The organism is Geodermatophilus sp. SYSU D00691, assembly GCF_054050275.1.
The window spans coordinates 1-55,618 of record NZ_JBJGYZ010000034.1; the positions used below are offsets into that span (position 1 = coordinate 1).

The 55,618-nt window shown below is 75.3% G+C and carries 55 protein-coding genes and 1 tRNA gene (1 of these 56 cut by a window edge); 14 read left to right on the top strand and 42 right to left on the bottom strand.

The window, feature by feature from the left end; all coding sequences use genetic code 11:
- A partial coding sequence (locus ACI797_RS21415; protein ID WP_456861171.1) for a hypothetical protein occupies positions 1 to 1,090 on the bottom strand: 1,090 nt, incomplete at its 3' end.
- Positions 1,087 to 1,371 carry a hypothetical protein gene (locus ACI797_RS21420; protein WP_456861173.1) on the bottom strand — a complete coding sequence of 95 codons (285 nt, stop codon included), beginning with the start codon at positions 1,369 to 1,371 and terminating at the stop codon, positions 1,087 to 1,089. The genes ACI797_RS21420 and ACI797_RS21415, both read right to left, overlap by 4 nt.
- A gap of 154 nt (positions 1,372 to 1,525) precedes the next feature.
- Here ACI797_RS21420 and ACI797_RS21425 point away from each other — a divergent pair, with 154 nt between their 5' ends.
- A complete protein-coding gene (locus tag ACI797_RS21425) occupies positions 1,526 to 1,969 on the top strand; it encodes a pilus assembly protein TadG-related protein (RefSeq protein ID WP_456861175.1) in 444 nt (147 codons plus the stop codon).
- Positions 1,970 to 2,032: 63 nt separating this feature from the next.
- Here the strand turns inward: ACI797_RS21425 and ACI797_RS21430 are convergent.
- Positions 2,033 to 2,114: transfer RNA gene (locus tag ACI797_RS21430), tRNA-Tyr, on the bottom strand.
- An 89-nt stretch (positions 2,115 to 2,203) separates the two neighbouring features.
- Between ACI797_RS21430 and ACI797_RS21435 the strand changes: the two genes are divergently transcribed.
- Positions 2,204 to 2,695, top strand: coding sequence for a YajQ family cyclic di-GMP-binding protein (locus ACI797_RS21435; protein WP_456542625.1), 492 nt, complete (start codon positions 2,204 to 2,206; stop codon positions 2,693 to 2,695).
- A 156-nt stretch (positions 2,696 to 2,851) separates the two neighbouring features.
- On the opposite strand, the gene ACI797_RS21440 is transcribed toward ACI797_RS21435, so the two are convergent.
- The 4 genes from ACI797_RS21440 to htpX form a co-directional block, all read right to left on the bottom strand.
- Positions 2,852 to 3,910 (bottom strand): hypothetical protein, encoded by a 1,059-nt coding sequence (locus ACI797_RS21440; protein ID WP_456861177.1) that lies wholly within the window; start codon positions 3,908 to 3,910, stop codon positions 2,852 to 2,854.
- Between the two features lie 118 nt (positions 3,911 to 4,028).
- A complete protein-coding gene (locus tag ACI797_RS21445; RefSeq protein ID WP_456861179.1) occupies positions 4,029 to 4,265 on the bottom strand; it encodes a hypothetical protein in 237 nt (78 codons plus the stop codon).
- Between the two features lie 13 nt (positions 4,266 to 4,278).
- The gene (locus ACI797_RS21450; protein WP_456861181.1) at positions 4,279 to 4,596 is read right to left on the bottom strand and encodes a hypothetical protein; all 318 of its coding nucleotides are present in this window, start codon (positions 4,594 to 4,596) and stop codon (positions 4,279 to 4,281) included.
- Between the two features lie 93 nt (positions 4,597 to 4,689).
- On the bottom strand, positions 4,690 to 5,565 hold the full coding sequence (htpX, locus tag ACI797_RS21455) for a zinc metalloprotease HtpX (protein ID WP_456861183.1): 876 nt from the start codon (positions 5,563 to 5,565) through the stop codon (positions 4,690 to 4,692).
- A 186-nt stretch (positions 5,566 to 5,751) separates the two neighbouring features.
- Between htpX and ACI797_RS21460 the strand changes: the two genes are divergently transcribed.
- Positions 5,752 to 7,740, top strand: coding sequence for a 2-oxoacid:acceptor oxidoreductase subunit alpha (locus tag ACI797_RS21460; protein ID WP_456861185.1), 1,989 nt, complete (start codon positions 5,752 to 5,754; stop codon positions 7,738 to 7,740).
- The gene (locus ACI797_RS21465; RefSeq protein WP_456861186.1) at positions 7,737 to 8,804 is read left to right on the top strand and encodes a 2-oxoacid:ferredoxin oxidoreductase subunit beta; all 1,068 of its coding nucleotides are present in this window, start codon (positions 7,737 to 7,739) and stop codon (positions 8,802 to 8,804) included. The genes ACI797_RS21460 and ACI797_RS21465 overlap by 4 nt, the downstream gene beginning before the upstream one ends.
- A gap of 63 nt (positions 8,805 to 8,867) precedes the next feature.
- Here ACI797_RS21465 and ACI797_RS21470 read toward each other — a convergent pair whose 3' ends face one another.
- Positions 8,868 to 10,244: an aminotransferase-like domain-containing protein gene (locus tag ACI797_RS21470; RefSeq protein WP_456861188.1), complete on the bottom strand. Its 1,377-nt coding sequence runs from the start codon at positions 10,242 to 10,244 to the stop codon at positions 8,868 to 8,870.
- Positions 10,245 to 10,324: 80 nt separating this feature from the next.
- Here ACI797_RS21470 and ACI797_RS21475 point away from each other — a divergent pair, with 80 nt between their 5' ends.
- Genes ACI797_RS21475 through ACI797_RS21485 form a run of 3 tightly spaced genes read left to right on the top strand, consistent with a single transcriptional unit; the run spans position 10,325 to position 13,114 of the window.
- Entirely contained in the window at positions 10,325 to 11,002 is a 678-nt protein-coding gene (locus ACI797_RS21475) for a pyridoxamine 5'-phosphate oxidase family protein (RefSeq protein ID WP_456861190.1), read from the top strand.
- Between the two features lie 52 nt (positions 11,003 to 11,054).
- Positions 11,055 to 11,732 carry a TetR/AcrR family transcriptional regulator gene (locus ACI797_RS21480; protein WP_456861192.1) on the top strand — a complete coding sequence of 226 codons (678 nt, stop codon included), beginning with the start codon at positions 11,055 to 11,057 and terminating at the stop codon, positions 11,730 to 11,732.
- The gene (locus ACI797_RS21485) at positions 11,729 to 13,114 is read left to right on the top strand and encodes a hypothetical protein (RefSeq protein ID WP_456861194.1); all 1,386 of its coding nucleotides are present in this window, start codon (positions 11,729 to 11,731) and stop codon (positions 13,112 to 13,114) included. Before ACI797_RS21480 ends, ACI797_RS21485 begins: the two co-directional genes overlap by 4 nt.
- Before the next feature lie 6 nt (positions 13,115 to 13,120).
- Here the strand turns inward: ACI797_RS21485 and ACI797_RS21490 are convergent, their stop codons facing one another.
- The 19 genes from ACI797_RS21490 to ACI797_RS21580 all read right to left on the bottom strand — a co-directional run bounded on the left by ACI797_RS21490 (position 13,121) and on the right by ACI797_RS21580 (position 35,174).
- A complete protein-coding gene (locus tag ACI797_RS21490; protein ID WP_456861196.1) occupies positions 13,121 to 14,026 on the bottom strand; it encodes a hypothetical protein in 906 nt (301 codons plus the stop codon).
- 62 nt (positions 14,027 to 14,088) lie between these two features.
- Complete coding sequence (locus ACI797_RS21495; RefSeq protein WP_456861198.1) at positions 14,089 to 15,276, bottom strand: PQQ-dependent sugar dehydrogenase; 1,188 nt, start codon at positions 15,274 to 15,276, stop codon at positions 14,089 to 14,091.
- A gap of 20 nt (positions 15,277 to 15,296) precedes the next feature.
- A complete protein-coding gene (locus ACI797_RS21500) occupies positions 15,297 to 16,352 on the bottom strand; it encodes a polyprenyl synthetase family protein (protein WP_456861200.1) in 1,056 nt (351 codons plus the stop codon).
- The gene (gene nuoN, locus ACI797_RS21505) at positions 16,352 to 17,896 is read right to left on the bottom strand and encodes an NADH-quinone oxidoreductase subunit NuoN (RefSeq protein WP_456861202.1); all 1,545 of its coding nucleotides are present in this window, start codon (positions 17,894 to 17,896) and stop codon (positions 16,352 to 16,354) included. Before nuoN ends, ACI797_RS21500 begins: the two co-directional genes overlap by 1 nt.
- Positions 17,896 to 19,545, bottom strand: a complete 1,650-nt coding sequence (locus ACI797_RS21510) for an NADH-quinone oxidoreductase subunit M (protein ID WP_456861204.1) — start codon at positions 19,543 to 19,545, stop codon at positions 17,896 to 17,898. The genes nuoN and ACI797_RS21510 overlap by 1 nt, the downstream gene beginning before the upstream one ends.
- A gap of 111 nt (positions 19,546 to 19,656) precedes the next feature.
- Complete coding sequence (gene nuoL, locus ACI797_RS21515) at positions 19,657 to 21,561, bottom strand: NADH-quinone oxidoreductase subunit L (protein WP_456861207.1); 1,905 nt, start codon at positions 21,559 to 21,561, stop codon at positions 19,657 to 19,659.
- An 18-nt stretch (positions 21,562 to 21,579) separates the two neighbouring features.
- The gene (nuoK, locus tag ACI797_RS21520) at positions 21,580 to 21,879 is read right to left on the bottom strand and encodes an NADH-quinone oxidoreductase subunit NuoK (protein WP_456861209.1); all 300 of its coding nucleotides are present in this window, start codon (positions 21,877 to 21,879) and stop codon (positions 21,580 to 21,582) included.
- Positions 21,876 to 22,745: an NADH-quinone oxidoreductase subunit J gene (locus ACI797_RS21525; protein ID WP_456861211.1), complete on the bottom strand. Its 870-nt coding sequence runs from the start codon at positions 22,743 to 22,745 to the stop codon at positions 21,876 to 21,878. Before ACI797_RS21525 ends, nuoK begins: the two co-directional genes overlap by 4 nt.
- Positions 22,742 to 23,362, bottom strand: a complete 621-nt coding sequence (gene nuoI / locus ACI797_RS21530; RefSeq protein ID WP_456861213.1) for an NADH-quinone oxidoreductase subunit NuoI — start codon at positions 23,360 to 23,362, stop codon at positions 22,742 to 22,744. The genes ACI797_RS21525 and nuoI overlap by 4 nt, the downstream gene beginning before the upstream one ends.
- A 42-nt stretch (positions 23,363 to 23,404) precedes the next feature.
- On the bottom strand, positions 23,405 to 25,003 hold the full coding sequence (gene nuoH, locus ACI797_RS21535) for an NADH-quinone oxidoreductase subunit NuoH (protein WP_456861215.1): 1,599 nt from the start codon (positions 25,001 to 25,003) through the stop codon (positions 23,405 to 23,407).
- Positions 25,000 to 27,474 carry an NADH-quinone oxidoreductase subunit G gene (locus ACI797_RS21540; protein WP_456861217.1) on the bottom strand — a complete coding sequence of 825 codons (2,475 nt, stop codon included), beginning with the start codon at positions 27,472 to 27,474 and terminating at the stop codon, positions 25,000 to 25,002. Before ACI797_RS21540 ends, nuoH begins: the two co-directional genes overlap by 4 nt.
- A complete protein-coding gene (gene nuoF / locus ACI797_RS21545; protein WP_456538645.1) occupies positions 27,471 to 28,802 on the bottom strand; it encodes an NADH-quinone oxidoreductase subunit NuoF in 1,332 nt (443 codons plus the stop codon). Before nuoF ends, ACI797_RS21540 begins: the two co-directional genes overlap by 4 nt.
- A 4-nt stretch (positions 28,803 to 28,806) precedes the next feature.
- Positions 28,807 to 29,838 carry an NADH-quinone oxidoreductase subunit NuoE gene (gene nuoE, locus ACI797_RS21550; RefSeq protein ID WP_456538644.1) on the bottom strand — a complete coding sequence of 344 codons (1,032 nt, stop codon included), beginning with the start codon at positions 29,836 to 29,838 and terminating at the stop codon, positions 28,807 to 28,809.
- Positions 29,835 to 31,157, bottom strand: a complete 1,323-nt coding sequence (locus ACI797_RS21555) for an NADH-quinone oxidoreductase subunit D (RefSeq protein ID WP_456861220.1) — start codon at positions 31,155 to 31,157, stop codon at positions 29,835 to 29,837. The genes nuoE and ACI797_RS21555 overlap by 4 nt, the downstream gene beginning before the upstream one ends.
- On the bottom strand, positions 31,154 to 31,894 hold the full coding sequence (locus ACI797_RS21560) for an NADH-quinone oxidoreductase subunit C (protein WP_456861222.1): 741 nt from the start codon (positions 31,892 to 31,894) through the stop codon (positions 31,154 to 31,156). Before ACI797_RS21560 ends, ACI797_RS21555 begins: the two co-directional genes overlap by 4 nt.
- Positions 31,891 to 32,583, bottom strand: coding sequence for a NuoB/complex I 20 kDa subunit family protein (locus ACI797_RS21565; protein WP_456861224.1), 693 nt, complete (start codon positions 32,581 to 32,583; stop codon positions 31,891 to 31,893). Before ACI797_RS21565 ends, ACI797_RS21560 begins: the two co-directional genes overlap by 4 nt.
- A gap of 22 nt (positions 32,584 to 32,605) precedes the next feature.
- Positions 32,606 to 32,968 (bottom strand): NADH-quinone oxidoreductase subunit A, encoded by a 363-nt coding sequence (locus ACI797_RS21570; RefSeq protein WP_456538640.1) that lies wholly within the window; start codon positions 32,966 to 32,968, stop codon positions 32,606 to 32,608.
- Between the two features lie 96 nt (positions 32,969 to 33,064).
- Positions 33,065 to 34,342, bottom strand: a complete 1,278-nt coding sequence (locus ACI797_RS21575; RefSeq protein WP_456861228.1) for a geranylgeranyl reductase family protein — start codon at positions 34,340 to 34,342, stop codon at positions 33,065 to 33,067.
- Positions 34,343 to 34,520: 178 nt separating this feature from the next.
- The gene (locus tag ACI797_RS21580; RefSeq protein WP_456861230.1) at positions 34,521 to 35,174 is read right to left on the bottom strand and encodes a phosphoribosyltransferase; all 654 of its coding nucleotides are present in this window, start codon (positions 35,172 to 35,174) and stop codon (positions 34,521 to 34,523) included.
- On the opposite strand from ACI797_RS21580, the gene ACI797_RS21585 reads away from it, so the two are divergent.
- Complete coding sequence (locus ACI797_RS21585) at positions 35,173 to 35,346, top strand: hypothetical protein (RefSeq protein WP_456861232.1); 174 nt, start codon at positions 35,173 to 35,175, stop codon at positions 35,344 to 35,346. The two genes, ACI797_RS21580 and ACI797_RS21585, sit on opposite strands and share 2 nt — an antisense overlap.
- Here the strand turns inward: ACI797_RS21585 and ACI797_RS21590 are convergent.
- Complete coding sequence (locus tag ACI797_RS21590; RefSeq protein ID WP_456861234.1) at positions 35,343 to 36,065, bottom strand: demethylmenaquinone methyltransferase; 723 nt, start codon at positions 36,063 to 36,065, stop codon at positions 35,343 to 35,345. The genes ACI797_RS21585 and ACI797_RS21590 overlap by 4 nt on opposite strands.
- Positions 36,066 to 36,100: 35 nt before the next feature.
- On the opposite strand from ACI797_RS21590, the gene ACI797_RS21595 reads away from it, so the two are divergent.
- Positions 36,101 to 37,372 carry an isochorismate synthase gene (locus ACI797_RS21595; RefSeq protein ID WP_456861236.1) on the top strand — a complete coding sequence of 424 codons (1,272 nt, stop codon included), beginning with the start codon at positions 36,101 to 36,103 and terminating at the stop codon, positions 37,370 to 37,372.
- A 59-nt stretch (positions 37,373 to 37,431) separates the two neighbouring features.
- Positions 37,432 to 38,325: a DNA polymerase beta superfamily protein gene (locus ACI797_RS21600; protein ID WP_456861238.1), complete on the top strand. Its 894-nt coding sequence runs from the start codon at positions 37,432 to 37,434 to the stop codon at positions 38,323 to 38,325.
- A 57-nt stretch (positions 38,326 to 38,382) separates the two neighbouring features.
- Here ACI797_RS21600 and menD read toward each other — a convergent pair whose 3' ends face one another.
- Together menD and ACI797_RS21610 are read right to left on the bottom strand one after the other, a co-directional pair.
- The gene (gene menD / locus ACI797_RS21605) at positions 38,383 to 40,080 is read right to left on the bottom strand and encodes a 2-succinyl-5-enolpyruvyl-6-hydroxy-3-cyclohexene-1-carboxylic-acid synthase (RefSeq protein ID WP_456861240.1); all 1,698 of its coding nucleotides are present in this window, start codon (positions 40,078 to 40,080) and stop codon (positions 38,383 to 38,385) included.
- Positions 40,077 to 41,006 carry an o-succinylbenzoate synthase gene (locus ACI797_RS21610; protein WP_456861301.1) on the bottom strand — a complete coding sequence of 310 codons (930 nt, stop codon included), beginning with the start codon at positions 41,004 to 41,006 and terminating at the stop codon, positions 40,077 to 40,079. Before ACI797_RS21610 ends, menD begins: the two co-directional genes overlap by 4 nt.
- 44 nt (positions 41,007 to 41,050) lie before the next feature.
- On the opposite strand from ACI797_RS21610, the gene menE reads away from it, so the two are divergent.
- From menE to ACI797_RS21625, 3 genes are all read left to right on the top strand, one after another.
- Positions 41,051 to 42,184, top strand: a complete 1,134-nt coding sequence (gene menE, locus ACI797_RS21615; protein ID WP_456861242.1) for an o-succinylbenzoate--CoA ligase — start codon at positions 41,051 to 41,053, stop codon at positions 42,182 to 42,184.
- Complete coding sequence (locus tag ACI797_RS21620; RefSeq protein WP_456861245.1) at positions 42,184 to 43,056, top strand: 1,4-dihydroxy-2-naphthoate polyprenyltransferase; 873 nt, start codon at positions 42,184 to 42,186, stop codon at positions 43,054 to 43,056. Before menE ends, ACI797_RS21620 begins: the two co-directional genes overlap by 1 nt.
- Positions 43,057 to 43,139: 83 nt before the next feature.
- Entirely contained in the window at positions 43,140 to 45,611 is a 2,472-nt protein-coding gene (locus ACI797_RS21625) for an aminotransferase class I/II-fold pyridoxal phosphate-dependent enzyme (protein ID WP_456861247.1), read from the top strand.
- Positions 45,612 to 45,633: 22 nt separating this feature from the next.
- Here ACI797_RS21625 and ACI797_RS21630 read toward each other — a convergent pair whose 3' ends face one another.
- Both ACI797_RS21630 and ACI797_RS21635 read right to left on the bottom strand, forming a co-directional pair.
- Positions 45,634 to 45,966, bottom strand: coding sequence for a DUF4229 domain-containing protein (locus ACI797_RS21630; protein ID WP_456861249.1), 333 nt, complete (start codon positions 45,964 to 45,966; stop codon positions 45,634 to 45,636).
- A complete protein-coding gene (locus ACI797_RS21635; protein WP_456861251.1) occupies positions 45,947 to 46,387 on the bottom strand; it encodes an Lrp/AsnC family transcriptional regulator in 441 nt (146 codons plus the stop codon). Before ACI797_RS21635 ends, ACI797_RS21630 begins: the two co-directional genes overlap by 20 nt.
- 110 nt (positions 46,388 to 46,497) lie before the next feature.
- Between ACI797_RS21635 and ACI797_RS21640 the strand changes: the two genes are divergently transcribed.
- Positions 46,498 to 46,725 (top strand): hypothetical protein, encoded by a 228-nt coding sequence (locus tag ACI797_RS21640; RefSeq protein WP_456538627.1) that lies wholly within the window; start codon positions 46,498 to 46,500, stop codon positions 46,723 to 46,725.
- Positions 46,726 to 46,733: 8 nt separating this feature from the next.
- Here the strand turns inward: ACI797_RS21640 and ACI797_RS21645 are convergent, their stop codons facing one another.
- The 10 genes from ACI797_RS21645 to ACI797_RS21690 all read right to left on the bottom strand — a co-directional run.
- On the bottom strand, positions 46,734 to 46,910 hold the full coding sequence (locus ACI797_RS21645; protein WP_456861253.1) for a hypothetical protein: 177 nt from the start codon (positions 46,908 to 46,910) through the stop codon (positions 46,734 to 46,736).
- Positions 46,911 to 46,969: 59 nt separating this feature from the next.
- Entirely contained in the window at positions 46,970 to 47,953 is a 984-nt protein-coding gene (ccsB, locus tag ACI797_RS21650) for a c-type cytochrome biogenesis protein CcsB (RefSeq protein ID WP_456861255.1), read from the bottom strand.
- Complete coding sequence (resB, locus tag ACI797_RS21655) at positions 47,943 to 49,574, bottom strand: cytochrome c biogenesis protein ResB (RefSeq protein WP_456861257.1); 1,632 nt, start codon at positions 49,572 to 49,574, stop codon at positions 47,943 to 47,945. The genes ccsB and resB overlap by 11 nt, the downstream gene beginning before the upstream one ends.
- Positions 49,575 to 49,647: 73 nt before the next feature.
- A complete protein-coding gene (locus tag ACI797_RS21660; RefSeq protein ID WP_456861259.1) occupies positions 49,648 to 50,469 on the bottom strand; it encodes a cytochrome c biogenesis CcdA family protein in 822 nt (273 codons plus the stop codon).
- Positions 50,470 to 51,042 carry a redoxin domain-containing protein gene (locus ACI797_RS21665; protein ID WP_456861261.1) on the bottom strand — a complete coding sequence of 191 codons (573 nt, stop codon included), beginning with the start codon at positions 51,040 to 51,042 and terminating at the stop codon, positions 50,470 to 50,472. It abuts the gene before it with no gap.
- The gene (locus ACI797_RS21670) at positions 51,039 to 51,677 is read right to left on the bottom strand and encodes a histidine phosphatase family protein (RefSeq protein ID WP_456861263.1); all 639 of its coding nucleotides are present in this window, start codon (positions 51,675 to 51,677) and stop codon (positions 51,039 to 51,041) included. The genes ACI797_RS21665 and ACI797_RS21670 overlap by 4 nt, the downstream gene beginning before the upstream one ends.
- Positions 51,674 to 53,056 (bottom strand): glutamate-1-semialdehyde 2,1-aminomutase, encoded by a 1,383-nt coding sequence (gene hemL, locus ACI797_RS21675; RefSeq protein ID WP_456861265.1) that lies wholly within the window; start codon positions 53,054 to 53,056, stop codon positions 51,674 to 51,676. Before hemL ends, ACI797_RS21670 begins: the two co-directional genes overlap by 4 nt.
- Positions 53,053 to 53,556: a hypothetical protein gene (locus ACI797_RS21680; protein ID WP_456861267.1), complete on the bottom strand. Its 504-nt coding sequence runs from the start codon at positions 53,554 to 53,556 to the stop codon at positions 53,053 to 53,055. Before ACI797_RS21680 ends, hemL begins: the two co-directional genes overlap by 4 nt.
- 1 nt (position 53,557) lies before the next feature.
- Positions 53,558 to 54,550 (bottom strand): porphobilinogen synthase, encoded by a 993-nt coding sequence (gene hemB, locus ACI797_RS21685; protein WP_456861269.1) that lies wholly within the window; start codon positions 54,548 to 54,550, stop codon positions 53,558 to 53,560.
- Positions 54,547 to 55,618: the 3' portion of a uroporphyrinogen-III synthase gene (locus ACI797_RS21690; protein ID WP_456861271.1), read on the bottom strand. The gene runs 473 nt beyond the window's last position; only the last 1,072 of its 1,545 coding nucleotides appear in the window; its start codon lies beyond the right edge, outside the window — the gene reads right to left on this strand; it ends in the stop codon at positions 54,547 to 54,549. Before ACI797_RS21690 ends, hemB begins: the two co-directional genes overlap by 4 nt.

Below are 55,618 nucleotides of genomic sequence, written 5' to 3' on the forward strand. Positions count from 1 at the left end.
GCCGGGGGGCGCGGCGGCGGGCCCGCGCGCGGCCCGCCCCGCCCCCCCCCCCCCCCCCCCCCCCCCCCCCCCCCCCCCCCCCCCCCCCCCCCCCCGCACCCGTCCAGGCCGCCACCGTCGCCGGCCGCACACCTCCGGCGGCGACGGGGACGGCACCGACGAGCAGCGCCAGCCCGGCGGCCACCCGGTCGGGCACGGCATCGGGGTCGCCGGGATCGACGTAGCGGGCGTCGAGCACTTCTTCGAGCGCACCCGGCACCGCGTCGCCCCGTGCCGCCCCGAACGCCAGCGCGAGCCACCGGGCCAGCGGCGGCGCCGGGTCCCCGGGCTGCAGGCCGAGGGTGAGCAGCAGGTGGCGCACGCCGTCGACGCCGAGGCCGGCCAGCAGGGCGCCGGCGTAGGCGGGGTTCGACGCGTACGGCAGCCCCTCGCGCGCGGCGGCGTCGAGGTCCTCGGCGGTGACCGGCCCGTCGAGCGCCCGGACGGCCGACCAGGCGAGCGCGACCATCTCGCCGTCGCCCCAGCCGGGCAGCAGCCCCGCCAGGTGCGCGCGGATCGCCGACTCGTGACCGGGCGCACCGGTGCCCCCCAGCCACGGGACCGTGCCGGCGAGGACGGCGGCCGTGGCGGCGGCGTCCGCCTCGACCTCGGCGAGCAGCGCCCCGTGCTCGTGCCGCCGCGCTGCCTCCGCGACCGCCAACTCCTCCCCGGCCGGGCCGAGCGCGTCGGGGTCGGCGAGAGCCGGACGCCGCGCGGCGAGGGCGGTGAAGTCCTCCTCCTGCTGCCGGCGGAGCACCTCGACCCGGCGGCGCGCGTCGCCCAGCACCACCGCGTGCGCCCGCAGCCGGTCGACGCCTGCGGTCAGCGTGCCGTGCAGCCCGCGGACCAGGTCGGTCACCCGACCCACCTGGTCGGCGGCCGCGGCGGCGTCGGCGCCGAGCCAGCCGGGCGCCGCGGCGGCCGGGCCGGCGAGGTGCGCGGCCAGGACCCCGGTGCGGAAGGCGGCGCCGGTCACCGCGGCGACCAGGTCGTCGAGCACGGCGGGATCGCCGCGCGGGAGGTCGAGGGGCGTGGGGACCGGCCCGGTCACCGGGCGACCGCCCGGCCGAGCGGGGGCAGCAGCGATCCGTCCAGGCCGAGCCACGAGTCGGCGACCGCGGCCACGGTGCCGGCCAGCCAGCGCAGCTCCCCCGCCACGGCCGAGCCCGCCGTGCGGTGCGCCTCCAGGAAGGGCTCGACGGCACCGGCCAGCGGGCCGCTCGCGGCCGGGGCGGCGGTGAGCCGCGCGGCCACGTCGTCGGCCTCGTCGCCCTGGGCGCGCAGCGCGTCGACGAGCGCGTGGAGCTGCTCGGGCGGCACCTCGATCGTCATGCGCCGGAGTCTGACCACGCCCCGGCACGTCCCGCCGGCGTCGTCCACAGGCCGGCGCGCGGCCGACCGGGGGCGGTACGGCCGCGTCCACTTCCGTCCACAGTCGTCGTCCACAACCTGTGGACGACGACGGAGATCATCTACGCTGCCCCGCGTGCTGGCGGACGAAGCGGTACCGGAACGGCGGGGCGAGCGCGGCTCCAGCCTGCCGTTCGTGCTCGTCTGCTGGACGGTCGCCGCCCTCATGGCCTTCGGCGCCGTGGCCGCTTCGCACGCCTTCCTGGAGCAGCAGGAGGTGCAGGCCGTGTGCGACGGCGCCGCGCTGGCCGCCGCCGACCAGGCCGACGAGGCCGCGGTCTACACCTCCGGGGTCGGCACCCAGCTGCCGCTGAGCCGGGCCACCGCGCAGGCGGCGGTCGCCGACCAGCTGGCCGACGGCGGGGTGCAGCTCGACGCGTGGTCGGCCGAGACCGACGGCGTGGAGGTCACCGTCCGCTGCACCCGGTACGCCGACATCGCGTTCGGCTGGCTGTTCCTCGGCGGGGAGCCGCTGGAGCGGACCGCCGTCGCCAGCGCCCGCGCACCCACCGTGCCCTGACGACGGCGACGACACGGCGACGGCCCCCGACCGGGACAGGTCGGGGGCCGTCGTACCGAGGCGTGGCGGGTGAAGGATTCGAACCTTCGTAGGCTGAGCCGACGGATTTACAGTCCGCTCCCTTTGGCCACTCGGGCAACCCGCCGTGCGGTGGTACCGGAGCAGCGTACAAGAACGGCGGTCGCTCACCTCGGGGGTGTCCCGGGGCGCGCGCCGCCAGAGCGGAGGAAAGCCATGGCCGACTCGTCCTTCGACGTCGTCAGCAAGGTCGACCGCCAGGAGGTCGACAACGCGCTCAACCAGGCCGCGAAGGAGCTGACCCAGCGCTTCGACTTCCGCGGCACCAACGCCAGCATCGCCTGGTCCGGCGAGGAGGCCGTCGTCCTGCAGGCCGACACCGAGGAGCGGGTCACCGCCGCGCTCGACGTGTTCAAGGACAAGCTGGTCAAGCGCAAGATCTCGCTGAAGTCCCTCGACGCCGGCGACCCGCAGTCCTCCGGCAAGTCGTACAAGATCAGCGCCCGCATCAAGCAGGGCATCGAGTCCGAGGTCGCCAAGAAGATCGCGAAGATCATCCGCGACGAGGGCCCGAAGGGCGTCCAGGCGCAGATCCAGGGCGACCAGCTGCGGGTCAGCGGCAAGAAGCGCGACGACCTGCAGGCGGTCCAGCAGCTGCTGCGCGGCAAGGACCTCGACGTCGCGCTGCAGTTCGACAACTACCGCTGAACCGCCTCGTGCCGCAGGTCGGGACCACCCCGCTCGGGTCCGCCGGGAGGCCGCGCGACGCCCGGCGCAGCGGCCACCAGGCCGTTCGCTGCGGCGCACGTGCGGCCCTCGGCCGTTGGCACGAGACGGGAACCGCGTCGACGCGCGTGATGCGGGCTAGAGCGGGCGCATGCGTGGGTGCGGGCGGTTGTGCGGACCGATCTCGTCGGCGGAGACGAGGACCGTCACCCCCGTTCCGTCCGCGTTGAGCACCGCGATCTCGCGCACCTCGTCGTCATCCCCGGTGACGTAGGTGAAGAGGATCCGGCCGTCGGAGGTCCAGGTCGGCTGGCTGGCGCGGGCCTCGCCCGCACCGAAGGACGTGAGCGCCGCCCGTCCGCTCCCGTCGGATCTCACCGTGTACAGGTTCGTCGGATCGTCGGTCGACTCGATCCCGCCGATGTCGTGGTCGCCGAAGACGATCAGGTCGTCGGTCGGATGCCAGTCGACCCGGCCGAACTGACCGACCTCGGTGATCTCCTCGGGCGCTGACCAGCCGTCCCCGTCGCGGCGGATGACGGCCACGGTGGAGCCTTCGTAGGCATCGCCGGTGAAGTGGTCGACGTTGAGCACCATGGCCTGGCTGTCGCCGGACCAGCGAGGAAAGCTGTGGAGCCGGCCCTCAGCGCGCAAGAGCTTCCCGGCCACGGTGACCTCGCCCGCGGCGACGTCGACGATGGCGAGCACCGAGCTCGCCGGTGCGCTCTGGTTGGGGTCCCCCTCGTAGCCGACCATGGCGATCTCGGAGCCGTCCCGTGACCACGCGGGGTTCTCCCAGAAGAGGCCCTCCAGCGCGGGATCGAGCGATCCGGTCACAGGCCGGGGGTCGTCGCCTCCCACGTCGGTGATCATCACCGCTGACGAGGACCCGTCGTGCTGGACGTAGGCGATCTCGGAGCCGTCGGGCGACCAGTCGGGGTGGTTCTGATCCCCCGGCGGCCCGAGGATCGCGTGGCCGCCGGTGCCGTCCGAGCGGATGAGGCTGATGCCCCGCGGGACGCCCTGGTAGGCGATCCACTCCTCGCCGTCGGCCACGACGGGCGCTGCCTCGGTCGTCGCCGCCGTCTGCTCGGCGGTCGTGTCGGACCGGCTGCCGCTCGCCGACGAGCAGGCCCCCGACGACAGCGCGACGACGGCGACGGCGGCGACCGATGGCCCCACCAAGCGGTGCCTCATGCCCTGCCTCCATCCGAGCTGGGTGGTCGCTGGACGGTGCCGGAACGATGCTGCAGGGGAGGCCCCCCTTCAAGGGCCTTTGGGCAGCAGACGCGGGCGTGCCGCGAAGGCCGGTGGATCAGGCGGCCGTCAGGGTGCAGCGGGTCCCGGAACTGCCCGGCACGAACGCGTCGGGCAGCGCAGCGGCCATGGCGCCCTGCGCCCGCCAGCCCGTGCAGTGCCCGGGCGCGACGAGATCCGGTGCGAGCCCCGTCAGCGCCGCCACGGTGGGCGCGATGACCGGCTCGAACGCCGGGCCCGAGAGGTGCAGCCCGCCGAGGAGCGCGTGCAGCCGGGTCACGCCGGTCAGCCGCATCGCATCGCGGTGTTCACCGCCCCGGCGTGGCCGAAGTGCCCGTGGCTGAGCACGACGCCCTGCACCCCGTCAGATCGATCCCCAGCCGGTCGGCGTCGGCCGTCGTCCCGTCGGGCGGGATCCCGGTGGCGAACAGCGGCGTGGTCGTGGTCGCTGCCCGGCGGACCGTCACCGGCGCCGAGACGCCGTGCTCGGCGCGCAGCCCCGCAGCGGTCAGCCCGTCCTCGACCTGGGGCGCGGCCGCCCGGCCGCTCGTCAACGGGGCTCGGGCCACCCGCTCCGAGCCGGGGAGCAGGGCGTCGAAGACGTCGTCGACGAGCGTGGTGACCACATCCACTGCGGGACCCGGCGCCGGCCACGGGGCCGTCGCGGCGACCGCGGCACCGCCGTCGCACACGAACGCGGAGTCGGCCCTCGGGCGCGCTCAGGCCTGACCGAGCTCGCGCGCCATCCCCTCGAGCCGGGCGATGCGCTGCTCCATCGGCGGGTGCGTGGAGAACAGCGACGCCAGGCCCTGCCCGCGGAACGGGTTGGCGATCATCAGGTGGCTCTGGGTCACCAGCCGGTCGTCCTGCGGCAGCGGCCGGGCCGCGGCGCCGCGCTCGATCGCGCGCAGCGCCGAGGCGAGGGCCAGCGGGTCCGCGCTCAGCCGGGCGCCGGAGGCGTCGGCCTGGTACTCGCGGCTGCGGCTGACCGCCATCTGCACCACGCCGGCGGCGATCGGGCCGAGGACGACGAGCAGCAGGCTGCCCAGGGCGCCGCCGCCCTCGCGCTCCTCGGAGCGGCCGCCGAACAGCGAGGCGAACATCGCCATGTGCGCCAGATAGGTGATGACGGTCGCCATCGCCCCGGCCACCGAGCTGATCAGGATGTCGCGGTTGTAGACGTGCGACAGCTCGTGGGCGAGGACGGCGCGCAGCTGGCGGCGGTCGAGCAGCTCGAGGATCCCCTGGGTGCAGCAGACCGCGGCGTTGCGCGGGTTGCGGCCGGTGGCGAAGGCGTTGGGCTGCGCGGCGGGGCTGACGTAGAGGCGTGGCATCGGCTGGCGGGCCTCGGTGGCCAGCTCGCGGACGATCGCGTAGAGCTGCGGGGCCTGGGTCTCGGTCACCGGGAAGGCGCGCATGGCGCGCAGCGCGAGCGTGTCGGACTTGAAGTACGCGAAGCCGTTGACCGCCAGCGCGATCACGAGTGCGATGAACAGGCCACCGCGTCCACCGATCAGGGCTCCGGCGGCGAGGATGAGGGCACCCATGAGCCCCAGGAGCAGGGCGGTCTTGAGTCCGTTGTTCCAGCGCTGCACGACGGGATCAACGCCACCGCCGGAACCGCCGTTCCCGGCGGGAATGGCGCCGTCCCCCGCACGGGTTGGGCCCGGTAGGACGTGCGCCCGGCTCCTCGACCGGGTGCTCGCGGTCGCGGCGTGTCCGGTTGCACACCCGCCCCCCGACACACACACGTAACCTCGGCCGGTGGAGGTGGACCAGAGATGACTGGCAGCAACGCGCCCGACGCTCCGGCAGCGGGGACGGCGGACGGCTCGGCCCCCGGCGGTCTGGTGAAGAGCGTCGTCAGCCTCGACCGGGTGGTCATCCGGCTGGCCGGCGACTCCGGTGACGGCATGCAGCTGACCGGCAACCGGTTCACCAGCGAGACGGCGTCCTTCGGCAACGACCTGTCGACGCTGCCCAACTTCCCCGCCGAGATCCGCGCCCCGACGGGGACCCTGCCCGGCGTCAGCTCCTTCCAGCTGCACTTCGCCGACCACGACATCATGACGCCGGGCGACGCCCCCGACGTCCTCGTCGCGATGAACCCCGCGGCGCTCAAGGCGAACCTCTCCGACCTCCCGGGCGGCGGGCTGCTCATCGTCGACTCCGACGAGTTCACCCCGCGCAACCTGGCCAAGGTCGGCTACGCCACCAACCCGCTCGAGGACGGCTCGCTGGAGGGCTGGCAGCTGTTCACGGTGCCGCTGACCAGCCTCACCCTCGACGCGCTCGCCGACTCCGGCCTCGGCAAGAAGGAGGCCGAGCGGAGCAAGAACATGTTCACGCTCGGCCTGCTGTCGTGGATGTACCACCGGCCGACCGAGGGGACGGTCCGCTTCCTCGAGCGGCAGTTCCGCCGCAAGCCCGAGATCGCCGCGGCCAACATCGCCGCGTTCCGCGCCGGCTACAACTACGGCGAGACCACCGAGGCCTTCGCCGTCTCCTACGAGGTCAAGCCGGCGCCGATGCGGCCCGGCACCTACCGCAACATCTCGGGCAACCAGGCGCTGGCCTACGGCATCGTCGCCGCCGGGCAGCGGTCGGGCCTGCCGGTGTTCCTGGGCGCCTACCCGATCACCCCGGCCTCCGACATCCTCCACGAGCTGTCCAAGCACAAGGCCTTCGGCGTGCGCACCTTCCAGGCCGAGGACGAGATCGCCGGCGTCTCCGCCGCGATCGGCGCCTCGTTCGGCGGCGCGCTCGGCGTCACGACGACGTCCGGCCCGGGCATCTCGCTGAAGTCGGAGGCGATCGGCCTGGCCGTCATGCTCGAGCTGCCGCTGGTCGTCGTGGACGTCCAGCGCGGCGGGCCGTCGACCGGCCTGCCGACCAAGACCGAGCAGTCGGACCTGCTGCAGGCGATGTTCGGCCGCAACGGCGAGGCGCCGCTGCCGGTGATCGCCCCGCGCTCGCCCGGCGATTGCTTCGACGCCGCGCTCGAGGCCGCGCGGATCGCGCTGGCCTACCGCACCCCGGTCATGCTGCTCTCCGACGGGTACCTGGCCAACGGCGCCGAGCCGTGGGCGGTCCCGGATGTCGAGTCGCTGCCCGACCTGTCCGCCGCGGTCGGCTTCGCCACCGAGCCCAACGGCGACGACGGCGCGTTCCTCCCCTACCTGCGCGACCCCGAGACGCTGGCCCGCGCGTGGGCCATCCCGGGCACCGCCGGGCTGCAGCACCGCGTGGGCGGCCTGGAGAAGGCCGACCGCACCGGCAACATCTCCTACGACCCCGACAACCACGACTTCATGACGCGGACCCGGCAGGCCAAGGTCGACGGCATCGCCGCGAGCCTCCCGCCGACCGACGTCGACGACCCCGACGGCGACGCGAAGGTCGCCGTCATCGGCTGGGGCTCCACCTACGGGCCGATCGGCGCGGCGTGCCGGCAGGTCCGCGGCTCCGGCCGGTCGATCGCGCAGATCCACCTGCGCCACGTCAACCCGATGCCCGCCGACCTCGGCGAGGTGCTCGCCCGCTACGAGCGGGTCATCTGCCCCGAGATGAACCTCGGGCAGCTGGCCACGCTGCTGCGGGCGCGCTACCTGGTCGACGTCGAGAGCCACACCCAGGTGCGCGGCCTGCCCTTCCGCGCGGCCGAGCTCGCCGCCGTCCTGCAGGGCGCGATCGACTCGACCACCTCACGACCCAGCACCGCACCGGCGCCGACCCCCGCGGCGGCCGCCCTCAACGGAGGCACCCAGTGAGCATCGACCTCGGCATGCCCGGCAGCGACCCGATCACGGCCGCGACGAGCGTCGGCGAGAAGCAGACCGACCTCAAGGCCAAGGACCTCAAGACCGACCAGGAGGTCCGCTGGTGCCCCGGGTGCGGTGACTACGTCATCCTCAACGCCGTCCAGAGCTTCCTGCCCAGCCTGGGCATCGCCCGCGAGGACATGGTCATCGTCTCGGGCATCGGGTGCTCCTCGCGCTTCCCGTACTACATGAACACCTACGGGATGCACTCGATCCACGGCCGGGCGCCGGCGATCGCCACCGGCCTGGCCGCGTCGCGGCCCGACCTGTCGGTCTGGGTCGTCACCGGGGACGGCGACGCGCTGTCCATCGGCGGCAACCACCTGATCCACACCCTGCGCCGCAACGTGAACCTGAAGATCCTGCTGTTCAACAACCGGATCTACGGGCTGACGAAGGGCCAGTACTCCCCCACCTCCGAGGTGGGCAAGGTGACCAAGTCGACGCCGATGGGCTCGATCGACGCGCCCTTCAACCCGGTGTCGCTGGCCCTCGGCGCCGACGCCACGTTCGTCGGCCGGGCCATGGACTCCGACCGCAAGGGCCTCACCGAGGTGCTGCGGCAGGCCGCCGAGCACCAGGGCACCGCGCTGGTCGAGATCTACCAGAACTGCAACATCTTCAACGACGGCGCCTTCGAGCTGCTCAAGGACCCGACGACCGGTCCGCAGTGGACGATCCCGCTGGTGCACGGCCAGCCGCTGGTGTTCGGCCCCGAGGGCGCCGCCTGCGTCGTCCGCGACGACTTCGGCGGCCTGCGGATCGCCGAGACCAACCAGGTGGACCCGGCCGAGATCGTCGTCCACGACGCGACCCGGCAGGACCCGTCCTACGCGTTCGCGCTGTCCCGGCTCTCCAGCCAGGACCTGCGCTACACGCCGATGGGCGTCTTCCGCTCCGTCATCCGGCCGACCTACGACCGGATGATGGCCGACCAGCTCGAGGACGCCCGCTCCGGCGGGCCCGCCGACCTCGGCGCGCTGCTGGCCGGCAGCGACACCTGGACGGTGTGAGGGTCCCCTGCCCTCCCACCGCTCGCGGGCTCGCGGCGGGCCCCTGCAGGGGGCCCTCGGCGCTCACCTTGCCTGCAGCACCTGCGTGAGCATCGGCAGCGCGGCGTCGTAGGCGGCGCGCTCCGGGGCGGCGAAGCCGACCACGAGACCCGCGGCCGGGCCGTGCGCGGCGCCCGCGGTCCGGTGGCGCGCCAGGCCGTCGAGCGACAGGCCGCGGTCGTGGCCCGCGGCGACGACGGCGGCCTCGGTCGCCGCGTCCGGCAGCGGCACGAACACGTGCGCCCCGGCCGGGTCGCCCTCGGCGGTGCGGCCGGCGGCGGTCACCGCGTCGAGCAGCGCGGCGCGCCGCCCGGCGAGCTCCCGGCGGACCCGGCGCAGGTGCCGGGCCAGGTCGCCGGAGGCGGCGAGCGCGGCGAACACCCGCTGACCGGCGCGCGCCGGCCGGGTGCCCGTGGCCGAGCGCCGGGCGACCAGCTCCCCGCGAAGCCGGGCCGGCGCGACCAGCCAGCCGGTCCCGAGCGTCGGGCTGACGATCTTGCTGCTGGTGCCCAGGTGGACGACGACGTCGGGCCCGAGGGCCGCCAGCAGCGGCAGCGGCGCCACGTCGAAGCGCAGCTCGCCGTCGTAGTCGTCCTCCAGCACCCACCAGCCCTCCGCGCGGGCCCGCTCGACCAGGGCGAGCCGGCGGGCCGCCGACATCCGCCGGCCGAGCGGGAACTGGTGCGCGGGCGTGCAGTACACGGCGGCCAGCCCCGGCGGGACGGCGTCGACGACCAGCCCGTCGCCGTCCACGGGGACCGGGACGACGGTGACGCCCGCGTCGGTCAGCGCCGCGGCGACCCGCTGGTAGCCGGGGCTCTCCACGCCCACGCGGCTGCCCGGGGGCAGCACCCGGGCGACCTCGGCGACGGCGGCGGAGGTCCCGCCGGTGGCCAGCAGGTCGTCCGGCGCCGCGGGCAGCCCCCGGTGCCGGAGGAGGTGCTCGGTGACGGCGGCGCGGAACGCCGGGTCGCCCGCGGGCTCCGGCCCGCCGTCGGGAGGTGCGTCCCCGGCCGCCCGCCAGGCCCGGCGCCAGGCCGCCCGGTCGAGCACCTCGAGGCAGGGCGAGCCGGCCCGCAGGTCGACCAGCCGCGGCGCGGGCCGGGCGGGGTGCCGGCCGCGCTCGGCGGACGGGTGCGGCGCGGAGGGCGGACCGCCCACCACGAAGGTGCCCACCCCGCGCCGGCCGCCGGCCCACCCCTCGGCCAGCAGCTGGTCGTAGGCGGCCGCGGTGACGGTGCGGCTCACCCGCAGCGCACCGGCGAGCTCGCGGGTCGACGGGAGCCGGTCACCGGGGCGCAGCGTGCCGGCGGCCGCGGCGGCCCGCAGCGCGTCGGCCAGCTGGACCGACAGCGGCGTCGCGGCGGCGCGGTCGAGGACGACCGGTGGGACCTCGACCACGGCGCCTCCCCTCGGTGGACTGGTGGAATCGCGCGGAAGTGGCCGTTGGAGGATGCCACGCCTCCGGTCAGGCTGGCCGCATGGACTCTCCCGCCCCGCTCTCCCCCACGCCCCGCAGCACCGTCCGGCGGGGCGCCCGGCGGGCCCGAACCGACCGGGCCGACCTCTACGCCGTCCTCGACGCCGGCCTGGTGGGGCACCTGGGGGTCGTGCTGGGCGGGGCGCCGGTGGTGCTCCCCACCGGCTACGGCCGCGACCGGGACACGCTGTACCTGCACGGCTCGACCGGCGCGAGCACGCTGCGGGCCGCGGCCGCCGGCGCCTCGGTCTGCTTCACCGTCACCCACCTCGACGGCGTCGTCTACGCCCGGTCGGCGTTCCACCACTCGGTCAACTACCGGTGCGCCGTCGTCCACGGCACCGCGCGCCCGGTGACCGCCCCGGCGGAGAAGCTGCGCGCGCTCGAGGCCCTCACCGAGCAGTTGGCTCCCGGGTCGTGGACGGCGACCCGGCAGCCCGACCGCAAGGAGCTCGCCGCCACCGCGGTCCTGGCGCTCGACCTGGCGGAGGCCAGCGTCAAGGTGCGCACCGGCCCACCCGTCGACGACGACCGCGACCTCCCGGCGCCCGGCGAGCCCGACCCCGTGTGGGCCGGCGTGCTGCCCCTGCGGACCGTCGTCGGCGAGCCCGAGCCGTGCGTGCTGCTGCCGCAGGGCACCCCGGTGCCGGCGCGGGTGCGCGAGCGCCTGCTCGCCTGACCCGGGCCCTTCGCCCCTGTTGCGATAGCGTCGCTATCCGGATAGTGGCGCTATGGCAGTGCGGGTCTCCCGGGTGGAGCAGGCGGCGGCCAACCACGCGGCCGTCCTCGCCGCGGCGCGCCGCGTCTTCCTCCGCGCCGGCTACCACGGCGCGACCGTCGACGCCGTCGCCGCCGAGGCCGGCTTCACCATCGGCGCCGTCTACTCGCGCTTCCGGGGCAAGGCCGAGCTGTTCCTCGCCCTGCTGGAGGAGCGGGTGACCGAGCGGATCGAGCAGCTGCGCGCCCTGCGCCCCGAGACGCCGCCGCCGCGCGACCGGGCCGAGGCTGCCCGGCTGCTCGAGGAGGACGTGCTGGCCGTCGCCCGCCAGTGGGCCGGGATCCTCCGCACCGACCTCGACTGGACGCTGCTCGTCGTCGAGTTCCGCGTGCACGCCGCCCGCGACCCCCACCTGGCCGCCCGCTTCGCCGAGCAGCACGCCCGGCTGCTCACCGCCACCGCCGACGTGGTCGGCGACCTGCTCGGCGGCCCCGCCGTCGTCGACCGCCGGGTTGCCGAGGACATCGCCCGGGCCGGACTGGCGCTCGGTCCCGGCATCGCGCTGGCCCGCGCCGCGGAGGGGGAGGCCTTCCGCGACGAGCTGGTGGAGGAGCTCCACGTCGCCCTCGCCACCCGGCTCTCCGGAGCGCCCGGCCCGGACGCTCCGCCGTCCCCCCGGAGGTCCCGATGACCGTCCCCACCACCACGGCTCCGCCGTCGGACCCGGTGCGCGCCCGGCGGCTGGCGCGGCTGCGCGCCGCGCTCCCCGGCCACGTCGCGCGGCTCGGGTGGGACGCCGAGACCCTGCGCGCCCACCAGGAGCAGGCGCTGCGGGCGCTGCTCCGGGCCGCGCGGGCCGGCTCCCCCTTCCACGCCGAGCGGCTGCGCGGGGTCGACCCCGACCGGTTCGGGCTGGCCGACCTGGCGTCCCTGCCCCCGATGACCAAGACCGAGATGATGGCCGACCTCGACCGCGTGGTCACCGACCGCCGGGTGTCGCGCGCGCTGCTGGAGGACCACCTCGCGGCCACCGAGGGGGAGGCGCGGGAGCTGCTCGACGGCTGCGTGGTCATGAGCTCCGGCGGCAGCTCCGGCGAGCGGGGCGTGTTCGTCTACGGCCCCGACGCGGTCGTCGACTACACCCTGGGCCTCGTCCGGCCCGGCATGGCGCGGCTGCTGGCAGCCGGCCCCGTCCCCTTCGGCGGCGTCCCGATGGCCATCGTGGCCGCCGCCTCCGCCGTCCACGCCAGCCGCGCGCTGTCGTCGCTGTTCAGCGGCGACCTGCTGGACGTCACGTGCGTGCCGGTGACGCTGCCGCTGCCCGAGATCGTCGCGCGGCTGGAGCGGGCGCGGCCCTTCCTGCTGCAGGGCTACCCGTCCGCGCTGGACCTCCTCGCCCGCGAGCAGCAGGCAGGACGGCTGACGATCAGCCCGAGGTCGGTGACCGCCAGCAGCGAGCAGCTCACCCCCGACGTCCGCGCCCGCGTGACGGCGGCCTTCGGCGTCCCCGTCGTGAACCAGTTCGGGTCCACCGAGGGCGTCGTCGGTGTCTCGGCGCCCGGAGACGACGTGATCGTGCTGGCCTCCGACCTGGCCGTCGTCGAGCTCGTGGACGACGACCTGCGCCCGGTCCCGCCCGGGGAGCCGGCGGCCACGGCGCTGGTGACCAACCTGGCGAACCCGCTGCAGCCGCTCATCCGCTACGTCCTGCCCGACCGGTTCGTGGCGCAGCCGGCGGTCCCCGGCTCCGGGCACCTGCGGGTGACGGTGGAGGGCCGGCAGGACGAGCTCTTCCGCTACGGCGGCACCGTCGTCCACTCGCAGGTGCTCGGCAGCGTGCTGGTGCGCACGGCGGAGGTCGTGCAGTACCAGGTGCACCAGACCCCCGGCGGGGTGGACGTCGACGTGGTCGTCGCCGGCCCGCTGGACGCCGACGGGCTCACTGCCCGCCTGGCCGCGGCGCTGCGGGACGCCGGGCTGCCGGAGCCGGCGGTCCGGGTGCGCACCGTCGAGGGCATCGCCCGCGACCCGCGGACCGGCAAGGTCGCCCGCTTCGTCCGGCTCCCCGGCTGAGCCCGCTCAGGCCGTCCGCGGCCGGACGCCGCCGAGCAGCACCCCGGCCGCGGCGGTGATCAGCGCGGCGATCGGCGGCTCCTGCGGGTCCGACCGCACGGCACCGCGCACACCGGCGGCGACCTGGGCGGGCAGCGCGGCCAGGTAGGCCAGCTGCACCGGCGCGCTCGCGGTCAGCACCACGGTCGCGAGCGGTGCGCCCCACGCGGAGCCCCGCCACAGCAGCACGGCCGCGGCCGCGTACGCGGGCACCAGCGCCACCAGGTCCAGCACGTAGCCCAGGCGGAGCACCGCCGGCGGCTGGACGAGCAGCGTGGCCGGCAGCGGCGCGCCGGTCACCGCCGACCGGACGGCGTTGCCGGTCCACATGCCGCCGAGCCCGGCGGCCAGGAAGGCGAGGACGGCGGCGACGGGGCGCCGCGGTGTCCGCGGGTGGAGGGCGATCCCGGGGAGGTCGGCGGCACGCACGAGCGCGGCGAGGGCGAGGACGGCGAGCAGGAAGACCCCCACGTGGGCCAGGAGCAGCGGGCCGAGCGCCGCGCCGAAGACGTAGTAGGCGTACTGGTAGACGGCGTAGGCGAGCATCCCCGCCCACAGCAGGTGGGCGCGGGGTGAGCCGCCGCGGGCCCGGAGCAGCGCTCCCACGAGGACGGGGGTGACCACCCCGAGCGTGACCAGGTCCCAGGCCCGGAACATCGCGGCGACGGCCAGCGGATCGCGGTAGACGGCGGGGGCGGCGAGGCCGGCCGCGGACGCGGCGGCCATGAGCCCGGTCGCCGCCGCGGAGAGCCGCCGGGCCGTGTGCAGCGGCGGCGCCGGCGCGGCAGGTGGTCGCAACCACCGCACGACGGTGCCGACGGCGCGGCGCACCGCCCGGCCGGTGGCCCGCAGTGCCGCGGCGATCCTGCCCATGCGGCCAGGGTGGTGCAGCGCTGCGGGGCCGCCCAGGTCCGCTGGTGCCGCGCCCGCGGGACCTAGGACCCCGGTGTCACGCGGAGCAGCACGTCGGCGTCGTCGCCGTTGTCGGTGGTGACGTAGAGCGCGCCGTCGGTGCCCTGCTGGACGGCGCGGATCCGGCCGTGGGTGCCGTCGAGCTCCGGCAGGCGGAACTGCTCGACCAGCCGGCCGTCGTCGTCCAACCGCAGGGCCAGCACCCCCTGGTCCTTGAGGACGGCGACGAGGAGCAGGCCGTCGTAGGCGCCCCACTCCTCCCCGGAGAGGAAGGTGCCGCCGCAGGTGGCGATGGTCGGGTCGCCGGAGGACCACACCGCCGGCACCGCGCCGGGGATCTCCGGGTCGGTCATCGGCACGCTCTCGTCGTAGCCGTCCGGGCCGGGGTCCCAGCCGTAGTTCGACCCGGCGACGAGCAGGTTCACCTCGTCGTCCCGGCCGGTGCCCTGCTCGACCGCGTAGACCTCGCCGCTGCGCGGGCGGACGGCCAGGCCCTGCACGTTGCGGTGCCCGTAGGTCCACACGTAGGGCTCGGCGCCGCTGCCGGTGAACGGGTTGCCGGCGGCGGGCCCGCCGGTGGCCGGGTCGACGCGCAGCACCTTGCCGGCGAGGCTGGTGCGGTCCTGGGGGTTGCTGCCCACGGCGTTGTCGCCGGTGCTCACCAGCAGCGCGCCGGTGGGGTCGAACCGCAGCCGGCAGCCGCCGTGCCGGCCCGAGGAGCTGTTGACCGGGATGCCGCCCAGCAGCGGGTCGGCCACGCGGGTCGCCGACGTCCAGTCCTCGTCGACGGTCCACGCGAGGACGGCGATGTCGGGCACCTCGCCGCCCTGGCGGCCCTGGCAGCTGTAGAAGCGCCGGTTGTCCGCGAAGCCGGGGTCGAGCACCAGGCCCATCTGGCCGGTCTCGCCGCGCGCGAACAGGTCGTCGAGGTCGGCGGCGACCTCCTGCGCGGTGCCGTCGGGCAGGACGGCGGTGAAGCCACCGCCGCGCTCGCCCACGAGCAGGGTCCCGTCGGGGGCCTGGGCGACGTCCCAGGGGTGGTCCAGGCCGTCGGCGACGACGGCCACGTCGAGCGGGGGCGCGGTGGGCGGCGGCTCGCTGACCGGCGGCTGCGGGCTGGTCGTCCCCGCGGCGCTCGCGCCCCCGTCGCCGCCCCCACCGGTGCAGGCGGTGAGCAGCAGCAGCGCCGCGAGCAGCCCGGCCGACCTCATGGGACCAGGATGCGCGAGCGTCAGCTGGTGCGGGTGACGACGTAGTCGCAGAGCGCCGAGAGGGCGTCGCGGACGTCGCCCTCGGGCACCGCGGCCAGCCGCTCGCGGGCGCGGTCGGCGTACTCGCGGAGCACGGCCGTGGCGCGGGTGAGCGCGGTCGAGGCGCGCAGCAGGTCCAGCGCCTCGGGCAGGTCGGCGCCGCCGACGGGCCCGCCCACCAGCTCGCGCAGCCGCGCGTCGGCGGGGTCGTCGCCGGCCAGCGCGATGAGCACCGGCAGCGTGGCCACGCCCTCCCGCAGGTCGGTGCCGGGCGCCTTGCCGGACGCGCCGTCGGCGCTGACGATGTCGAGCAGGTCGTCGCTGAGCTGGAACGCGACGCCGACCTCCTCGCCGAAGGCGGTCAGCGCGGCGACGAGCTGCTCGTCCACCCCGGCGAACGAGGCGCCGAAGCGGGCGGAGGTGGCGACCAGCGAGCCGGTCTTGTCGGCGAGCACCTCGAGGTAGTGCGCGATGGGGTCCTCGCCCGGCTGCGGCCCGACGGTCTCCCGGAGCTGGCCGGTGACCAGCCGCTCGTAGGTGCGGGCCTGGATGCGCACCGCGTCCGGGCCGAGGTCGGCCAGCAGGTCGGAGGCGCGGGCGAAGAGCAGGTCGCCGGTGAGGATCGCGATGCTGTTGCCCCAGCGGCTGTTCGCGCTGGGCGCCCCGCGGCGGACGGCGGCCTCGTCCATGACGTCGTCGTGGTACAACGTCGCCAGGTGGGTCAGCTCGCAGACGACGGCGGCGCGCTCGACCTCCGGCGCGCGCGGGTCGCCGAGCTGCGCGGCCAGCAGGGCCAGCATGGGGCGGAACCGCTTGCCCCCGGCGGCCATGAGGTGGCCGGCCGCCTCCCGGATGACGGGGTGGTCGTCGCCGACAGCGGTGGCGAGGGCGTCCTCGACCCCGGCGAGACCCTCGGCGAGGGACTCGCCCAGGGCGCCCTCGGGCAGCCAGGGGCCGATGGTCGACGCCGGCGTCGAGATCCGGTGCCGCCCCTCGGGGGGGACGCCGCGGTCGACGGCGGTGCGGGCTCCGGTCATCAACCGACGAAGATAGCCGCCCGATCCGCCAGGTCGAGGACCGACCCCGGCACGATCCCCAGGACGAGGGTGGCCGTGGCGGTGATCGCGAGGACGATCGTGGTCGGCAGACCGGGCACGCCGACGGTGGGCCCGTCGGCGGCCGGGGGCGAGAAGTACATGAGCACGATGACCCGCAGGTAGAAGAACGCCGCCACCGCGCTGGCCAGCAGCGCGACCACGGCCAGCGGCCAGGCGCCGGCCTCGATGGCCGCCCGGAACACCGCGAACTTGCCGGTGAAGCCGCTGGTGAGCGGGATGCCGGCGAGCGCCAGCAGGAACAGGCTCATCACCGCGGCGGTCAGCGGCGAGCGCTGCGCCAGGCCGGCCCACTGCGACAGGTGCCCGGCCTCGCCGTCGCCGTCGCGGACGAGGGTGAGCACGGCGAAGGCGCCGAGCGTGGTCACGCCGTAGGTGAGCAGGTAGAAGATCGTCGCCTCGAGGCCGGAGCCCTCGCTGCCCGCGCCCAGGCCGATGACGCCGGTGAGGATGAACCCGGCGTGCGCGATCGAGGAGTAGGCGAGCATGCGCTTGAGGTCGGTCTGGGTGAGCCCCAGGACGGCGCCGACGACCATCGACACGATGGCGACGCCGTAGACGATCGGGCGCCAGGTCCACTCCGCGGTGCCGAAGCCGACGTAGAGCAGCCGCAGGATCGCGCCGAACGCCGCGACCTTCGTGCAGGCGGCCATGAACGCGGTGACCGGCGTGGGGGCGCCCTGGTAGACGTCCGGCGTCCAGGTGTGGAACGGCGCGACGCTGGCCTTGAACAGCAGCCCGACGACGAGCAGGGCCAGGCCGAGGGACAGCAGGATGCCCGTGTCGGCGGTGGTCGCCTCGCGGATCTCCGAGAGCCGCACGCTGCCGGTGGCGCCGTAGACCAGTGCGAGGCCGTAGAGGAAGAACCCGGAGGCGAAGGCGCCCAGGAGGAAGTACTTGACCGACGCCTCCTGCGACAGCAGCCGCCGGCGGCGGGCCAGGCCGCACATCAGGTACAACGGCAGGCTGAGCACCTCGAGCGCCACGAACATGACCAGGAGGTCGTTCGAGGTGACGAACAGCATCATGCCGCCGAGGGCGAAGCTGGCCAGGGGGTAGACCTCGGTCTGCACCCGCTGGGAGGTCAGCAGCTCGCGGTCCCGAGGGCTGCCCGCCGGCACCGCCGCGACCGCGACGAACGAGGAGCGCGCCGGGTCCAGCGAGCGCTCGGCGAACAGCAGCACCGACAGCGCCCCGAACGCGGTGAGCACCGCCTGCAGGAACAGCCCGGCGCCGTCGACGGCCAGCGCCGCGCCCGCGGTGACCTCCGCCTCCGAGCCCGCCAGCAGCAGCGTCGCGACCAGGCCGCCGACGCTGCCGACGAGGGCGACGCCCACCTGGACGGCGTGCCGGCGCTCGCGGGGCGCGAAGGCCTCGACGAGCACGCCGACGCACGCGGCACCGAAGACGAACAGCAGCGGTGCGAGCGCCGCCAGGGAGATCGACGGCGCGGAGATCTCGGGCATCAGTCCCCCAGCTCGGAGGTCGCGTCGGTGGTGGAGGGCGTGATGCCGTCGGGGACGCCGACGTCCTCCATGGTGGCGCTCACCGCCGGGCGGATCAGGTCGATCAGCGGCTGCGGGTACACGCCGAGGGCGATGATCAGCGCGATCAGGGGGGTGACGACGGCGATCTCCCGCCGGCCGAGGTCGGCGATCCGCAGCCGGGCGCCGGCCGGGGCGGGCGTGGTGAGCGTCGCGGTCGCCGTCGCCCCGCCGCCGTGCGCCGGCTCGGCCGGCCCGCCGCCGGCGGGGGCCGCGTCCGAGGTGAGCAGGACGCCCCTGGGCGGACCGTGCATCGTGCGCTGGTACACCAGCAGCACGTAGAGCGCGGCCAGGATGATGCCGGTGGTCGCGATGATGGTGAACACCGGGCGGGTCGGGAACGCGCCGATCAGCGTGAGGAACTCGCTGACGAAGCTGTTGGTGCCGGGCAGCGCCAGCGAGGCGAGACCGGCGATGAGGAAGCTGCCGGCCAGCAGCGGGGCGAAGCGGGCGACGCCGCCGTAGTCGCCGATCTGCCGCGAGCCGCCGCGGGCGATGAGCATCCCGACGACGAGGAACAGCAGCCCGGTCGAGATGCCGTGGTTGACCATGTACAGCACCGCGCCGGTGCCGGCCTCGGTGGTGAAGGCGAAGATGCCCAGCGCGATGAAGCCGAAGTGCGAGATCGACGTGTACGAGACCAGCCGCTTCATGTCGCTCTGCCCCATGGCCAGCAGCGCGGCGTAGAGGATGCCGGCGACGGCGAGCGCCAGGATCCACGGCGCGAAGTCGCGGGAGGCGTCGGGGAACAGCGGCAGGCAGTAGCGCAGGAACCCGAACGTGCCGACCTTGTCGAGGACGCCGACCAGCAGCACCGCGCTGCCGATCGGGGCCTCGGCACCGGAGTCGGGCAGCCAGGTGTGGAACGGCACCAGCGGCGCCTTGATCGCGAAGGCGATGAAGAAGCCGAGGAACAGCAGCTTCTGCAGCCCCGGGTCGATGGAGATCTGCCGCAGCACGTCGAAGGCGAACGTGCCCTCGCCGAGCTCGTTGAGGCCGGCGACGTAGAGCCCGATCACCGCGGCGAGCATGACCAGGCCGCCGACCAGGCTGTACAGGAAGAACTTGACCGCCGCGTACTGCCGGCGGGGCCCGCCGAAGCTCCCGATCATGAAGTACATCGGGACGAGCATCGCCTCGAAGAAGACGTAGAAGAGGAAGACGTCGGTGGCGGCGAAGACGCCGACCATCATCGCCTCGAGCAGCAGCAGCCAGGCGAAGAAGGTGCGCATCGAGCGCGTGCCCGGCGCGGTGTCCCGCCACGAGGCGACGACGACCAGCGGCACCAGCACCCCGATGAGCAGCAGCATCACCAGCGCGATGCCGTCGACCCCGAGGGCGAAGTCGACGCCGAAGGCCGGGATCCACGCCACCGTCGTCGTCAGCTGGAACCGGTCGCCGTCGGCGTCGAACGCGACGGTCGCGAGCACGGCGAGCAGCAGGACGACGAGGCTGGTGCCCAGCGTGACCTGCTTGGCCGTCTCCTCGCGGTCCTTGGGCAGCGCCGCGACGACGGCGGCGGCCACCGCCGGCACCGCGATCATGAGCACGAGCCAGGGGAAGTCAGCCACGGTGCGTGCCCTTTCCGAAGACGTTGCTCGCGTTCAGTGCCGTTGATTCGCTTCCGCGGGACGCTCCGCTCCTCGCTCGTCCCTCGCTGCGATGCTCACGTCCCTGTCCGCTCATCCGGCCGCCACCGCCAGCAGCGCGCCGGCGACGACCACGGCGCCGCCGAGCATCCCGAGCGCGTAGGTGCGGACGAAGCCGGTCTGCGCCCGGCCCAGCCGGGACGAGGAGCCGCCGAGGGTGGCGGCCAGGCCGTTGACCGCGCCGTCGACGCCGCGGTTGTCGAAGAAGACCAGCGCCCGGGTCAGCCACTGACCGGGCCGCATGAACAGCGACTCGTTGACCGTGTCGGCGTAGAGGGCGTTGCGCGCGGCGCGGGTGACCGGCGAGACGCGCACCGGGGCGGTGACCGGCACCTCGCGGCGCCCGACGAACAGCCAGGCCAGCAGGACGCCCAGCAGCGACACCGCAGTGACGATGATCCCGATGGTCAGCGGCGCGATGACGTGCTCGGCCTCCTCCTGCTCGAACACCGGCGCCATCCAGTCCGCCAGCGGGAAGGCGGTGACGAGCAGGAAGCCGGCGGCCACCGAGCCGACCGCGAGCACGACCATGGGCACCGTCATCACCGCCGGCGACTCGTGCGGGTGCACGCCCTCCTCCCACCGCGGCCGGCCGAAGAAGGTCATCAGCATCAGCCGGGTCATGTAGAAGGCGGTCAGCCCGGCGCCGACGATCGCGATCGCGCCCAGGACGTAGCCGAAGGTGTCGCCGCGGTCGAAGGTCGCCTCGATGATGGCGTCCTTGGTGAAGTAGCCGGAGAACGGGATGATCCCGATCAGGGCGAGGTAGCCCAGACCGAAGGTGCCGAAGGTGATCGGCAGCTTCTTCCACAGCCCGCCGAAGCGGCGCATGTCCACCGAGTCGTTCATCGCGTGCATGACCGAGCCGGCGCCGAGGAACAGGCCGGCCTTGAAGAAGCCGTGCGCGTACAGGTGGGCCAGGGCCGCGACGTAGCCGGCCGGGCCGAGGCCGACGGCCAGGAACATGTAGCCGATCTGGCTGACCGTGGAGTAGGCCAGCACCTTCTTGATGTCGTCGAAGGCGCAGCCGGCGATCGCGCCGATCAGCAGGGTCAGCGCCCCGACGCACAGGACGACGGTGCGCGCCGTCGGCGTCTCGTCGTAGATGGGCGCCGAGCGGGCGATGAGGTAGACGCCCGCGGTGACCATGGTCGCGGCGTGGATGAGCGCCGAGACCGGCGTCGGGCCCTCCATGGCGTCGGGCAGCCACGCCTGCAGCGGGAACTGGCCGGACTTGCCGCAGGCGCCGAGCAGGAGCAGCAGGCCGAGCGCGGTGGCGGTGCCGCCGGCGAGCAGCCCCGCGTTGCCCAGCACGCCCTCGAAGGACGTCGTCCCCAGCTGGGCGAACATGATGAAGATCGCCAGCGCCAGCCCGACGTCGCCGACGCGGTTCATGATGAACGCCTTCTTCGCCGCCGTGGCCGCGGTCGGGCGGGTGTACCAGAAGGCGATGAGCAGGTAGGACGCGAGACCGACGCCCTCCCAGCCGACGTAGAGCGCCAGGTAGCTGTTGCCGAGGACGAGCAGCAGCATCGCCGCGACGAACAGGTTCAGGTAGGCGAAGAAGCGCCGCCGGCCCTCGTCGTGGGCCATGTAGCCGATCGAGTAGACGTGGATCAGCGAGCCCACGCCGGTGATCAGCAGCACGAACGCCATCGACAGCGGGTCGAGCAGCAGCCCCAGCTGGATGTCCAGCGACCCGGCGGAGATGAAGGTGTACAGGTCCAGGCTTGCGGAGCGCTCCTCGAGACCGGCCACCTGGAACGTGCACAGCAGGCCGAGGACGAAGGCGGCGGCCACCGTGGCGGTGCCCACCAGGTGACCCCAGCGGTCGGTGCGCCGGCCACCGAGCAGCAGCACCGCGGCGCCGGCGAGCGGCAGCGCGATCAGCAGCCAGGAGGCGGCGAGCAGCCCGGTGGCGGGCAGCGCTTCAGGCACGGCGCATCTCCATCACGCTCAGTACTTCAGGAGGTTGGCGTCGTCGACCGAGGCGGAGCGCCGCGTCCGGTAGATCGACATGATGATCGCGAGGCCGACCACGACCTCGCAGGCGGCGACCACCATCACGAAGAAGGCGATGATCTGGCCGTCGACGGTCCCGGTGGCGCGGGCGAAGGTGACCAGCGTCAGGTTGACCGAGTTGAGCATCAGCTCGACGCACATGAAGACGACGATCGCGTTGCGCCGCACCAGGACGCCGACGGCGCCGATGGTGAACAGGATCGCGGCGAGCACCAGGTAGTGCGAGACGGTCATCGGTCCTCTCCCGGGTTGCCGGGGCCGGTGCCGCCGGGGACCGCGCTGGGCGAGCCCTCGAGGGTGCCCAGGGCGTCGTCGGGGCTGCCGAGCTGCCGCCGGCCGGTGGGCCGGGGCAGCTGCTCGATGTCCTCCGGCTCGACGCCGGTGGCGAAGCTGTCCTCGGCGTAGCGGCCGTCGGGCAGCAGCCCCGGGACGGCGACCGAGTTGCCCCGGGCCATGACGCCGGGTCCGGGCAGGGTCTGCGGCCGCGGGTTGTCGAGGAAGCGGGCCTTCGACAGCTCCTTCTGGCTGCGCCGGCTGCCGGGCTCGCGCTCGACGTGGGCGAGCACCATCGCGCCGACGGCGGCGGTGATCAGCAGGGCGCTGGTCACCTCGAAGGCGAGCAGGTAGTCGGTGAACAGCACCGCGGCGATCGCCTCGATGTTGCTCACGTCGGCGCCCTGGACGGCGTCGAGGCCGGTGGCGGTGGTGTCGCGGGTCGCCTCGGCGATGCCCGCCCCGACCAGCCCGGCGAAGCCGATGCCCAGCAGGGTGGCCGCCACCCGCTGCCCGCGCAGCGTCTCGACCACCGAGTCGGAGGAGTCGCGGCCGACCAGCATGAGCACGAACAGGAAGAGGATCATGATCGCGCCGGTGTAGACGATGATCTGCACCGCGCCGAGGAACGGCGCCTCCTGGACGACGTAGAAGACGCCCAGGCAGAGCATCGTCACGACCAGGAACAGCGCCGAGTGGACGGCGTTGCGGGCGAACACCATGCCCAGCGCCCCGAGCAGCGCGAGCGGCCCGAGGATCCAGAACACGACGGCCTCGCCGTCGCCGAGCTGGACGGAGGTGTCGGCCGCGGCGGCGAGGACGCTCACACCGTCTCCCCGACCACGGGCTCCGCGGCCGACCCGGCCTCGGGCGCCCGCAGGTAGTAGTCCTTCTCGTCGTCGCCCAGCCGCATGGGGTGCGGCGGCTGCTCCATGCCGGGCAGCAGCGGCGCCATGAGCTGGTCCTTGGTGTAGATCAGGTCCTGGCGGTTGTCGTCGGCCAGCTCGAAGTCGTTGCTCATCGTCAGCGACCGGGTCGGGCAGGCCTCGATGCACAGCCCGCAGAAGATGCAGCGCAGGTAGTTGATCTGGTAGACGCGCCCGTACCGCTCACCCGGCGAGTAGCGCTCGTCCTCGGTGTTGTCGCCGCCCTCGACGTAGATGGCGTCGGCCGGGCAGGCCCAGGCGCACAGCTCGCAGCCGACGCACTTCTCCAGCCCGTCGGGGTGCCGGTTGAGCACGTGCCGGCCGTGGTAGCGCGGCTTGGTCACCTTGGGCTCGAACGGGTACTCCTCCGTCGTCACCTTCTTGAAGATCTGCGCGAAGGTCAGCCCGAAGCCCTGCCCGGCGGGCGGCAGCACGCTGCCGCGCACCGCCGGCTTGGCGCCCTTGTCCTGACGGGCGACCTCGCCGCCGCTGCGGCGTGCGGGGGTGTTCTCACTCATCGTCGCCCTCCTCGGCGGCGGGGGTGCCGCGCCGGCCGGTGCTCACGACGGCACCGTCGGCGCGGGCGGCCGCCCCGACCGGCTCGGGGGGGGGGGGGGGGGGGGGGGGGGGGGGGGGGGGGGGGGGGGGGGGGGGGGGGGGGGGGGGGGGGGGGGGGGGGGGGGGGGGGCGGGGTGGGGGGCGGCGGGCCCCCCCCGCCCCGCCCCCCCCCCCGCCCCCCCCCCCCGCCCCCCCCCCCCCCCCCCCCCCCCCCCCCCCCCCCCCCGCGACGGCGGGACGACGAGGTCCATGGGCGGGATCGGGAAGCCGCCCTCGGAGCGGCTGGGGCCGCTGGAGCGCCGGCGCGGCCCGGTCGGGGGCAGCACCTGCGGCTCGGGTTCCGGCTCGGTGGCGTGCACCGAGCCGGCGGCTGCGGCGGCGGCCATCGTGCGGGCGCCGGCGTTGCTGACCCGGCCGGCGACCAGGAGGCCCAGCAGGACGAGGATCGCGATGGGGACGCCGACGTAGAGCGCCACCTCGCCGGTCTCCAGGTCGGCCTCGCGGGAGATGGTGCGGATCGCCGCGACCGCGAGGATCCACACCAGCGCGACCGGGACGAGCACCTTCCAGCCGAAGCGCATGAACTGGTCGTAGCGCAGCCGGGGCAGGGTGCCGCGCAGCCAGATGAAGACGAACAGCGCGGCGGCGACCTTGAGGAAGAACCACAGCATCGGCCACCAGCCGGTGTTGGCGCCGTCCCAGATCGAGATCGGCCACGGCGCACGCCAGCCGCCGAGGAACAGCGTGGCGGCCAGCGCCGAGACGGTGACCATGTTGATGTACTCGGCGAGGAAGAACAGCGCGAACTTCAGCGACGAGTACTCGGTGTGGAAGCCGCCGACCAGCTCGCTCTCGGCCTCGGGGAGGTCGAACGGCGCGCGGTTGGTCTCGCCGACCACGGCGATGCAGTAGATGACGAACGAGACCGGCAGCAGGACGGCGAACCAGCTCGGGCCGGTGAACGAGGCGCCGAAGAAGTTCAGCTCGTTGCCGTCGGCCTGCGCCGCGACGATCTCCGACGTCGACATCGTGCCGGCGTAGAGGAACACCGCGACGATCGACAGGCCCATCGCGATCTCGTAGCTGACCATCTGCGCCGCGCTGCGCAGGCCGCCGAGCAGCGGGTAGGTCGAGCCGGAGGCCCAGCCGGCCAGCACGATGCCGTACACGCCCATGGCCGAGCAGGCGAGGACGACGAGCACGCCGATGGGGGCGTCGGTGAGCTGCAGCGGGGTGCGCTCGCCGAAGATGCTCACCGTCGGGCCGAGCGGGATCACCGAGAAGGCGAGGAACGCCGGGACGGCGGCGATCACCGGGGCCAGGAAGTAGACCGGCTTGTCGGCCAGCGCCGGCATGATGTCTTCCTTGAACGCCAGCTTCAGGCCGTCGGCCAGGCTCTGCAGGTAGCCGCGGGGGCCGACCCGGTTGGGGCCGACCCGCTGCTGCATGCGGGCGACGACCTTGCGCTCGAAGACGATGGCGAACAGCGTCATCACGACCAGGACCACGAAGATCCCGACGATCTTGACGAGCACGATCCACCAGACGTCGTGCCCGAAGTCCTCCAGCGTCGGCTGGTTCTCCGCCGCGAGCAGGTTCACGCCGCACCCCCTGCGACCGAGAGCTTCACGACGCCGCCGGGCGCGGTGCCCAGCTGCGTGCGGACCTCGCTGCCCGGTGACCGCATCGGCAGCCAGACGACCTGGTCGGGCATGTCGGTGATCCGCACCGGCAGGCTGACCGAGCCGGCCGCGCCGGTCACGGTGACCCGGTCGCCGTCGGCCACGCCGAGCCGGCGGGCGGCGTCCTTGCCGAGCCGCGCCACCGGCGGGCGGGCGGTGCCGGCCAGGTTCGGCTCGTCGCGCTGCAGCGTGCCGACGTCGAGCAGCTGCCGCCAGGAGGCCAGCAGCGCCTCGTCCTCGGCGAGCTCCACGCCGGCCGGCGGGGTCGGGGCGGGCAGGTGGGCCTCGCCGCTGCGCGCGGCACCCAGCGCGGCGAGCTCGGCGCGGGCCACCTCGACGTCGGGCAGGCCGAGGAAGACGCCGAGCTCGTCCGCCAGGCCGTGCAGCACCCGGCCGTCGGTCAGCTGGCCGGTGCCGTGCAGGGTGGCGTCGAAGGGGCGGGCACGGCCCTCCCAGTCGAGGTACGTGCCGGCCTTCTCCGGGGCCGTGGCCACCGGCAGGACGACGTCGGCGACCTCGGTGACCGCGCTGGGGAACACCTCCAGGCTCACCACGAAGCCCGCGGCCGCCAGCGCCTCGGCGGCCAGTGCCGGGTCGGGCAGGTCGGCGGGGTCGACGCCGCCGACCAGCAGGCCGGCCAGCTCCCCGTCGCGGACGGCGGTGAGGATCCCGGTCAGGTCGCGGCCGGGGGTGGCCGGCATCTCGGCCGGGTCGACGCCCCACCGGGCGGCGACGTCGGCGCGGGCGACCGGGTCGGCGACGCTGCGGCCGCCGGGCAGCAGGCCCGGCAGCGCGCCGGCCTCGACCGCGCCGCGCTCGCCGGCCCGCCGCGGCACCCAGCCGACGCGGGCGCCGGTGGCGCGGGCCAGCTCGGCGACGGCGGCGAACCCGCCGGGCACCTCGGCCAGCCGCTCACCGGCCAGCACGACCGCGCCGGGCTGCCGGAGCGCCTCGACCGCCGCGCCACCCCACGAGCCGTCGGCCAGGGCGGCCAGCGAGCGGGCCTCCTGCCCGGGCAGCGTGGTGAGCACGGTCGCCTGCAGCTTCTCCGCCGCCCGGGTGGCGAACGGCGCCAGGTCGAAGACCGGCAGGCGGCGGGTGCGCACCGCCTTGCGCAGCCGCAGGAAGACGATCGGCGACTCCTCCTCGGGCTCGAAGGCCACGAGCAGGACGGCGGGCGCGGCGGCCAGGTCGTCGTAGGTGACCCCGCCGGTCCACGGGCCGGTGCCGGCGATCTCGGCCTCGAGGAAGGCCAGCTCCTCGCGCGAGTGCGCGCGGGCGCGGGCGTCGACGTCGTTGGTGTGCAGCGCGAGGCGGGCGAACTTCGCGTAGGCGTAGGCGTCCTCGAGGGTCAGCCGGCCGCCGGGGAGGACGCCGACGCCGCCCTCGGCCCGCGCCTGGGCCAGGCCCTCGGCGGCCGCGGCCCACGCCTCGGGCCACGAGGCGGGCTGGAGCACGCCGTCCCGCCGGACCAGCGGGGTGGTGAGCCGGTCGTTGGACGTGGCGTAGCGGAACGCGTAGCGCCCCTTGTCGCAGTTCCACTCCTCGTTGACCGCGGGGTCCTCACCGGCCAGCCGGCGCTGCACCTTGCCGCGCCGGTAGTCGGTGCGCTGGGCGCAGCCCGAGGCGCAGTGCTCGCAGACGCTGTCCTCGCTGCGCAGGTCGAACGGGCGGGCGCGGAAGCGGTAGGCGGCGCTGGTGAGCGCGCCGACCGGGCAGATCTGCGTGGTGTTGCCGGAGAAGTAGGACTCGAACGGCTCGTCCTCGTAGATCGCGACCTGCTGCAGCGCGCCCCGCTCGAACAGCTCGATGAACGGGTCGCCGGCCACCTGGTCGGAGAAGCGGGTGCAGCGGGCGCAGAGCACGCAGCGCTCGCGGTCGAGCAGCACCTGCGAGGAGATCGGCAGCGGCTTGGGGTAGGTCCGCTTGACGTCGACGAACCGGCTCTCGGCGCGGCCGTTGCTCATCGCCTGGTTCTGCAGCGGGCACTCGCCGCCCTTGTCGCAGACCGGGCAGTCCAGCGGGTGGTTGATGAGCAGCAGCTCCATCGTGCCCTGCTGCGCCTTGTCGGCGACGTCGCTGGAGAGCTGCGTCTTCACGACCATGCCCTCGGTCACCGGCATGGTGCAGGAGGCCACCGGCTTGCGCTGGCCCTCCACCTCGACCAGGCACTGCCGGCAGGCGCCGACCGGCTCGAGCAGCGGGTGGTCGCAGAACCGCGGGATCTGCACACCGATCATCTCGGCGGCCCGGATGATCAGCGTCCCCTTGGGGACGGCGACGTCGAAGCCGTCGATGGTGCAGTGCACGGCGTCCGGCGGGGTGTGCGGGCCCGGCGCGCCGGGCGGCACGGCGGGCGCCGGCTGCGGGCTGGCGGGTGTGACGGTCATGCGGCACCGACCTTCACGGGCTCGATCGGGAGCGAGCGGCCCAGGCGGGCCTGCTCCTCCGGGGGCAGCAGGGCGACGTACTCGTCGCGGAAGTACTTCAGCGAGCTGGCGATGCAGCTGGTCGCGCCGTCGCCCAGGGCGCAGAAGGAGCGGCCGAGGATGTTGTCGCAGGTGTCGGTCAGCAGGTCGAGGTCGGCCGCCGTCCCCCTGCCGTGCACCAGCCGCTCGAGGATCTGGACGAGCCAGTAGGTCCCCTCGCGGCACGGGGTGCACTTGCCGCAGCTCTCGTGCGCGTAGAACTCGGTGAACCGCAGCGTCGCCTCGACGATCGAGTCGGTCTCGTCGAAGACCATCAGCGCGGTGGTGCCGAGCATCGAGCCCGCGGCGGCGACGGAGTCGAAGTCGAGCGGGACGTCGAGGTGCTCGGCGGTGAAGTACGGCGTCGAGGACCCGCCCGGCGTCCAGAACTTCAGCTCGTGCCCGGGGCGGATGCCGCCGGCCATCTCGAGCAGCTCGCGCATCGTCGTCCCCATGGGGGCCTCGTACTGGCCGGGGCGGACGACGCGGCCGGACAGCGAGTAGATCTTCGGGCCGGGCGACTTCTCCGGGCCGAACTCCTTGAACCAGTCGGCGCCGCCCCGGACGATGAACGGCACGCTGGCCAGCGTCTCCACGTTGTTGATCACCGTGGGCGCGCCGTAGAGACCGGCTACCGCGGGGAACGGCGGCTTGAGCCGGGGCTGGCCGCGGTAGCCCTCCAGCGAGTCGAGCAGCGCCGTCTCCTCGCCGCAGATGTACGCGCCGGCGCCGGCGTGCACGACCAGCTCGAGGTCGTAGCCCGACCCCAGGACGTCGCGCCCCAGGTAGCCGGCCGCGTAGGCCTCCTCGACCGCGCTGACCAGCCGGCGGTGGGCGTGCACGGCCTCGCCGCGCACGTAGATGGCGGCGAAGTGCGAGCGGATGGCGTACGACGCGATGATCACGCCCTCGATGAGGGAGTGCGGGTCGGCCATCATCAGCGGCAGGTCCTTGCAGGTGCCCGGCTCGCCCTCGTCGGCGTTGACCACGAGGTACTTGGGCATCGCCGCCGGGCCGGTCGGGGTCTCCCCCGGCTTGGGCTGCGGGATGAAGCTCCACTTCATGCCGGTCGGGAAGCCGGCGCCGCCGCGGCCGCGCAGGCCGGAGTCCTTGACCATCGTCACGAGCTCGTCGGGCGTCATCGTCAGCGCCTTGCGCAGGCCGACGTAGCCGTCGAGGGACTCGTAGGTCGACAGCCGCCAGGACCTGTCGGCGTCCCAGCGGGCGGTGAGGACGGGGGCGAGGGGCATCTCGTCAGGCCTCCTTCTGCGGGCCCTGGCCGGAGGTGCCGGGCTCGGTGCCGGCGGGCGTGTCGGTGCCGCGGCGGGCGCGCCGGTTCGAGGTGCGGCGGCGGCCGTACTCGGCGCCCTGGTCGGGGTGCGCCTGCGCGGCGCCGGCGCGCTCGGCCGGGTTGTCGGCCGCGGCGACGCGGGCGTCGGCGGCCTCCTTCTCGGGCGTCTCCCCGGTCTGGCCGGTGGGCCGGGTGGCCGACCGGGGCTCCCCGACCAGCCGCTCCCTGCTGTCCTCCGGCTTCTCCGCGCCGGGCAGGAACGGTGCCGCCTCGCCGCGCTGGGCGGCCAGCCGGACGCCGATCAGCGTCGGCCCGTACTCGCCGGGGGCGTCGACCGCCGCGTCGCGCGCGGCGTCGTCGTACTGCGAGAAGCCGGCGAGCTGCCGGGAGATGCCGCGGAAGTCGGTCAGCGGGGCGCCGCGGGTGGGGTGCGGCTTGTCCCCGCGCCGCAGCGCCGCCACCAGCTCGCGGGCGCTCTCGACGTCCTGCTGGTCGTAGAACTCGTAGTCGACCGTGACGACGGGGGCGTAGTCGCAGGCGGCGAGGCACTCGGCGTGCTCGAGGGTGATCGAGCCGTCGGCGGCGGTCTCGTCGTGGTGGACGCCGAGGTCCTGGCACAGCGCGTCGAAGATGCGCTGGCCGCCGAGGACGGCGCACAGCGTGTTGGTGCACACGCTGACCAGGTGCCGGCCGGTCGGGCGGCGCTTGTACATCGTGTAGAAGGTCGCGACCGCGCCGACCTCGGCCATCGTCAGGTGGAGCTGCTCGGCGCAGAACGCGACGCCCTCGGGCGAGACGTAGCCCTGGTAGCTCTGCACCAGGTGCAGCATCGGCAGCAGCGCCGACCGCGGCACCGGGTAGCGGGCGATGATCTCGGCGGCCTCGGCCACCGCGCGCTCGGGGATCGGCGGGAGGTCGGCGGGCGCCGGCTCCACCGGGCTGGAGTCCAGCCCGGTGACCGCCGTCCCCTCGGCGGAACCGGGAAGGGCGCTCATCGGTCCACTCCCCCCATCACGGGGTCGATCGAGGCGATGGCCGCGATGACGTCGGCGATCATGCCGCCCTCGCTCATCGCCGCCGTCGCCTGCAGGTTGACGAAGCTGGGTTCGCGCACGTGCACGCGCCACGGGCGGGTGCTGCCGTCGCTGACCACGTGGTAGCCGAGCTCCCCGCGGGGCGACTCGATCGGCACGTAGACCTGCCCGGCCGGCACCCGGAAGCCCTCGGTGACCAGCTTGAAGTGGTGGATCAGGGCCTCCATGGACTGCCCCATGATGTGCCGGACGTGGTCGAGGGAGTTGCCCATGCCGTCGGCGCCGAGCGAGAGCTGGGCGGGCCAGGCGATCTTGCGGTCCTCGACCATGACGGGGCCGGGCTCGAGCCGGTCCAGGGCCTGCTCGATCAACTTGAGCGACTCGCCGATCTCGGCGACGCGCACCAGGTAGCGGCCCCAGGCGTCGGAGGTGTCGGCGGTCGGGACCTCGAAGTCGTAGGTCTCGTAGCCCAGGTAGGGCTCGACCTTGCGCAGGTCCCAGGGCAGGCCGGCGGCGCGCAGGATCGGGCCGGTGACGCCCAGCGCGACGCAGCCGGTGACGTCGAGGTAGCCGACGTCCTTGAGCCGGCGCTGCCAGATCGGCTGGCCGGTGAGCAGCTTGTGCAGGCCGGCCACCCGAGCGGGGAAGATCCGCAGGAACTCCCGGATCGACGCCTCGGCGCTCTCGGGCAGGTCCTGGGCCAGGCCACCGGGGCGGATGTAGGCGTGGTTCATCCGCAGCCCGGTGATCTCCTCGAGCAGGTCGAGGACGATCTCCCGCTCGCGGAAGCCGTTGGTCATGCCGGTGAGCGCGCCGAGCTCCATGCCGCCGGTGGCGAGCGCGACCAGGTGCGAGGCGATCCGGTTGAGCTCCATGACCAGCACGCGGATCGTCCGGGCCCGCGGCGGCGCCTCGATCCCGAGCAGCTTCTCGACGGCCAGGCAGTAGGCGGCCTCGTTGAACAGCGGGGCCAGGTAGTCCATCCGGGTCACGAAGGTCGTGCCCTGGGTCCAGGTGCGGTACTCGGTGTTCTTCTCGATCCCGGTGTGCAGGTAGCCGATCACCACCCGCGCCTTGGTGACCGTCTCCCCCTCGAGGTCGAGCACCAGCCGCAGCACCCCGTGCGTCGACGGGTGCTGCGGGCCGAGGTTGACCACGAGCCGCTCGTCCTCGTGCGGGTCGGCGCCGAGGGTGGCGTCCCAGTCCCCGCCGGTGACGGTGTAGACGCGGCCCTCGGTGGTCTCGCGGGAGCCGGCGTACGGGTCGGACGTGGTGGTCATCGGTAGCTCCTCCGCGTGTCCGGCGGCGGGATGACGGCGCCGTGGTACTCCACGGGGACGCCGCCGAGCGGGTAGTCCTTGCGCTGGGGGTGGCCGTCCCAGTCGTCGGGCATGAGGATCCGGGTCAGCGACGGGTGGCCGTCGAAGACGATCCCGAACATGTCGAAGGTCTCCCGCTCGTGCCAGTCCGCCGTCGGGTAGATGCCGGTGACCGAGGGGATGTGCGGGTCCTCGGCGGTCACCGCGACCTCCAGCCGGATCCGGCGGCGGTAGGTCATCGAGGTCAGGTGGTAGACGGCGTGCAGCCGCGGGCGGTCGGGCGTGGCCACCGGGCCGCCGCTGTCGAGGTAGTCGACGCCGGAGACGCTGGAGAGCAGCTCGAAGCGCAGCGCCTCGTCGTCGCGGAGCGCGGCGACGAGGGTGAGCAGGTGCTCCCGGTGCACGAAGTAGGTGATCTCGCCGCGGTCGACGAGCACCCGCTGCACCGCGGCGTCGTAGGTGGCCCGGCCGACGGCCTCGATCAGCGCGTCGGTGACCTCGTCGAAGTAGCCGCCGTAGGGCCGGTCGGTGGAGTGCAGCGCGACGGCGCCCCCCGGCTCCACGCGCACCAGGCCGCCGAAGCCGGAGGTGTCACCGCTGCCGCTGACGCCGAAGGCGCCCTTGCGGAAGCCGCCGCTCGGGGCGCTCGCGCCCTGCGACGCCTCCTCGCGCCCGCTGCGGTCGCCGGGACCCGTCATCGCCAGGCCTTCCCCATGCCGGTCGGTCGCTCCTCCGGCAGCAGCACGGCGTTGCCGTTGCGCTGGTCGAGCATGAACTGGCCGGTGCGGCCCTCGGCCGCGGCCTCCTCGTACGCGCGGCGCAGCTCCTTGTTCGCGCGCACGGTGGAGGGCATCTCGACGTGCAGCTCCTTGGCGGTGCCCTCCTCCTGCTCGCGGGCCAGCTGGCGGGCGCGCTTGGGGCCGAGCGGCTCGTTCATGATCTTGTGGTGCAGCTTGAGGATGGCGTCGGTGAGCATCTCCGGCCGCGGCGGGCAGCCCGGCAGGTACATGTCCACCGGGACGATGTGGTCGACGCCCTGCACGACCGCGTAGTTGTTGAACATGCCGCCGGAGCTGGCGCACACGCCCATGGCCAGCACCCAGCGCGGCTCGGGCATCTGGTCGTAGATCTGGCGCAGGACCGGCGCCATCTTCTGGCTCACCCGGCCGGCCACGATCATCAGGTCGGCCTGCCGCGGCGAGGCGCGGAAGACCTCCATGCCGAACCGGGCCAGGTCGTAGCGGCCGGCCCCGGTGGCCATCATCTCGATCGCGCAGCAGGCCAGGCCGAAGGTCGCCGGCCACAGCGAGGACTTGCGCGTCCAGTTCACGAGCTTCTCGACGGTCGTCAGCAGGACGCCGCCGGGGAGCTTCTCCTCGAGACCCATGTCAGATGCCTTTCCCGGTGTCTCAGTCCCAGTCCAGCCCGCCGCGACGCCAGACGTAGGCGTAGGCGAGGAAGACGGTGGCGATGAAGACGACCATCTCGACCAGCCCGAACAGCCCGAGGGCGTCGTTGGCGACCGCCCAGGGGTAGAGGAAGACGATCTCGATGTCGAAGACGATGAAGAGCATCGCCGTCAGGTAGTAGCGGACGGGGAACCGGCCCCCGTTGAGCGGCTGGTCGACCGGCTCGATGCCGCACTCGTAGGCCTCGAGCTTCGCCCGGTTGAACCGCCGGGGCCCCACGAACGGGGCGACGGTCACCGAGAACAGCGCGAACGCCGCGGCCAGCGCGAAGAGCCCGACGATCGGGACGTAGGTCGAGAGCATCAGCGGCACCCTACGGTGAGGTCGATCACGTTCCGGTAAACGGCCAGGTCTTCACGCAGCGTGTCGACATGTGTTCGTGCTGTGAGATGAGACACGTCAGACCGCCGGGGCCAGCCGGTGCAGGACGGCGAGCGCGCGGTCGACGCCGTCGCCGTGCCGCCCGTCGCTCAGGTTGCCCATCAGCCGCAGCGCGCCGCGGACCAGCGCCGGCCGCTTGAGGCCGTGCGCGGCGGCGAAGCGGACCAGGTCGGGGCGGGCCAGCAGGGCCAGGAAACCCATGCCCAGCCGGTGGTGGGCGCCGTACTCGGCGCGCAGCCGCTCGGGGTAGCGGCGCAGCACCGCCTCGCGCGCCGGGCCGGCCGGGCGGGCGAGCGCCGCCGCGGCGGTCTCGGCCGCCAGCAGGCCGGTCTCCATCGCGTAGCTGATGCCCTCGCCGTTGAACGGGTTGACCGTGCCGGCGGCGTCGCCGGCCAGCAGCAGCCCGCGGGTGTACGCCGGGCCGCGGTTGAGCGCCATCGGCAGCCCGGCGCCGCGCACCGGGGTGACGGCGTGCTCCTCTCCCAGCTGCCACTCCGGCGGGAGCGTCTCGACCCAGCGGCGGAAGACCGCCCGGTGGTCGGTCTCCCCCGACCGGCGGGTGTCGAGCAGGCCGAAGCCGACGTTCGCCGTCCCGTCGCCCATGCCGAACGACCAGCCGTAGCCGGGCATCGAGTCGGCGTCCGGGCCGTCGGCGGTCAGGTCGAAGGAGATGTCGAGGTAGTCGTCGTGGGTCCGCGGCGTCGCGACGTACCGGCGGACGGCGACGCCGAGCGGCCGGTCCTCGCGGCGGACCAGCCCCAGCGACTTGGCCAGCCGGCCGGAGAGCCCCTCGGCGGAGATCACCAGCGGGGCGCGCCACTCGGCGGGCTCCTTGCCCGCGCCGACCTGCGCGCGCACCCCGGCCACCCGGCCGGCGTCGTCGAGCAGCGGCTCGGTGACGGTGACCTCGTGGTGCACCCGGGCGCCGGCCGCGGCGGCGTGCGCGGCCAGCACCGCGTCGAGGTCGCGGCGCGAGCGGATGAGGCCGTAGCCCGGCCAGCGGTCGAGCTGCGGCCAGTCGACCTCGACCACCTCGCCGCCGCCGAAGACGCGCAAGCCCCTGTGCCGGACCCAGCCGGCCGCCGGCGAGGTGTCGATGCCCATGTCGTCGAGGGCCTTGACCCCGCGCGGGGTGAGCCCGTCGCCGCAGACCTTCTCGCGCGGGAACAGCGACTTCTCCAGGACGACGACGTCGAGGCCGGCGGTGGCCAGCGCCCACGCCGCCGCGGAGCCGGCCGGGCCCGCGCCCACGACGACCACGTCGGCGCGCAGCGGCGCGCGTCCGTCCGTCGGCACGGCAACCCCTTCTCCCGGCTCCGAGGGTCTCCCCGGACTTTGTGAAAAGCTTCACAAAGTCTGCTGTCCCGAGTCTAGGCCGACATGTGTCGAAGATGACAGCGGGCCCCGGGAACCGTTACCGCTTGGTGCCGCGCCGGACACCCGCCCGTTCCCGGCCCGGCCGCATCGGACCTGGTCAGCGGCGGGAGAGGGCCGCCACCACCTCGGCGTCGGTGGTCGCGCCGAAGTCCCCGTAGCCCTGGCCGACCGCCGAGAAGCCCTCGGGCGCCCAGAGGCAGACCACGTCGTCGACGAGCGCCGCCAGGTCGGCGCAGGTGTGCGGGGAACCGACGGGGACGGCGACCACGACCCGGGCGGGCGCCGAGCGGCGGACCGCGGCGACGGCGGCCCGCATGGTGGCCCCGGTGGCCAGGCCGTCGTCCACCACGACGACGGTGCGGCCGGTGAGCGGGAGGGGGTCGCGGCCGGCGCGGTAGGCCTGCTCCCGGCGGCGCAGCTCGGCCAGCTCGCGCTCGCGGACGGCGGCGAAGTCGGCCGGGTCGACGTCCACCCGGGCGAGGACGGCCTCGGTGCGGACCGCCTCGACGGCGTCCCCCGCGGCGGCGATCGCCCCCATGGCCAGCTCGGGCTGCCACGGCAGGCCCAGCTTGCGGACCGCGACCACGTCCAGCGGCGCGCCCAGCGCGGCCGCCACCTCGGCGGCGACGACCACGCCCCCGCGCGGCAGACCGAGGACGACGGCGTCCGCCGGCTCGCCCAGCCGCGCGGCGAGGGCGGCGCCGAGCGCGCGGCCGGCGTCGCGCCGGTCGGCGAACGGCCTGCGCGCCATGACGCCGGGTCAGACCGGCTGCGGTCCCGACGGCGGCGGGGCGATCGGGTCGGTCGGGCTCGGCACGGGCGCGGGCGGCGCGGGCGCGGGCGGCGGCAGCGGGTCGATCGGCGTCGGCGGCTGCGGCGTGGGCGACGGCTCCGGCGGCGGCATCGTCATGCCGGAACGCTAGTCCCGGCGTCGGCCCCGGTGCAGCGCGACGATGCCGCCGGTGAGGTCGCGCCAGGCGACGTCGGACCAGCCGGCCCCCTGCAGCCGGGCGGCCAGCGCGCGCTGGTCGGGCCAGGCGCGGATCGACTCCGCCAGGTAGACGTAGGCGTCGGGGTTGCTGCTCACCGTGCGCGCGATGCGCGGCAGCGCCCGCATCAGGTACTCGGTGTACACGGTGCGGAACGGCGCCCAGGTGGGGCTGGAGAACTCGCAGACGACCAGCGTGCCGCCCGGGCGGGTGACCCGGTGGAACTCGCGCAGCGCGGCGTCGGGGTCGGCGACGTTCCGCAGCCCGAAGGAGATGACGACGCCGTCGACGCTGTGGTCGGCCAGCGGCAGCGCCATCGCGTCGCCGGCCACCTTGGGCACCGGCCGGCCGGCACCGGCGTGCAGCATCCCCTGGGAGAAGTCGAGCGCGATCGCCGTCGCCCCGCCGGCGGCCAGCTCCACCGTGGAGACCGCCGTCCCCGCCGCGACGTCGAGGACGACCTGGCCCGGACGCGGGTCGAGCGCCTCGCGGGTGGCCCGCCGCCAGGCGGCGTCGCGGCCGCCGGAGAGCACCGTGTTGGTGAGGTCGTAGCGGCGCGCGACCCGGTCGAACATGGCGGCGACCTCGGCCGGCTGCTTGTCCAGCCCGGCCCGCACACCGGCGGTGTGCGCCGTCTCTCCCCGGTCTCCCACGGCGGCGACGCTACCCGTGCTCATACGCTTGCCCCGTGACAGCGGCCGCCGTGACCTCGCCGGAGGCCGCGCGCGCGTTCGCGTCCGTCCGGCTGGAGGGTGCGCCGGCGCTGCTCGACGCGCTGCCGTCCGAGGGCGCGCTGTCCTGGGTGCGCCACGGCGAGGGGCTGGTCGGCTGGGGCGAGGCGGCCCGGCTCGAGGTGACCGGACCCGGCGCGCTGGCCGAGGCGGCCCGGTGGTGGGCCGGCTACACCGCCGGCGCGGTGGTCGACGACCGCCTCGCCGTCCCCGGCTCGGGCCCGGTGCTGTTCGCCTCCGTCGCGTTCGACCCGGTGGCCGGGACGTCGGTGTTCGTCGTCCCCGAGGTCGTCGTCGGCCGGCGGGACGGCGTCGCCTGGGTGACGACGGCGCAGGGGGCCGACCCGCGGCGGGCGCTGGCCGCCGCGGCCACCCGGTCGGCCGCCGACGACGGCGACCCGGGCCGCCTGCGCTACGCCGACGGCGCGCTGGACCCGGTGCGGTGGAGCGCCGCCGTCGCCACCGCCGTCGAGCGGATCACCGCCGGCGACCTGGCCAAGGTGGTGCTCGCCCGCGACCTGCTGGTCACCTCCGACGTCCCGCTCGACCCCCGCCGGCTGCTGCGCCGGCTCGCCGCCCGCTTCCCCGGCTGCTGGACCTTCGCCGTCGACGGGCTGCTCGGCGCGACGCCCGAGCTGCTGCTGCGCCGCACTGGCCGCGCGCTGTCGGCCCGGGTGCTGGCCGGCACCGCCCCGCGCGGCGCGGGCGCCGAGGACGAGCGGCTGGCCGCGGAGCTGCTGGCGTCGGGCAAGGACCGCGCCGAGCACGCGTTCGCGGTGGACTCCCTGGTCCGCGCGCTGCAGCCGTACTGCACCGACCTGTCGGCGCCCGCGGAGCCGGAGCTGCTGACGCTGGCCAACGTCCGGCACCTGGCCACCGACGTCCACGGGGTGCAGCGGCGCAGCAGCCGCGCCGGGCTGCTCGAGCTGATCGGTGCCGTGCACCCCACCGCCGCCGTCGGCGGGGCGCCCACCGCCGAGGCGGTCGCCCTGATCGGCGAGCTGGAGGGCATGGACCGCGGCCGCTACGCCGGCCCCGTCGGCTGGCTCGACGCCCGCGGCGACGGCGAGTTCGGCCTGGCCCTGCGGTGCGCGGAGATCACCGCCGACGAGCCGTGCAGCGCCCGCCTGTTCGCCGGCTGCGGCATCGTCGCCGGCTCCGACCCGGCGGCCGAGCTGGCCGAGACCCAGGCGAAGTTCGCCGCCTTCCGCGCCGCCCTGGAGGGCTGAGGACGCCGATCGCGGCAAACGGCGCGACGTCGGCGGGGTCGCCGGGGCACAGTGCGCGGGTGACCGCCCGACCCGCCGTGATCCGCGGCGACCGCTCGCTGCCCCCCGGCTTCGCCCATCCGCACGCCTCCGAGGAGGCGCGGCGGATCGCCGAGGCCGGCACCGTGCTGCGCGCGCAGGTCGGGTCGGGCGTGCACGGGACGTCGGTCCACGGTCAGGACGACCGCGACGAGATGGGTCTGTGCCTCGAGCCGGCGGTGTTCGTCACCGGCCTGGCCCGCGTGCCCGCCGGCGTCGGCGCGACGGCCACCGTGCCGTTCGAGCAGTACCACCGGCACACCGCGTGGGACCGCCCGGGCGGGCTGGCCAACCGGTCGGGCGCCGGCGACCTCGACGTCGTCGTCTACTCGGCGCGCAAGTGGGCGCGGCTGGCCTGCGAGGGCAACCCGTCGATCCTGCTGCTGCTCTTCGTGCCCGACGAGGAGGTCGTGCACCGCGACGAGCACGGCGCCGAGCTGGTGGCGCACGCCGACCGGTTCGTCTCGCGCCGGGCGGGCGCGCGGTTCCTCGGCTACCTGCAGGCGCAGCGGGCGGCCATGACCGGCGGCGTGGGCGCCCACACCAACCGGCCCGAGCTGGTGGCGGCGCACGGGTACGACTCGAAGTTCGCGATGCACGCGCTGCGCCTGGGCGTGCAGGGCGTGGAGCTGCTGAGCACCGGCCGGATCACCCTGCCCGTGCCCGAGCCCGACCGCGCCCGGCTGCGGGCGGTGCGCCGCGGCGAGGTGGCGCTGGCCGACGTCCTGGAGCAGATCGCCGACGTCGAGGCCCGGCTCACCGAGCTGCAGCACGGCTCCGCCGTCCCGCCCGAGCCCGACCGGGCGTGGGTGGACGGCTGGCTGCACCGCTCCCACGTCTCGTTCTGGGAGGCTCCCCCCGCCGAGATCGCGTGATCTCGGCACGTCAGCGGCGCTGCGGCGCCGAGATCGCGTGATCTCGGCAGGGGTGGGCTACTGACCGAGGGCCGCGGCGGCGGCCGCGCGCAGGTCACGGGCCAGCGTCGCCTCGGCGCGCTGGTCGGTGCGGACGACGACCACCCGCGGACCGCCCTCCGCCAGCGCCGGCGCCAGCTGCTCCGGCGTCGTCACCGCGGTCGCCGGCCAGCCCAGCGCGCGGGCCACGTCGACGAGGTCGCGGCCGTGCGGGGTGCCGAACACCCGGCGGTAGTCGGCCGCGTACCGGTCCTCCCCCGGCTCCAGCTGGGCGAAGATGCCGCCGCCGTCGTTGTCGGGGACGACGAGGACGAGGTCGGGCAGCCGCTCGCCCTCGCCGCCGAGCAGGCCGGTCAGGTCGTGCAGCAGCGTGAGGTCGCCGAGCAGGGCGAACGCCGGGCCGTCGTGGGCCAGCGCGGCGCCCAGCGCGGTGGAGACGGTGCCGTCGATGCCGGCCACCCCGCGGTTGGCCAGCACGGTCAGGTCGCCACGGGGGACGGCGAGGCGGTCGACGTCGCGCACCGGCGTCGACGAGCCGAGCACCAGCAGGGCCCCGGGCGGCAGCGCGGCCAGCACGTCGCGGGCCAGCCGGGCGCCGGTCAGGCCGGGGGCGGCGTCGAGGACGGCGTCGACCGCCGCCCCGACCCGTGCGGCGGCGTCGGCCCACGCCGTCCGCCACCCCTCGGCCATCGCCTCGGCCGGCGGGTCGACCGCCGTGCCGACGGAGACCAGCTCGCTGCTGCGCGGGGCGTCGGCCCAACGGGGGCTGGCGGCCACCGTCTCGACGCGCACCGACGGATCGGCCAGCAGCGCCGAGACCGGGCGGGAGAGCGTCGGCCGGCCGACGACCAGGACCCGCTCGGCGCGGTGCTCGGCCAGCCAGCCCGGCACCCCGAGCACGAGCGGTCCGCAGCGCACGGCGCCGCCCGCGCCGCAGGCGCCGCTGCTCGGCTCGGCCACGACCGGCCACCCGCGCTCGTCGGCGAGCACCGCGGCGGCCCGGCCGAGCGCGTCGGGAGCGTCCCCCGCGATGAGCAGCGTGCGCGGCACCCCCGACGGCGCCGACCGCACGGCGACCGGCGCCAGGGCGGCCTCGGTCCAGGGCCGCCCGTCGGGGCGCCCCGCCCACGGCCCCGCCGGCTCGGCGGGCGGCTCCTCGTCGGGCAGCAGCGGCTCGCGGAAGGGCAGGTTGAGGTGCACCGGCCCGGGCTCGGCCGACAGCGCGCCGGTGGCGACGAGCAGCGCCTTGGCCACCAGCGAGCGCCAGTACCGGTTCTGCGCGTGCTCCCGCCCCGCCTCGGGCACGCCGACGTCGGCGGCCCAGCGCACCGCGCCGCCGTACAGCCCGACCTGGTCGACGGTCTGGTTGGCGCCGGTCGAGCGCAGCTCCGGCGGCCGGTCGGCGGTCAGCGCCAGGAGCGGCACCCCGCTGGCGTCGGCCTCGAGCACGGCGGCGTGCAGGTGGGCGGTCGCCGTCCCCGACGTGGTCAGCACCGGCACCGGGCGGCCCGACGCCTTGGCCAGGCCGAGGGCCAGGAACGCCGCCGTCCGCTCGTCGATGCGCACGTGCAGCCGCACGCGGCCGGCCCGCTCGGCCGCGGCGAGGGCGAGCGCCACCGGCGCCGACCGCGAGCCGGGGGCGAGCACGGCGTCGGTGACGCCGCCGCGCACCAGCTCGTCGACGAGGACCCGGGCGAACGCGGTGGACGGGTTCACGCGGCCCGCACCGCGTCGAGGCGGGCCCGCCAGCGGGCGTCGGTCGCCGGGTCGGCGGCCACGGCGGGCAGCCGGTCGGGCTCCGGGCGGGCGACCGGCAGCGTGCCGTCGACCGGCAGCAGCGGCGCGCTGGTGACGTCGTCGGTGAACAGCGCGACGGTGGCCAGGCCGCAGGCGAACGGCAGCTCGGGCAGCGCCGCGGCCAGCGCGACACCGGCGGCGATCCCCACCGACGACTCCAGGGCGCTGGAGACCACGCACGGCAGGCCGTGCGCCTCGGCGACCCGCAGCGCCGCGCGCACCCCGCCGAGCGGCTGCACCTTGAGGACGACGACGTCGCAGGCCTCGCGCAGGTCGACGGCGAGCGGGTCGGCCGACCGGCGCACCACCTCGTCGGCGGCCACCCGCACGTCGGTCCGCCGGCGCAGCGCGGCCAGCTCGTCGAGGGCGGCGCAGGGCTGCTCGACGTACTCCAGGCCCACCGCCCGGTCGAGCTCGGTGATGCGCGCGACCGCGGTGTCGACGTCCCACGCGGCGTTGGCGTCGACGCGGACGGCGCCGGCCGGGCCGAGCGCGTCGCGCACCGCCTCGACCCGCGCGAGGTCGTCGGCGGCCGTCTGCCCCGGCTCGGCCACCTTGACCTTGGCGGTGCGGCAGCCGGAGGCGGCCACGATCGCGTGCGCCCGCTCGGCGTCGACGGCGGGCACGGTGACGTTGACCGGGACGGCGTCGCGGACCGGCTCCGGCCAGCCGTGCACCGCGGCCTCCTCGGCGGCGGCCCACCAGCGGCGGCTCTCGGCGACGTCGTAGTCCCAGAACGGGGAGAACTCGCCCCAGCCGGCCGGGCCGTGCACCAGCACGCCGTCGCGGACGTCGATGCCGCGGAAGCGGGTGCGCATCGGCACGGAGTACACCTGCGCCGACATCACGCCGATCAGCTTAGGTCGGCAGCGACGTAGGCTTGCCCGCCGTGGCCCGGCAGCTCTTCCTCCTGCGAGCGCCCGGCCGGTCCGAGGCCGAGGTGCGCGGCGTCGTCGAGCCCGCGGTGCGCGCCTGCCTGGCCGGATCCACCCCCCTCGCCGTTCTCCCCGCCGGACCGCCGGCCGCGGTCGAGGCCGCCCGCGCGGTGCTCCGCCCCGACGAGCCGCTCGAGGACGGCGCCGACCTCGTCGTCGTCACCTCGGGGTCGACCGGCGGCGGGCGCGGGGTGCTGCTGCCCGCCGGCGCGCTGACCGCGTCGGCGACCGCCACGCACGAGCGGCTCGGCGGGCCCGGGGCGTGGCTGCTCGCGCTGCCGGTCTCGGCGATCGCCGGGCTGCAGGTCCTCTGCCGCGGCATCGTCGCCGACCGGGAGACCACCGTGCTCGGCGACGGCGAACCGCTGGCCGCCGCGCTGGACCGCATGCCCGCGGGGCGGCGCTACACCGCGCTCGTGCCCACCCAGCTGCGCCGCGCCCTCGACCAGGAGCCCGCCGCGCTCGCCGCCTTCGACGCCGTCCTGGTCGGCGGGGCGGCGACCGATGCGGCACTGCTCGCGCGCGCCCGCGCCGCCGGCGTCGCCGCGGTGACCACCTACGGCATGACCGAGACGGCGGGCGGCTGCGTGTACGACGGCGTCCCGCTCGACGGGGTGCGGGTGCGGGTCGCCGGCGGCGTGGAGCTCGCCGGACCCACGCTGGCGCTGGGCTACCGCCTCGACCCGGTGGGGACGGCGGAGGCCTTCGCCGGCGGCTGGTTCCGCACCCGCGACGCCGGGTCGGTCGACGCCGACGGCCGGCTGACGGTGCACGGGCGGCTGGACGACGTGGTGGTCACCGGCGGGGTCAACGTGGCGCCGCAGGCGGTGGAGGCGGCGCTGCGGGAGCACGCCGCCGTCGCCGACGCCGTGGTGTTCGGCCGGCCCGACGAGGAGTGGGGGCAGCGGGTGGTCGCCGCCGTCGTCCCCTCGCCGGGTGCGCGGCCGACGCTGGCGGAGCTGCGCCCGTGGGTGGCCGAGCGGCTCGGCGCCCCCGCCGCGCCGCGGGAGCTGCACACGATCGGCGCCGTCCCGGTGCTGCACACCGGCAAGCCGGACCGCCGCGGCGTGGCCCGGAGCCTCGGCTGATGGCCACCCCCGCCCAGTGGCTGGCCGGAGCCCGGCCGCGCACCCTGCCCGCCGCCGTCGCCCCGGTGCTGGCCGGCACCGGCGCCGCGGCGGCGCTCGACGGGTTCCGGCCGGTCCCCGCGCTGCTCGCCCTGGTCGTCGCGCTCGCGCTGCAGGTGGCGGTGAACTACGCCAACGACTACTCCGACGGCACGCGCGGCACCGACGCCGACCGGGTGGGGCCGATGCGGCTCGTCGGCTCCGGGGCGGCGACTCCCCGCCAGGTGCTGGTGGCGGCGGCGCTGGCCTTCGGCGTGGCCGCGGTGGCCGGTCTGGCGCTGGCCGCCCTGTCGAGCTGGTGGCTGGTCGCGGTCGGCGCGGTCTGCATCGCCGCCGCCTGGACCTACACCGGCGGCCCGATCCCCTACGGCTACCGGGCGCTCGGCGAGGTCTTCGTCTTCGTGTTCTTCGGCCTGGTGGCCGTCGTGGGGACGACCTACGTGCAGACCCGGTCGCTGGAGGGGCTGGCGTTCGCCGCCGCCGTCCCGGTCGGTCTGACGATCGTCGCGATCCTCGTGGTGAACAACCTGCGCGACATCGAGGGCGACGCCGCCGTCGGGAAGCGGACGCTCGCCGTGGTCGTCGGGGACCGCGCGACGCGGCTGGGTTACGTAGGGTTGCTCCTGGCAACCTTCGTCGTCATCGTGCTGATCGGCCTCGAGCGCCCGTGGGCGCTGGTCGCACTGCTCGCCGCGCCGCTCGCCGTCCGACCTGCACGGACGGTGCTCGGCGGGGGGAGAGGACCGGCCCTGATCGGTGCCCTCCAGGGCACCGGCCTGGTCACCTTGGCGACGGGAGTGCTGCTCGGAGGGGGTCTCGCGGTCACCGGATGAGGTGAAACTCGCGGAAGACTCTCCGGGTAGGGCCCGCTGCAGCCGTAGGGAGTCTGGGAGCAGGCGCGACGTAGGGGGATCCGGTGGCCACTGCTGAGGACGTGCTGAACGCCGTGGACGAGGTCGTCTCCGACGGTGTCCGGCGAGGCCTGCTGCTCAACCACGTCGAGGACGGCGCCCTGGACGGCCGCCACGTGACCATCGACGGCCGCCGGATGGTCAACTTCGGCTCCTGCTCCTACCTCGGCCTGGAGACGCACCCGGCGCTCAAGGCCGGCGTCGTCGAGGCGGTGGAGCGGTTCGGCACGCAGTTCTCCTCCTCGCGCGTGTACGCCTCCGCGCCGCTGTACCGGGAGGTCGAGGAGACGCTCGCCGGCCTGTTCGGGCGCGGCGTGATCGTCACGCCGTCCACGACCATGGGGCACCTGTCGGCGATGCCGACGCTGATCGGCGAGCGCGACGTGCTGCTGCTGGACCACCAGGTGCACAACTCGGTGCAGACGGCGGCCAAGCTGGTCGCGGCCACCGGCGCCAAGGTGGAGCTCGTCCCGCACAGCGACCTGCACACGCTGGAGAAGCGGCTGGCGACCTACCGCAAGACCCACCGGCGGGTCTGGTACGCCGCCGACGGGCTCTACTCCATGTACGCCGACCTGATGCCGACCGCGGAGCTCGACGACCTCGCCGCGCGGTACGAGAACCTCTGGCTCTACATCGATGACGCGCACGCCGTCTCGTGGACCGGCCGGCACGGCCGCGGGCACGCCCTCGAGCACCTCTCCCCCGGGACGCTGGCCCGCACGGTGGTCGCCGCCTCGCTGAACAAGTCCTTCGCCGCGTCCGGCGGGGCGATCACCTTCCCGGACGAGCGCACCCGCGGCCGGGTGCTGCGGCTGGGTGGGCCGCTGATCTTCTCCGGACCGGTCCAGCCGCCGATGCTCGGCGCGATCCTGGCCTCGGCCCGGCTGCACCTCACCCCCGAGGTCGCCGAGCGGCAGGCGCTGCTGCTCGACCGCATCCGGCTGTTCAACCGGCTCGCCGCGGAGGCCGGGCTGCCGGTGGTGTCGGAGTCGGAGACGCCGATCCGCTGCGTCGGGGCGGGCGTCTCGTCGGTCGCCTACCGGCTGGTGGAGCGGCTGCGCTCCGCCGGCTTCCACGTCAACACGGCGTCGTTCCCCGCCGTCCCGGCCAAGCGCAGCGGCGCGCGGCTGACCATCACCGCGCACCACACCGCGGACGACGTCGCCGGCATGGTGGCGGCCCTGGCCGAGCACCTGCCGGCCGCCATCACCGACGAGGGCGCCTCGGTCGACGACCTGCACCGGGCGTTCGCCCGCCAGCTGCGCGGCCGCAAGGTCATGGGCGCCGAGACGGCGCCGCGCACCAAGCCCGCGCTGCGCCTGGAGCACCACCGCTCGATCGACGGCGTCGACACCGCGGAGTGGGACCGGCTGCTCGGCGCCCGCGGGGCCTTCTCCGCGCACGCGCTGCGCACCCTCGAGTCGGTGTTCGACACCGGCGGCACCGGCGCGGCCGGCCAGACCGAGGACGCCTGGGACTTCCACTACTTCGTCGTCCGCGACGACACCGGCGCGCCGGTGGCCGCGACCTTCTTCACGACCGCGCTGTGGAAGGACGACATGCTCTCCTCCGCGGCGGTGTCGCGGGAGATCGAGCGGCGGCGGATCGAGAACGCCGACAGCTACCACCTCACCTCGACGATGGTCGGCATGGGCTCGCTGCTCACCGAGGGCAACCACCTCTACCTCGACCGCGGCCGCGACTGGCGGGGCGCCCTGCGGATGATCCTGCGCGCCGCCCGCCGGGAGGAGGACCTCGCCGCCGCCGCGGGCGTCGTCCTGCGCGACCTGCCCGACGACGACGAGCTGCACGACTTCCTGCTCGGCGAGGGCCTCATGCGGCTGCCGATCTGGAGCACCTGGCACCGCGAGGTCGACTTCGCCGACGACGACGCCTTCCTGGGCCAGCTGACCCGCAAGCACCGCTACCACCAGCGCACCCGCGTGCTGTCGTGGGAGCCGGCCTACCGGGTGCAGGTGCTCCGCGGCGGCAGCCGCGAGGCGCGGGCGCTGAAGCCGTGCGTGCGCGACGAGCTGTACCGGATGTACCGCGCCGTGCACGCCCGCTCGTTCGAGCTCAACGTCTTCCCGCTGCCCCGCCGGGTCGTCGACGCCGTCCTCGAGTCGCCGGGGTGGGAGGTCGTGCTGCTGCACCTGCCGGACCGCGCCTCCGGCCCGGTGGCCTTCGCCGCGCAGCACGTCTTCCCCGGCGCGGACGGGCACGTCGCCCCGGTGTTCGTCGGCCTCGACTACTCCTACGTGCCGACCCACAACAGCTACCAGCAGCTGCTCTTCCAGGCGCTGCGGAGCGCGCAGCGGCACGGGCTGCCGCACGTGCTGTACGGGATGAGCGCCGACCTGCAGAAAGCCCGTTTCGGAGCGACGCCGCAGCGGCGGTGGGCCTACGTGCAGGCCACGGAGACGTTCAACATGGACGTGCTCGCGCGGGTCAGCGAGACCGTCGCCACCGCCTGACCGCTCCCGCCGGACAGGGGGGTCAGGCGGCCGGTTCGTCGCCGCTCAGGCGGGCGCGCAGGTCCTCCTTGGCCGCCTGCCGGGCGACGCTGCGGGCGGCCAGGGCCTCGGTGAGCCGGTCCCGCACGGGGCGCAGCACGAGGTAGGCGATCGGCATGGACAGCAGCACGCCGAAGAGCAGGCCGGCGTAGCTGCCCAGCCCGGCGACCCACAGCACCGCGACCAGCGCCGCGGCGATCGCCAGGCGGCCGAACGTGTAGAGCAGCAGCCACGGGGCGACCCGGGGCGGTGTGGCGGGCCCGCCGTCCGGCCCCGCGGGACCGGCCGGGACGGGATCAGGCGTCGACGCGGCCATGGCGCCCCTCCCACTTCGTCGAGAGGACGACGGTGGTCCGGGTGCGGGCGACGCCCCGGATCCGGTTGATCGCGCTGATGCTCGCCTCCAGGGCGGGGATGTCGGGAACCCGGACCTTGAGCACGTAGCCCTCGTTGCCGGCCACCCGCCAGCAGTCCTCGACCTGCGGCATGGCGCGCAGCGCCTCCTCGACGCCGGTCTCGTCGACCGCGTCGCTCTCGATGACGCCGACCAGCGCGGTGACGTCGAGGCCGAGCGCCGTCGGCTCGACCACCGCGCGGTAGCCGGTGATCACCCCGGCCGCCTCGAGCTTGCCCACGCGCTCGTGCACGGCGGGCGAGGACAGGCCGACCTGCCGGGCCAGCTCGGCGTAGCTGGCCCGCCCGTTGGCGCGCAGCAGGTCGATGAGCTGCCGGTCCACGGCGTCGATGGTGCGTCTCCGTCCTGCGGTTCGGAGCAGCGGCGCTCGCTGCCCGCCACCGAGTATTCACGCGGACGTACATTGGAGGCCGACGAGGGGGTGGTGGGCCGGTGGCGGCGTTCCTGGTGGTCCTTCTGGTGGCGGTCGGCGTGGTGGTGCTGCTCATGCGCGCCGCGACCGCGGCGGGCAACGGCGGTGGGCTGTCGGCGCCGCGACCGCCGCGCGCGCCCCGGGTGCGGCCCCAGCGCCCGCGCCGTCCGGTCGCCCCCGACGACGACCCCGACTTCCTGCGCGAGCTCGACCGGCGCCGCAGCCGCGGCGAGAACCCCGGCGCCTGACGACGGGTTCAGGCGGCCGAGCTGATCCCCGCCGGGCGGCGCCCGTCCGGCGCCGGTTCGGCCGGGTCGTGCGCGGACTCGTCGAGGTCCCCGGGCCAGCCGAGCCCCTCGCCCTTCCGCGGCGGCGCCGGCCAGCCGATGTCTCCCTGCCGGGACGCCCCGTCCGCGGCGCTGTGCCTGCCCATGGGGGCATGGAAGCACGCGCCCCCGCCCGCCGTCACGGGGCGAGTGCTCCCGCCTGGGCTCAGCTGACGCCGCCGTAGCTGTGCAGGCCGGTCGAGACCATGTTCACGTAGAGCAGGTTGAAGATCATCACGCCCAGCCCGACGACGTTCACCCACGCCGCGGGCCGGCCGCGCCAGCCCGCCGTCGTGCGCGCGTGCAGGTAGCCCGCGTAGACCACCCACGCGATGAACGCCCAGGTCTCCTTGGGGTCCCAGCCCCAGAACCGGCCCCACGCGCTCTCGGCCCAGATCGCGCCGGCGATGACGGCGAACGTCCAGATCGGGAAGCCGAAGACGGCGGTGCGGTGCGCCACGCGGTCGAGCGCCGCGGCCGAGGGCAGCCGGTCGAGGATGCCCGGCGCGGCCGGCTCCCCGCCGGAGCCGCCCGCGGCCACCGTGGCCTCGCGCCGGGACCGCACCAGGTACAGCACGCTGGCGATGCCGCTGACGAAGAAGATGCCGAACCCGAGGATCGCCGTCGACACGTGGACGGCCAGCCAGCTCGACCGCAGCGCCGCGACCAGCGGACCGGCGTCGGCGTACAGCCACAGCCCGATGCCGACCATGCCGAGCACCACCGGCACGAGCACGAACACGCCGATGTGCCGCAGGCCCGGCGAGCGCAGGGCGAACACCCAGAAGGCGACGACCGCGACCAGCACGGTGGCCGTGGCGAACTCGTACATGTTGCCCCACGGCAGCCGGCCGGTGGCCATGCCGCGGGTGACCAGGATCGCCGCGTGCGCCACGACGCCGAGCGCGGTGAGCAGCATGCCGAGCGCGCCCCAGCGGCGGCCGGCGCGCGGCTCGGCGACCTCGCCGGCGCCGACCGGTGCCGGCTCGACCGGCGCACCCGCGCCGACCAGCTCGCGGGAGCGCGCGCGGGCCGGGCGGCGACCGAACGCCAGCTGGGCGCAGAACGCCACGACGGCGAGCGAGTACAGCCCGACGCTGATCGAGAAGAACGTGTCCGACAGGTCGGCCAGCGTCTGGTCAGTGGTCACGCGTCGGTGCCTCCCGGTCCGGTGAGCGGTCGTCCAGGGCGGCCCGCAGATCGCCGGTCAGCGCGGCGAACCGCGGGCCGGGCTCACCGCCGCCCTTCGTCAGCGAGGCCAGCGACAGCACGGTACCGCTGCCCCCGGGCGCTTCGGCGGCCCGGGCGAAGAACCGCTCGCGCCGCACGAGCAGCATCCCGAGCAGGCCGGCGAGCATCGCGATCGCCGACCCCAGCACCCACACCTGGCCCGGGTCGTGCGAGAACTGCAGCGCCGCGAACTCCTTGACGCCGGTGAACGTGATCGTCGTCCCGTCGTCCAGGGTCAGCGACTCCCCCGCCGCCAGGTTCCCCTCGCCGACCTGCGACAGCCGGCCGCGGTCGATCTGCGAGGAGTCCAGCGAGTACACCGACTGCGGGATCCCCGAGTCCAGGCCGAGGTAGCCCCGGTAGACGACGATCGCGACCTGCGGCGCCAGCGGGCGCGGGTCGATCGAGGTGAGGATGCCGCCCGACACCGAGCCGGTGGGGGCGAAGAAGCCCTCGAGCGCGAGCTGGTCCTCCTGCCCGGGGACGTCGGGCAGCTTGAGCGCGCCCTGGCTGGCCATCGTCGCCTGGTCCGACGGCAGGAACGGCACCGAGAGGTCCTCGAACGACGAGCCGTCGGGGAACGTGAGGGTGAACGTCGGGCTGAACCCGTGGCCGGTCACGTAGACCCGGTCGCCGTCCACCCGCAGGGGGTCGTTGACGCCGATCGTCGTCTCCCGGCCCTCCTCGCCCGGCGCCCCGTAGCGGATGCCGGCGGTGAAGGAGGCCGCGGTCAGGTTCTCCTCGTACTCGGCCTCGAAGTCCTCGAGGTCGACGCACAGCGGCGACAGGTCGCCGCCCTCGACCAGCGCGCCGGACGAGTACGTGTCGTACTGCTGGAACGAGTTGCAGAAGCCCTGCCCCTCGGTGACCAGGATGCTGCCCTCGTAGCCCCAGAGCTTGCCGCCGGCGAGGCCGAGCAGCAGGGCCACCAGCGACAGGTGGAACAGCAGGTTGCCGGTCTCCTTGAGCAGCCCCTTCTCGGCGGAGAGCTCGGGGCCGGCAGGGCCGCTGGCCCCGGCGGAGCGGGCGGAGCCGTCGCGGCGGACGACGCGGTAGCGGCGGACCCGCAGCTCCTCCTCGACGACGTCGAGGGCCTCGGTCCCGCGCAGCGGCGTCTCGAGGCTCGCCGAGTCGGGCAGCCGCAGCAGGTGCCGCGGCGCCGGTGGCGGGGCGGCCCGCAGGGCGCGGGCGTGCTCCACCGCGCGCGGCAGCACGCAGCCGATCAGCGAGACGAACAGCAGCAGGTACACCGCCGCGAACCACGGCGAGCTGAAGACGTCGAACAGGTACAGGTCGTCCAGCACCGGCGCGAGCGCCGGGTGCTCGGTGAAGTACTCGGCGACGGCGTTCTGCGACAGCGACCGCTGCGGCAGCAGCGACCCCGGGATCGCCGCCAGCGCGAGCAGGAACAGCAGGATGATCGCCGTCCGCATCGCGGTCAGCCGCCGCCACCAGCGCAGCAGCAGGCCGGTGACGCGCCGGTGCGCGGGGGCGGGCGGCGGGGGCGTCGGCGACGTCCGCGGCGGGTCCAGGACAGTCACGACCGCTCCTCGCTGGCGCCCGTCGCGACCGTGCCGGACCGTGCTGAGCCCATGTGCGAGCTCGCGAGCTCGCTCACAGTGCCGACTCCCCGAACCCGCTGGCCGCGATCCACGAGCGCAGCCACTGCATCAGCTCGGTCCACAGACCGGTCACCAGCAGGACGCCGACGACCACCAGGACGATGCCGCCGACCCGGGTGACCGTGCGCGCGTGCCGGCGCAGGAACGACGTTGCGCCCATCGCCCAGCGCGCGCCGAGCGCCACCAGGACGAACGGGATGCCCAGGCCCAGGCAGTACGCGACGCCGAGGAGGGCGCCGCGGCCGGCGGTCGCCTCGGCGTAGGCCAGCGAGTTGACCGCGGCCAGGGTCGGCCCGAGGCACGGCGTCCAGCCGAGCCCGAACACGATGCCGAGCAGCGGCGCCCCGGCCAGCCCGGCGACCGGGCGGGCCGAGAGCCGCGCGGTGCGCTGGAGGAACGGCAGCCAGCCGAGGAAGGCCAGACCCATGACGATCGTGACGACGCCGAAGACCCGGTTGAGGACGTCGGACCACTGCAGCAGCAGCCGCCCGAGCCCTCCGAACGCGGCGCCGAACGCCACGAACACCAGCGTGAACCCGAGCACGAACAGCAGGGCGCCGAGCACCATCCGCCCGCGCGGCGAGCGCTCGTCGGTCGTCGTCCGCACGGCCGTGGCGGTGCCGCCGCCGGCCGGGGCGGGCGCGGTCGCCGTCCGCGCGCCGGTGCCGACCAGGCCGGTGACGTAGGAGAGGTAGCCCGGCACCAGCGGCAGGACGCACGGCGAGGCGAAGCTGATCAGCCCGACCAGCGCGGCGACCGCGGCGCCGACGAGCAGCGGGCCGTCGGTGACCAGGCGGCTGAAGGTGTCCCCCACTCAGCCCTCCTCGGTCACCAGCGTCAGGACCGAGCGCAGGTCGTCCTGCTGCACGGCCGCGGTGTACACGGCGGCCACCCGGCCCTGCCGGTCCAGCACGATGGTGGACGGGATCGCGTTGGCCGGGTAGTCCCGGAACGCCAGCGCCACCTCGCCGCGCGGGTCGAACAGCGACGGGAAGGTGATCGTCTTGCTGTCGAGGAACGCCTGCGCCAGCTGGCGGTCGTCCTTGACGTTGACGCCGAGGAACTGCACGCCGTCGCCCTGGACCTCGGCGTAGACCTCCTGGAACTCCGGGGACTCCACCCGGCACGGCGGGCACCACGAGCCCCAGAAGTTGATCACCGCGACGTCGCCGCCGAGCTCGGTCGAGGAGTACTCGCTGCCGTCGAGCAGCTCGCCGGCGAACTCCGGCGCCGCCTGCCGCTCCTCCGGCGCGATCACCTCCCCGGCCGGGGTCCCGGCCACGAACCGGAACTCCCCGCCGTTGTTGACGTCGACGGCGTCGGAGCCGGTCGAGCAGCCGGCCAGCAGCACGGCCGTCCCGGCGAGGGCGCCCAGCAGCCGCCTCATGCCCCGGGCACCGCGTCCGGGTCGGTCGCGCCGGCCGGCTCCGCGTACTCCACCCGGGCCACCCGGTCGCCCTCGTAGACCAGCGAGGTGACGCTGGCCAGACCGCACTGCCGCCGGCGCGGGTCGTGCGCGTAGCGGCGGCCCTCGACGTGCATCCGCAGCGTCCAGATCGGCAGCTGGTGGCTGACGCAGACGGCGGCGTGCCCGCGGGCGGCGTCGCGCGCGGCCTCGGCGGCGGCGAGCATCCGGGCGGCGATCTCGACGTACGGCTCGCCCCACGACGGCCGGAACGGGTTGCGCAGCTTCCACCAGTGCTGCGGCGCGCGCAGGACGCCGTCCCCGACCCCGACCCGGAGCCCCTCGAAGGCGTTGCCGGCCTCGATCAGCCGGTCGTCGGTCGCGATCTCCAGCCCGAGCTGCTCGGCGATCGGCGCGGCGGTCTCCTGGGCGCGCTGCAGCGGGCTGGAGACGAGGTGGGTGACGTCCTTGCCGAGGAACCACTGCGCGGCCTTGCCGGCCATCGCCTGGCCGGCCTCGGACAGCCGGTACCCCGGCAGCCGCCCGTAGAGGACCTTCTGCGGGTTGTGGACCTCCCCGTGCCGCAGCACGTGGACGACGGTGACCTCGGCGCTCACGGGCTCAGCTCCTGGGCGTCCTTCGCGATCTCGTCGGGCGGCGCGCCGGCGGGGTCGGCCGCGGCCGCCGCCCGGGCGGCGTAGGGCAGCGCGTCGAGGACGCGCTCGAGCGACTCGCCCCCGAGCGCGGCGCTGACGAACCACGACTCGAACGCCGACGGCGGCAGGTACACGCCGCGGGCGAGCATCTCGTGGAAGAAGGCGGTGTAGCGGGCGACGTCCTGGGTCCGCGCGTCGTCGTAGTCGCGGACCCGCCGCTCGTCGGGCACGAAGAAGATCGAGAACATGCTGCCGGCCTGCTGCACGCGGTGCGGGACGCCCGCGGCGAACAGCGCCGCGCTCGCCGCGCCGCGCAGGGTCGCCGACACCTGGTCGCAGTGGGCGTACACCTCGTCGGTGCAGTGCCGCAGCGTGGTGAGCCCGGCGGCGACGGCCACCGGGTTCCCCGACAGCGTGCCGGCCTGGTACACCGGCCCGACCGGGGCGAGCTGGTCCATGAGGTCGGCGCGGCCGCCGAACGCGGCCGCGGGCAGCCCACCGCCCATGACCTTGCCGAAGGTGAACAGGTCGGCGTCCACGGGGTCGATGCCGTACCAGCCGGAGCGGGACACCCGGAAGCCGGTCATCACCTCGTCGAGGACCAGCAGCGCGCCGTGCGCGGCGGTGATCCGGCGCAGCTCGGCGTTGAAGCCGTCCAGCGGGGGGACGACGCCCATGTTGCCCGCGGCCGCCTCGCTGATCACGCAGGCGACGTCGGCGCCGCGCTCGGCGAAGACCCGCTCGACCGCCGCGACGTCGTTGTAGGGCAGGACGACGGTGTCGGCCGCGGCGCCGGTGGTGACGCCGGGGGTGTCGGGCAGGCCCAGCGTGGCGACGCCCGAGCCGGCCGAGGCGAGCAGCGCGTCGACGTGGCCGTGGTAGTGGCCGGCGAACTTGACCACCAGCGGGCGGCCGGTGGCGCCGCGGGCGAGGCGGATCGCCGAGAGCACGGCCTCGGTGCCGGAGTTGACCAGGCGGACCCGCTGCACCGACGGCATGCGGGCGAGGATCTCCTCGGCCAGCTCGAGCTCCGCCTCGGTGGGCGCGCCGAAGGACAGCCCGCGGCGCGCGGCCGCCGTCACGGCGTCGACGACGGCCGGGTGGGCGTGGCCGAGCAGCATCGGCCCCCAGGAGCTGACCAGGTCCACGTACCGGCGGCCGTCGGCGTCGGTCAGGTAGGCCCCGGCGGCCGAGGCCATGAACCGCGGGGTGCCCCCGACGGCGCGGAAGGCGCGCACGGGGCTGTTCACCCCGCCCGGGGTGACCTGCCGGCCACGGGCGAAGAGGTCGGCCGACACCGGGGCCTCGTAGGCGTAACGGGGGGTGTCCAACGAGGTCACCGGTCCAGTGTCCCCTCTGTCCCCGGGCCGCCGTCGGGGACGTCCGCCACAGCGGCCAGCAGGGCGGTGGTCAGCGCGGCCGGGTCGCGGGTGGGCACGAGCACGGTGCGGCCGTCGGCCAGCCGGAGCGGCAGCCCGGTGCGGCCCTTCGGCACCGACCAGCCGCCGCCGAGCACGGGCGCGCCGGCGTCCACGCCCGCCTCGCCGTCGCGGACGGCGCGCAGGTGAGCGGTGTCGACGTCGGCCAGCGCCACGCGCTCGCGGCCGACCGACAGCGCGGCGTCCGGGCCGTCGGCGTCGACCCGCACGGTCCACACCCGGCGGGCCGAGACGACGCCGGCGGCCACCACGCCCAGCACCGCGACGACGGCGAGCACCCACACGACCGGCGGCACGTCGGGCCCGGGGAACGCGAGGTCGGCGACGAGGAACACGGCCAGGGCGGCCGCGACCAGCCAGAACGGCCGCCACGACCCGCCCGGCTCGACGTACGGGGTCACCTCAGCGCAGCCAGCGGGCCGCTTCCACCGCCCAGTAGGTGAGCACCGTGCCGGCCCCGGCCCGGCGGATGGCGGTGAGCGTCTCGAGGATCGCCCGCTGCCGGTCCACCCAGCCGTTGGCGGCGGCCGCCTCGAGCATCGCGTACTCGCCGCTGACCTGGTACGCGCTGACCGGCACGTCCACGGCGTCGGCGACCGCGCGCACGATGTCCAGGTAGGGCAGGGCGGGCTTGACCATGACGGCGTCCGCGCCCTCGGCGAGGTCCTGACGCACCTCGCGCAGCGCCTCGGCGGCGTTCGGCGGGTCCATCTGGTAGGTCGAGCGGTCGCCGAACTGCGGCGCGCCCTCGGCCGCCTCGCGGAACGGACCGTAGAAGCCCGACGCGTACTTGGCCGCGTAGGCCAGGACCGGCGTCTCGGTGAAGGCGGCGCCGTCCAGGGCCCGGCGGATCGCGGCGACCTGCCCGTCCATCATCCCGCTGGGCGCGATCACGTGCGCCCCGGCCTGCGCCTGGGCGACCGCGACCGCGGCGTAGCGGTCCAGCGTCGGGTCGTTGTCCACCACGCCGGCCGGCGTGACGATCCCGCAGTGCCCGTGGTCGGTGTACTCGCACAGGCACAGGTCGGCCATGAGCACCAGCTCGTCGCCGAGGTCGGCCCTCAGCTGCTGCAGCGCGACGTTGACGATCCCGTCGGCGGCGTCGGCCTGCGAGCCCACCGGGTCCTTCTCCGACGGGATGCCGAAGAGGATCAGCCCGCCGATGCCGGCCTCGGCGGCCTCGTGCGCGGCCTTGCGCAGCGAGTCCAGGGTGTGCTGGACGACACCGGGCATCGACGAGATCGGCACCGGCGCGTCGATGCCCTCCTTGACGAAGACGGGCAGCACGAAGTCGGCCGGCGACAGCCGCGTCTCGGCGGTCAGGCGCCGCAGCGCGGGCGTCGACCGGAGCCGACGCCCGCGGGCGATCGGGCGGGCGGGAGACGGCAGCGTCACTTCGAGCTGCCTTCCTCCTCCGCCCGGCGCGCGGCGGCGAACTCCGCCAGCGCGTCGACCAGCGGGGCCACCGCGGCGGTCTCGGGCTGGACGTCGACCCGCAGGCCGAACTCCTGCGCGGTGGCGGCGGTGGCGGGGCCGATCACCGCGACGACGGTCTTGGCGTGCGGCTTGCCGGCGATGCCGACCAGGTTGCGCACCGTGCTCGACGAGGTGAAGCACACCGCGTCGAAGCCGCCGCCCTTGATCGCCTCGCGCACCGGCGCGGGCGGCGGGGCGGCCCGGACGGTACGGTAGGCGGTGACGTCGTCGATCTCCCAGCCGCGCTCGACCAGGCCGGCGGCCAGGGTCTCGGTGGCGATGTCGGCCCGCGGCAGGAGCACCCGGTTGATCGGGTCGAACACGTCGTCGTAGGGCGGGAAGTCGGCCAGCAGGCCCTCGCTGGACTGCTGCCCGGAGGGCACCAGCTCCGGCACGATGCCGAAGGCGCGGACGGCGTCGGCGGTGGACTCGCCCACGCAGGCGACCTTCACGCCGGCGAACGCGCGGGCGTCGAGGCCCAGCTCGGTGAACTTCTCGCGCACGGCCTTCACCGCGTTGACCGAGGTGAACACGATCCAGCCGTAGCGGCCGGTGACCAGGCCCTTGATCGCGCGGTCCATCTGCGCGGGGCTGCGCGGCGGCTCGACGGCGATGGTCGGCACCTCGACCGGCACGGCGCCGTAGGCGCGCAGCCGCTCGCTCATCTCGCCGGCCTGGTCCTTGGTGCGCGGCACCAGCACCCGCCAGCCGAACAGCGGCCGGCTCTCCCACCAGGAGAGCTTCGCCCTCTTGTCGACGGCGGGGCCGACGGTGGCGACGACGGCGCCGGAGAGCGCCTCCAGGCCGGCGGTCTTCTCGGCGACGGCCGAGAGCTTGCCGACGACGCTCTTCTGCGCCGTCCCGGAGCCGCCGGCGGTGACGACCACCGGCGTCGAGCCGGACAGGCCTGCCTCGACCAGGCGGACGGCCGCCTCGGGCAGCTCGTCGACGCCCGCGGCCGAGAGCACCAGCGGGCTGCCGGTGGCG

Excerpts from the sequence above, each read along its gene's own strand:
- ACI797_RS21485 (WP_456861194.1), top strand. The coding sequence starts at position 11,729 with ATGACCGTCCCCACCACCACGGCTCCGCCGTCGGACCCGGTGCGCGCC.
- nuoI (WP_456861213.1), bottom strand. The coding sequence starts at position 23,362 with ATGAGTGAGAACACCCCCGCACGCCGCAGCGGCGGCGAGGTCGCCCGT.
- ACI797_RS21555 (WP_456861220.1), bottom strand. The coding sequence starts at position 31,157 with ATGACCACCACGTCCGACCCGTACGCCGGCTCCCGCGAGACCACCGAG.
- ACI797_RS21445 (WP_456861179.1), bottom strand. The coding sequence starts at position 4,265 with ATGCGGCTGACCGGCGTGACCCGGCTGCACGCGCTCCTCGGCGGGCTG.
- ACI797_RS21610 (WP_456861301.1), bottom strand. The coding sequence starts at position 41,006 with ATGTCGGCGCAGGTGTACTCCGTGCCGATGCGCACCCGCTTCCGCGGC.
- ACI797_RS21630 (WP_456861249.1), bottom strand. The coding sequence starts at position 45,966 with ATGGCCGCGTCGACGCCTGATCCCGTCCCGGCCGGTCCCGCGGGGCCG.
- ACI797_RS21580 (WP_456861230.1), bottom strand. The coding sequence starts at position 35,174 with ATGGCGCGCAGGCCGTTCGCCGACCGGCGCGACGCCGGCCGCGCGCTC.
- ACI797_RS21435 (WP_456542625.1), top strand. The coding sequence starts at position 2,204 with ATGGCCGACTCGTCCTTCGACGTCGTCAGCAAGGTCGACCGCCAGGAG.
- nuoK (WP_456861209.1), bottom strand. The coding sequence starts at position 21,879 with ATGACCGTCTCGCACTACCTGGTGCTCGCCGCGATCCTGTTCACCATC.
- ACI797_RS21540 (WP_456861217.1), bottom strand. The coding sequence starts at position 27,474 with ATGACCGTCACACCCGCCAGCCCGCAGCCGGCGCCCGCCGTGCCGCCC.
- ACI797_RS21495 (WP_456861198.1), bottom strand. The coding sequence starts at position 15,276 with ATGAGGTCGGCCGGGCTGCTCGCGGCGCTGCTGCTGCTCACCGCCTGC.
- ACI797_RS21490 (WP_456861196.1), bottom strand. The coding sequence starts at position 14,026 with ATGGGCAGGATCGCCGCGGCACTGCGGGCCACCGGCCGGGCGGTGCGC.
- ACI797_RS21460 (WP_456861185.1), top strand. The coding sequence starts at position 5,752 with ATGACTGGCAGCAACGCGCCCGACGCTCCGGCAGCGGGGACGGCGGAC.
- ACI797_RS21560 (WP_456861222.1), bottom strand. The coding sequence starts at position 31,894 with ATGACGGGTCCCGGCGACCGCAGCGGGCGCGAGGAGGCGTCGCAGGGC.
- ACI797_RS21420 (WP_456861173.1), bottom strand. The coding sequence starts at position 1,371 with ATGACGATCGAGGTGCCGCCCGAGCAGCTCCACGCGCTCGTCGACGCG.
- nuoF (WP_456538645.1), bottom strand. The coding sequence starts at position 28,802 with ATGCCCCTCGCCCCCGTCCTCACCGCCCGCTGGGACGCCGACAGGTCC.
- ACI797_RS21645 (WP_456861253.1), bottom strand. The coding sequence starts at position 46,910 with ATGGGCAGGCACAGCGCCGCGGACGGGGCGTCCCGGCAGGGAGACATC.
- ACI797_RS21620 (WP_456861245.1), top strand. The coding sequence starts at position 42,184 with ATGGCCACCCCCGCCCAGTGGCTGGCCGGAGCCCGGCCGCGCACCCTG.
- ACI797_RS21500 (WP_456861200.1), bottom strand. The coding sequence starts at position 16,352 with ATGACCGGAGCCCGCACCGCCGTCGACCGCGGCGTCCCCCCCGAGGGG.
- ACI797_RS21475 (WP_456861190.1), top strand. The coding sequence starts at position 10,325 with ATGGACTCTCCCGCCCCGCTCTCCCCCACGCCCCGCAGCACCGTCCGG.
- ACI797_RS21585 (WP_456861232.1), top strand. The coding sequence starts at position 35,173 with ATGACGCCGGGTCAGACCGGCTGCGGTCCCGACGGCGGCGGGGCGATC.
- nuoN (WP_456861202.1), bottom strand. The coding sequence starts at position 17,896 with ATGCCCGAGATCTCCGCGCCGTCGATCTCCCTGGCGGCGCTCGCACCG.
- ACI797_RS21570 (WP_456538640.1), bottom strand. The coding sequence starts at position 32,968 with ATGCTCTCGACCTACGTCCCGATCGTCGGGCTCTTCGCGCTGGCCGCG.
- ACI797_RS21480 (WP_456861192.1), top strand. The coding sequence starts at position 11,055 with ATGGCAGTGCGGGTCTCCCGGGTGGAGCAGGCGGCGGCCAACCACGCG.
- nuoE (WP_456538644.1), bottom strand. The coding sequence starts at position 29,838 with ATGAGCGCCCTTCCCGGTTCCGCCGAGGGGACGGCGGTCACCGGGCTG.
- ACI797_RS21440 (WP_456861177.1), bottom strand. The coding sequence starts at position 3,910 with ATGAGGCACCGCTTGGTGGGGCCATCGGTCGCCGCCGTCGCCGTCGTC.
- ACI797_RS21665 (WP_456861261.1), bottom strand. The coding sequence starts at position 51,042 with ATGAGGCGGCTGCTGGGCGCCCTCGCCGGGACGGCCGTGCTGCTGGCC.
- ACI797_RS21565 (WP_456861224.1), bottom strand. The coding sequence starts at position 32,583 with ATGGGTCTCGAGGAGAAGCTCCCCGGCGGCGTCCTGCTGACGACCGTC.